The organism is Metabacillus sp. 22489 (genome assembly GCF_052044855.1).
Classification (GTDB): domain Bacteria; phylum Bacillota; class Bacilli; order Bacillales; family Bacillaceae; genus Metabacillus; species Metabacillus niabensis.
Genome location: NZ_JBQENT010000041.1, coordinates 1 through 47,606 on the forward strand (window position 1 = coordinate 1; position 47,606 = coordinate 47,606).

Annotated in this window: 64 protein-coding genes and 3 pseudogenes; 24 read left to right on the forward strand and 43 right to left on the reverse strand. The window is 33.9% G+C overall.

What is annotated here, in order from left to right; all coding sequences use genetic code 11:
* Nucleotides 1–173: 173 nt before the first annotated feature.
* A pseudogene (locus tag ACTJJ9_RS19810) lies at nt 174–374 on the reverse strand (aldo/keto reductase); the annotation flags it as partial.
* Nucleotides 375–628: 254 nt separating this feature from the next.
* Between ACTJJ9_RS19810 and ACTJJ9_RS19815 the strand changes: the two are divergent.
* Nucleotides 629–1,063: a DUF1259 domain-containing protein gene (locus tag ACTJJ9_RS19815; RefSeq protein WP_255451961.1), complete on the forward strand. Its 435-nt coding sequence runs from the start codon at nt 629–631 to the stop codon at nt 1,061–1,063.
* Between the two features lie 139 nt (nt 1,064–1,202).
* Nucleotides 1,203–1,715, forward strand: a complete 513-nt coding sequence (locus ACTJJ9_RS19820; protein ID WP_145583214.1) for a DUF3189 family protein — start codon at nt 1,203–1,205, stop codon at nt 1,713–1,715.
* Between the two features lie 68 nt (nt 1,716–1,783).
* On the opposite strand, the gene ACTJJ9_RS19825 is transcribed toward ACTJJ9_RS19820, so the two are convergent.
* Both ACTJJ9_RS19825 and ACTJJ9_RS19830 read right to left on the reverse strand, forming a co-directional pair.
* A complete protein-coding gene (locus ACTJJ9_RS19825) occupies nt 1,784–2,062 on the reverse strand; it encodes a hypothetical protein (protein ID WP_145583212.1) in 279 nt (92 codons plus the stop codon).
* Between the two features lie 515 nt (nt 2,063–2,577).
* Nucleotides 2,578–4,005: a serine hydrolase domain-containing protein gene (locus tag ACTJJ9_RS19830; RefSeq protein WP_145583210.1), complete on the reverse strand. Its 1,428-nt coding sequence runs from the start codon at nt 4,003–4,005 to the stop codon at nt 2,578–2,580.
* A gap of 872 nt (nt 4,006–4,877) precedes the next feature.
* Between ACTJJ9_RS19830 and ACTJJ9_RS19835 the strand changes: the two genes are divergently transcribed.
* Nucleotides 4,878–5,117, forward strand: a complete 240-nt coding sequence (locus ACTJJ9_RS19835; RefSeq protein WP_145583207.1) for a hypothetical protein — start codon at nt 4,878–4,880, stop codon at nt 5,115–5,117.
* A gap of 72 nt (nt 5,118–5,189) precedes the next feature.
* Nucleotides 5,190–5,411 carry a hypothetical protein gene (locus ACTJJ9_RS19840; protein ID WP_145583205.1) on the forward strand — a complete coding sequence of 74 codons (222 nt, stop codon included), beginning with the start codon at nt 5,190–5,192 and terminating at the stop codon, nt 5,409–5,411.
* 234 nt (nt 5,412–5,645) lie between these two features.
* Here ACTJJ9_RS19840 and ACTJJ9_RS19845 read toward each other — a convergent pair whose 3' ends face one another.
* Genes ACTJJ9_RS19845 through ACTJJ9_RS19855 form a run of 3 tightly spaced genes read right to left on the reverse strand, consistent with a single transcriptional unit; the run spans nt 5,646 to nt 7,223 of the window.
* Nucleotides 5,646–6,131, reverse strand: coding sequence for a small multi-drug export protein (locus ACTJJ9_RS19845; protein WP_145583203.1), 486 nt, complete (start codon nt 6,129–6,131; stop codon nt 5,646–5,648).
* Nucleotides 6,132–6,179: 48 nt separating this feature from the next.
* Nucleotides 6,180–6,905: a MerR family transcriptional regulator gene (locus ACTJJ9_RS19850; protein WP_440768837.1), complete on the reverse strand. Its 726-nt coding sequence runs from the start codon at nt 6,903–6,905 to the stop codon at nt 6,180–6,182.
* A 27-nt stretch (nt 6,906–6,932) separates the two neighbouring features.
* Nucleotides 6,933–7,223, reverse strand: a complete 291-nt coding sequence (locus ACTJJ9_RS19855; RefSeq protein ID WP_145583224.1) for a DUF4870 domain-containing protein — start codon at nt 7,221–7,223, stop codon at nt 6,933–6,935.
* A 313-nt stretch (nt 7,224–7,536) separates the two neighbouring features.
* On the opposite strand from ACTJJ9_RS19855, the gene ACTJJ9_RS19860 reads away from it, so the two are divergent.
* The 4 genes from ACTJJ9_RS19860 (at nt 7,537) to ACTJJ9_RS19875 (ending at nt 10,481) form a co-directional block, all read left to right on the forward strand.
* Nucleotides 7,537–8,580: an SDR family oxidoreductase gene (locus ACTJJ9_RS19860; RefSeq protein ID WP_145583199.1), complete on the forward strand. Its 1,044-nt coding sequence runs from the start codon at nt 7,537–7,539 to the stop codon at nt 8,578–8,580.
* Between the two features lie 208 nt (nt 8,581–8,788).
* Nucleotides 8,789–9,352: a histidine phosphatase family protein gene (locus tag ACTJJ9_RS19865; protein ID WP_440768838.1), complete on the forward strand. Its 564-nt coding sequence runs from the start codon at nt 8,789–8,791 to the stop codon at nt 9,350–9,352.
* Nucleotides 9,353–9,452: 100 nt separating this feature from the next.
* Nucleotides 9,453–9,914 (forward strand): GNAT family N-acetyltransferase, encoded by a 462-nt coding sequence (locus ACTJJ9_RS19870; RefSeq protein ID WP_145583194.1) that lies wholly within the window; start codon nt 9,453–9,455, stop codon nt 9,912–9,914.
* Nucleotides 9,915–9,944: 30 nt separating this feature from the next.
* Nucleotides 9,945–10,481: an AAA family ATPase gene (locus ACTJJ9_RS19875; RefSeq protein WP_145583192.1), complete on the forward strand. Its 537-nt coding sequence runs from the start codon at nt 9,945–9,947 to the stop codon at nt 10,479–10,481.
* Between the two features lie 365 nt (nt 10,482–10,846).
* On the opposite strand, the gene ACTJJ9_RS19880 is transcribed toward ACTJJ9_RS19875, so the two are convergent.
* Entirely contained in the window at nt 10,847–11,461 is a 615-nt protein-coding gene (locus tag ACTJJ9_RS19880) for a TetR/AcrR family transcriptional regulator (RefSeq protein WP_145583190.1), read from the reverse strand.
* A gap of 131 nt (nt 11,462–11,592) precedes the next feature.
* On the opposite strand from ACTJJ9_RS19880, the gene ACTJJ9_RS19885 reads away from it, so the two are divergent.
* The 3 genes from ACTJJ9_RS19885 to sinI all read left to right on the forward strand — a co-directional run bounded on the left by ACTJJ9_RS19885 (nt 11,593) and on the right by sinI (nt 13,745).
* On the forward strand, nt 11,593–12,510 hold the full coding sequence (locus ACTJJ9_RS19885; RefSeq protein ID WP_145583188.1) for a COX15/CtaA family protein: 918 nt from the start codon (nt 11,593–11,595) through the stop codon (nt 12,508–12,510).
* A gap of 47 nt (nt 12,511–12,557) precedes the next feature.
* Entirely contained in the window at nt 12,558–13,349 is a 792-nt protein-coding gene (locus ACTJJ9_RS19890) for an alpha/beta fold hydrolase (protein WP_145583187.1), read from the forward strand.
* 267 nt (nt 13,350–13,616) lie between these two features.
* Nucleotides 13,617–13,745 carry a DNA-binding anti-repressor SinI gene (gene sinI, locus ACTJJ9_RS19895; protein ID WP_255451959.1) on the forward strand — a complete coding sequence of 43 codons (129 nt, stop codon included), beginning with the start codon at nt 13,617–13,619 and terminating at the stop codon, nt 13,743–13,745.
* 206 nt (nt 13,746–13,951) lie between these two features.
* On the opposite strand, the gene ACTJJ9_RS19900 is transcribed toward sinI, so the two are convergent.
* Entirely contained in the window at nt 13,952–14,401 is a 450-nt protein-coding gene (locus tag ACTJJ9_RS19900; protein WP_145583185.1) for a DUF1569 domain-containing protein, read from the reverse strand.
* Nucleotides 14,402–14,726: 325 nt separating this feature from the next.
* Here ACTJJ9_RS19900 and ACTJJ9_RS19905 point away from each other — a divergent pair, with 325 nt between their 5' ends.
* The 3 genes and pseudogenes from ACTJJ9_RS19905 to ACTJJ9_RS19915 all read left to right on the forward strand — a co-directional run bounded on the left by ACTJJ9_RS19905 (nt 14,727) and on the right by ACTJJ9_RS19915 (nt 16,580).
* Nucleotides 14,727–15,287 carry a sugar O-acetyltransferase gene (locus ACTJJ9_RS19905; protein WP_145583183.1) on the forward strand — a complete coding sequence of 187 codons (561 nt, stop codon included), beginning with the start codon at nt 14,727–14,729 and terminating at the stop codon, nt 15,285–15,287.
* Nucleotides 15,288–15,452: 165 nt separating this feature from the next.
* Nucleotides 15,453–16,323: pseudogene (locus tag ACTJJ9_RS19910) on the forward strand (helix-turn-helix transcriptional regulator).
* Nucleotides 16,320–16,580, forward strand: coding sequence for a hypothetical protein (locus ACTJJ9_RS19915; protein WP_145583181.1), 261 nt, complete (start codon nt 16,320–16,322; stop codon nt 16,578–16,580). Before ACTJJ9_RS19910 ends, ACTJJ9_RS19915 begins: the two are co-directional and overlap by 4 nt.
* Nucleotides 16,581–16,688: 108 nt before the next feature.
* Here the strand turns inward: ACTJJ9_RS19915 and ACTJJ9_RS19920 are convergent, their stop codons facing one another.
* A complete protein-coding gene (locus ACTJJ9_RS19920) occupies nt 16,689–17,066 on the reverse strand; it encodes a hypothetical protein (protein ID WP_145583179.1) in 378 nt (125 codons plus the stop codon).
* A gap of 509 nt (nt 17,067–17,575) precedes the next feature.
* Here ACTJJ9_RS19920 and ACTJJ9_RS19925 point away from each other — a divergent pair.
* Nucleotides 17,576–18,586 carry a DUF3231 family protein gene (locus ACTJJ9_RS19925; RefSeq protein ID WP_145583176.1) on the forward strand — a complete coding sequence of 337 codons (1,011 nt, stop codon included), beginning with the start codon at nt 17,576–17,578 and terminating at the stop codon, nt 18,584–18,586.
* A 165-nt stretch (nt 18,587–18,751) separates the two neighbouring features.
* Nucleotides 18,752–19,366, forward strand: coding sequence for a class I SAM-dependent methyltransferase (locus ACTJJ9_RS19930; protein WP_145583174.1), 615 nt, complete (start codon nt 18,752–18,754; stop codon nt 19,364–19,366).
* A 182-nt stretch (nt 19,367–19,548) separates the two neighbouring features.
* Here the strand turns inward: ACTJJ9_RS19930 and ACTJJ9_RS19935 are convergent, their stop codons facing one another.
* The 28 genes from ACTJJ9_RS19935 to ACTJJ9_RS20070 all read right to left on the reverse strand — a co-directional run bounded on the left by ACTJJ9_RS19935 (nt 19,549) and on the right by ACTJJ9_RS20070 (nt 36,805).
* Entirely contained in the window at nt 19,549–20,058 is a 510-nt protein-coding gene (locus tag ACTJJ9_RS19935) for an ankyrin repeat domain-containing protein (protein ID WP_145583172.1), read from the reverse strand.
* Nucleotides 20,059–20,114: 56 nt separating this feature from the next.
* Complete coding sequence (locus tag ACTJJ9_RS19940; protein WP_186324252.1) at nt 20,115–20,702, reverse strand: pentapeptide repeat-containing protein; 588 nt, start codon at nt 20,700–20,702, stop codon at nt 20,115–20,117.
* 172 nt (nt 20,703–20,874) lie between these two features.
* Complete coding sequence (locus ACTJJ9_RS19945) at nt 20,875–21,198, reverse strand: DUF6572 domain-containing protein (protein ID WP_095303044.1); 324 nt, start codon at nt 21,196–21,198, stop codon at nt 20,875–20,877.
* A gap of 27 nt (nt 21,199–21,225) precedes the next feature.
* Nucleotides 21,226–21,531 carry a hypothetical protein gene (locus tag ACTJJ9_RS19950; RefSeq protein ID WP_095303045.1) on the reverse strand — a complete coding sequence of 102 codons (306 nt, stop codon included), beginning with the start codon at nt 21,529–21,531 and terminating at the stop codon, nt 21,226–21,228.
* Nucleotides 21,532–21,712: 181 nt separating this feature from the next.
* On the reverse strand, nt 21,713–21,925 hold the full coding sequence (locus ACTJJ9_RS19955; protein ID WP_145583168.1) for a hypothetical protein: 213 nt from the start codon (nt 21,923–21,925) through the stop codon (nt 21,713–21,715).
* 80 nt (nt 21,926–22,005) lie between these two features.
* The gene (locus ACTJJ9_RS19960) at nt 22,006–22,509 is read right to left on the reverse strand and encodes an ankyrin repeat domain-containing protein (protein ID WP_095303048.1); all 504 of its coding nucleotides are present in this window, start codon (nt 22,507–22,509) and stop codon (nt 22,006–22,008) included.
* 113 nt (nt 22,510–22,622) lie between these two features.
* Nucleotides 22,623–23,018: an immunity 22 family protein gene (locus ACTJJ9_RS19965; protein WP_145583166.1), complete on the reverse strand. Its 396-nt coding sequence runs from the start codon at nt 23,016–23,018 to the stop codon at nt 22,623–22,625.
* Between the two features lie 74 nt (nt 23,019–23,092).
* Complete coding sequence (locus tag ACTJJ9_RS19970) at nt 23,093–23,656, reverse strand: hypothetical protein (RefSeq protein ID WP_145583163.1); 564 nt, start codon at nt 23,654–23,656, stop codon at nt 23,093–23,095.
* A 201-nt stretch (nt 23,657–23,857) separates the two neighbouring features.
* Nucleotides 23,858–24,295, reverse strand: coding sequence for a hypothetical protein (locus ACTJJ9_RS19975; RefSeq protein WP_186324251.1), 438 nt, complete (start codon nt 24,293–24,295; stop codon nt 23,858–23,860).
* Between the two features lie 47 nt (nt 24,296–24,342).
* A complete protein-coding gene (locus ACTJJ9_RS19980; protein ID WP_440768839.1) occupies nt 24,343–24,711 on the reverse strand; it encodes a hypothetical protein in 369 nt (122 codons plus the stop codon).
* Between the two features lie 248 nt (nt 24,712–24,959).
* On the reverse strand, nt 24,960–25,154 hold the full coding sequence (locus ACTJJ9_RS19985) for a hypothetical protein (protein WP_145583159.1): 195 nt from the start codon (nt 25,152–25,154) through the stop codon (nt 24,960–24,962).
* 113 nt (nt 25,155–25,267) lie between these two features.
* Nucleotides 25,268–25,396: a hypothetical protein gene (locus ACTJJ9_RS19990; protein WP_255451958.1), complete on the reverse strand. Its 129-nt coding sequence runs from the start codon at nt 25,394–25,396 to the stop codon at nt 25,268–25,270.
* A gap of 116 nt (nt 25,397–25,512) precedes the next feature.
* Nucleotides 25,513–25,980, reverse strand: a complete 468-nt coding sequence (locus ACTJJ9_RS19995) for a pentapeptide repeat-containing protein (RefSeq protein ID WP_440768842.1) — start codon at nt 25,978–25,980, stop codon at nt 25,513–25,515.
* A 95-nt stretch (nt 25,981–26,075) separates the two neighbouring features.
* Nucleotides 26,076–26,657: a hypothetical protein gene (locus ACTJJ9_RS20000; RefSeq protein ID WP_255451957.1), complete on the reverse strand. Its 582-nt coding sequence runs from the start codon at nt 26,655–26,657 to the stop codon at nt 26,076–26,078.
* Nucleotides 26,658–26,802: 145 nt separating this feature from the next.
* Nucleotides 26,803–27,216: a hypothetical protein gene (locus tag ACTJJ9_RS20005; RefSeq protein WP_145583157.1), complete on the reverse strand. Its 414-nt coding sequence runs from the start codon at nt 27,214–27,216 to the stop codon at nt 26,803–26,805.
* A 140-nt stretch (nt 27,217–27,356) separates the two neighbouring features.
* Complete coding sequence (locus tag ACTJJ9_RS20010; RefSeq protein WP_145583155.1) at nt 27,357–27,749, reverse strand: hypothetical protein; 393 nt, start codon at nt 27,747–27,749, stop codon at nt 27,357–27,359.
* A gap of 49 nt (nt 27,750–27,798) precedes the next feature.
* Nucleotides 27,799–28,404 (reverse strand): pentapeptide repeat-containing protein, encoded by a 606-nt coding sequence (locus tag ACTJJ9_RS20015; RefSeq protein WP_145583153.1) that lies wholly within the window; start codon nt 28,402–28,404, stop codon nt 27,799–27,801.
* A 147-nt stretch (nt 28,405–28,551) separates the two neighbouring features.
* The gene (locus tag ACTJJ9_RS20020) at nt 28,552–29,007 is read right to left on the reverse strand and encodes a hypothetical protein (RefSeq protein WP_145583151.1); all 456 of its coding nucleotides are present in this window, start codon (nt 29,005–29,007) and stop codon (nt 28,552–28,554) included.
* A 16-nt stretch (nt 29,008–29,023) separates the two neighbouring features.
* On the reverse strand, nt 29,024–29,998 hold the full coding sequence (locus ACTJJ9_RS20025; protein ID WP_145583149.1) for a hypothetical protein: 975 nt from the start codon (nt 29,996–29,998) through the stop codon (nt 29,024–29,026).
* Between the two features lie 234 nt (nt 29,999–30,232).
* Nucleotides 30,233–30,592, reverse strand: coding sequence for an Imm6 family immunity protein (locus ACTJJ9_RS20030; RefSeq protein WP_145583147.1), 360 nt, complete (start codon nt 30,590–30,592; stop codon nt 30,233–30,235).
* A 351-nt stretch (nt 30,593–30,943) separates the two neighbouring features.
* On the reverse strand, nt 30,944–31,411 hold the full coding sequence (locus ACTJJ9_RS20035) for a hypothetical protein (protein ID WP_440768840.1): 468 nt from the start codon (nt 31,409–31,411) through the stop codon (nt 30,944–30,946).
* A 197-nt stretch (nt 31,412–31,608) separates the two neighbouring features.
* Nucleotides 31,609–32,082, reverse strand: coding sequence for a hypothetical protein (locus ACTJJ9_RS20040; RefSeq protein ID WP_145583142.1), 474 nt, complete (start codon nt 32,080–32,082; stop codon nt 31,609–31,611).
* Between the two features lie 349 nt (nt 32,083–32,431).
* Nucleotides 32,432–32,788: a ribonuclease toxin immunity protein CdiI gene (gene cdiI, locus ACTJJ9_RS20045; protein ID WP_145583140.1), complete on the reverse strand. Its 357-nt coding sequence runs from the start codon at nt 32,786–32,788 to the stop codon at nt 32,432–32,434.
* A 13-nt stretch (nt 32,789–32,801) separates the two neighbouring features.
* On the reverse strand, nt 32,802–33,485 hold the full coding sequence (locus ACTJJ9_RS20050; RefSeq protein ID WP_145583138.1) for an Imm3 family immunity protein: 684 nt from the start codon (nt 33,483–33,485) through the stop codon (nt 32,802–32,804).
* A gap of 20 nt (nt 33,486–33,505) precedes the next feature.
* Nucleotides 33,506–35,425, reverse strand: coding sequence for a deaminase domain-containing protein (locus tag ACTJJ9_RS20055; protein ID WP_145583135.1), 1,920 nt, complete (start codon nt 35,423–35,425; stop codon nt 33,506–33,508).
* Nucleotides 35,422–35,730 (reverse strand): hypothetical protein, encoded by a 309-nt coding sequence (locus ACTJJ9_RS20060; protein WP_145583134.1) that lies wholly within the window; start codon nt 35,728–35,730, stop codon nt 35,422–35,424. The genes ACTJJ9_RS20055 and ACTJJ9_RS20060 overlap by 4 nt, the downstream gene beginning before the upstream one ends.
* A 143-nt stretch (nt 35,731–35,873) precedes the next feature.
* Entirely contained in the window at nt 35,874–36,098 is a 225-nt protein-coding gene (locus tag ACTJJ9_RS20065) for a hypothetical protein (protein WP_095303281.1), read from the reverse strand.
* A complete protein-coding gene (locus ACTJJ9_RS20070) occupies nt 36,098–36,805 on the reverse strand; it encodes a DUF4176 domain-containing protein (protein ID WP_145583132.1) in 708 nt (235 codons plus the stop codon). The genes ACTJJ9_RS20065 and ACTJJ9_RS20070 overlap by 1 nt, the downstream gene beginning before the upstream one ends.
* A 268-nt stretch (nt 36,806–37,073) precedes the next feature.
* Here ACTJJ9_RS20070 and ACTJJ9_RS20075 point away from each other — a divergent pair, with 268 nt between their 5' ends.
* Nucleotides 37,074–37,361, forward strand: a complete 288-nt coding sequence (locus ACTJJ9_RS20075) for a hypothetical protein (RefSeq protein WP_186324250.1) — start codon at nt 37,074–37,076, stop codon at nt 37,359–37,361.
* Nucleotides 37,362–37,536: 175 nt separating this feature from the next.
* On the opposite strand, the gene ACTJJ9_RS20080 is transcribed toward ACTJJ9_RS20075, so the two are convergent.
* Together ACTJJ9_RS20080 and ACTJJ9_RS20085 are read right to left on the reverse strand one after the other, a co-directional pair.
* Nucleotides 37,537–38,343 carry a helix-turn-helix domain-containing protein gene (locus ACTJJ9_RS20080; protein WP_145583130.1) on the reverse strand — a complete coding sequence of 269 codons (807 nt, stop codon included), beginning with the start codon at nt 38,341–38,343 and terminating at the stop codon, nt 37,537–37,539.
* A 191-nt stretch (nt 38,344–38,534) separates the two neighbouring features.
* Nucleotides 38,535–38,921, reverse strand: coding sequence for a helix-turn-helix domain-containing protein (locus tag ACTJJ9_RS20085; RefSeq protein ID WP_145583128.1), 387 nt, complete (start codon nt 38,919–38,921; stop codon nt 38,535–38,537).
* Between the two features lie 165 nt (nt 38,922–39,086).
* On the opposite strand from ACTJJ9_RS20085, the gene ACTJJ9_RS20090 reads away from it, so the two are divergent.
* The 3 genes from ACTJJ9_RS20090 to ACTJJ9_RS20100 all read left to right on the forward strand — a co-directional run bounded on the left by ACTJJ9_RS20090 (nt 39,087) and on the right by ACTJJ9_RS20100 (nt 39,983).
* A complete protein-coding gene (locus tag ACTJJ9_RS20090) occupies nt 39,087–39,305 on the forward strand; it encodes a DUF1659 domain-containing protein (RefSeq protein ID WP_145583126.1) in 219 nt (72 codons plus the stop codon).
* A 41-nt stretch (nt 39,306–39,346) separates the two neighbouring features.
* Nucleotides 39,347–39,565 carry a DUF2922 domain-containing protein gene (locus ACTJJ9_RS20095; protein ID WP_095303286.1) on the forward strand — a complete coding sequence of 73 codons (219 nt, stop codon included), beginning with the start codon at nt 39,347–39,349 and terminating at the stop codon, nt 39,563–39,565.
* A 277-nt stretch (nt 39,566–39,842) separates the two neighbouring features.
* Nucleotides 39,843–39,983: a YvrJ family protein gene (locus ACTJJ9_RS20100; RefSeq protein ID WP_145583123.1), complete on the forward strand. Its 141-nt coding sequence runs from the start codon at nt 39,843–39,845 to the stop codon at nt 39,981–39,983.
* 158 nt (nt 39,984–40,141) lie between these two features.
* Here ACTJJ9_RS20100 and ACTJJ9_RS20105 read toward each other — a convergent pair.
* Nucleotides 40,142–40,738 (reverse strand): annotated as a pseudogene (locus ACTJJ9_RS20105) (recombinase family protein).
* Between the two features lie 245 nt (nt 40,739–40,983).
* On the opposite strand from ACTJJ9_RS20105, the gene ACTJJ9_RS20110 reads away from it, so the two are divergent.
* Entirely contained in the window at nt 40,984–41,439 is a 456-nt protein-coding gene (locus ACTJJ9_RS20110; protein WP_145583121.1) for a DUF3888 domain-containing protein, read from the forward strand.
* A gap of 576 nt (nt 41,440–42,015) precedes the next feature.
* Here ACTJJ9_RS20110 and ACTJJ9_RS20115 read toward each other — a convergent pair.
* From ACTJJ9_RS20115 to ACTJJ9_RS20125, 3 genes are all read right to left on the reverse strand, one after another.
* Nucleotides 42,016–43,166 (reverse strand): IS3 family transposase gene (locus ACTJJ9_RS20115; protein WP_440768841.1). Its coding sequence is split into 2 segments (ribosomal slippage): nt 42,016–42,926 and nt 42,926–43,166, totalling 1,152 coding nucleotides; the frame shifts between segments, so codons are not numbered across the junction.
* Nucleotides 43,167–43,508: 342 nt separating this feature from the next.
* Nucleotides 43,509–44,405, reverse strand: coding sequence for a hypothetical protein (locus ACTJJ9_RS20120; protein ID WP_145585357.1), 897 nt, complete (start codon nt 44,403–44,405; stop codon nt 43,509–43,511).
* 112 nt (nt 44,406–44,517) lie between these two features.
* Complete coding sequence (locus tag ACTJJ9_RS20125; RefSeq protein WP_145585358.1) at nt 44,518–44,967, reverse strand: hypothetical protein; 450 nt, start codon at nt 44,965–44,967, stop codon at nt 44,518–44,520.
* A 265-nt stretch (nt 44,968–45,232) separates the two neighbouring features.
* Here ACTJJ9_RS20125 and ACTJJ9_RS20130 point away from each other — a divergent pair, with 265 nt between their 5' ends.
* The 3 genes from ACTJJ9_RS20130 (at nt 45,233) to ACTJJ9_RS20140 (ending at nt 47,566) form a co-directional block, all read left to right on the forward strand.
* Nucleotides 45,233–45,817: a carbon monoxide dehydrogenase gene (locus ACTJJ9_RS20130; protein ID WP_145585359.1), complete on the forward strand. Its 585-nt coding sequence runs from the start codon at nt 45,233–45,235 to the stop codon at nt 45,815–45,817.
* Nucleotides 45,818–45,982: 165 nt separating this feature from the next.
* The gene (locus tag ACTJJ9_RS20135) at nt 45,983–46,276 is read left to right on the forward strand and encodes a hypothetical protein (RefSeq protein WP_145585360.1); all 294 of its coding nucleotides are present in this window, start codon (nt 45,983–45,985) and stop codon (nt 46,274–46,276) included.
* A gap of 393 nt (nt 46,277–46,669) precedes the next feature.
* Nucleotides 46,670–47,566, forward strand: a complete 897-nt coding sequence (locus tag ACTJJ9_RS20140; RefSeq protein ID WP_186324344.1) for a PIN domain-containing protein — start codon at nt 46,670–46,672, stop codon at nt 47,564–47,566.
* Nucleotides 47,567–47,606 lie beyond the last annotated feature (40 nt).

Consider the following 47,606-nt stretch of genomic DNA (forward strand, 5'->3'; position numbering starts at 1 on the left):
TTGTCACAGGGCTTCAACCTTAGGATTTCTCCACCAGTTGCCTGTCAGCTACCGAGCGTTTTGGCACTTACTCGGATTGGACTTTCACCAATTAGCAATTAACGGCTTGCTGGGCACGCCAAATTGAAAAAACCAATTTTCCTTATTGAAAATCGGTTTTTAGGGTGATAAAGAATATTAAATTTAACGTTACCGAGCCCTTTTACAAATTCGGGATCTCTATGAGAAAAGAACACACTGTTTTTTGTATCTAAAGCAGCAATCCGCTTCATATCCTCTTGTTTTCATTCAAAGTCAAAAATATTAACGTTTTCGATGATTCTTTCTTTATAAACAGATTTTGGAATGACCACGATTCCTTTTTGAGTTAACCAAACCCCGTAAGTGGAATAACAAAAAAAGCTCCACTTCATATTGAAGTAAAGCAACCTTTATCTTAGTAACTAAGTATGTTATTACAACTTTGTAAAACAGTACTAAACCTTATGCCGGATCTCTAGTAAAATGTGCTATTAAATAATCTTTAATAGTATTCTTTACTTACAAAAGGGTGATATTCCTCTATCATTCATCCACTCATCTTTCCCTTTTTGGAATAAATTATTGATAAGAATCGTTGAGGGAGATGATGATTTTAGTGTTTATGAATAAAAAAGTTTATAGTGGTCAAGGTAATAACATAGGACCTTCAAAATGTCAGCAACTTGCAAATATTATTGGTGGAGACGTTATTCAAGCGACTCCCGTTTGTGTCGTTATGCGTCTTCGAAATATTAAAGCAACGATTTTAGAGCGTCGTACTCGTTCTCCATTAGCACTTCCATTTATGTTGTCCTTTGAAGATAATGGTCTAAATCTTGGTGAATCTGTTGTACTTCAGAAGGAAATTAATCCATTAATGTCTGCATTAAGAAAAAGAGGAATTATTGTGACAGCAGTTCATAACCATTGGCTGTTTGATGAACCACGATTAATGTATATGCATTGGGAAAATGTTGGTATGGATCCGTTTGAGTTTGCTAGAGAAAGCTTTGAAGCAGCTAAGGAAGCTGGACTTTTTTAAACATTAATTCTCGCTATGTGGGTAGACAACTTTAGTGGTCTGCCTTTTTCATTAGCATAAATTCTGCTTCAGCGAATCTAAATTAGGGTAAATGTCCATAATAATACAACTAGATACAATGATGATAAGGATGATTACATTGATATATATTTATAATGATTATGGAGGGACACATACTACTTCCTTAGCTGCTGCATATCATTTAAAACAACTACCTCAATCAGAACGAAAGCTTACGACAGAAGAAATATTAAACGTAAAATATTTTAATCAAATGACTAAGGACGATTTCGGAAGGATCATCTTTCATGGAAAAGATGAAGAAGGCAACTCAGTTTATACATTAGGACGGAAAAGGAACAAGCTTGTTGTCCCAGCACTAAAAGAACTGGCTTTACTATTACAAGAACAATATCATTTTAATGATAAAATCATTTTCTCCAATACATCACCAACTGTCCCAACGGCTATGTCAATTGGCGGATTTTTCTCAAGAGGATTGAAAATTGACTTTATAGGTGTGCCGTTATTAGTATTGGGCGCTAAACAATGCTGTGATAATATTTTTCGATTAGTTGAAAATACGAAACATGTTGGTAGTAGCTCTTTTAATGAAAATGTGATTATTTTAGAAAATAAGATGTATAAATAGTGCTACAATTTTAAATGATTTGTAAACGTTCTTGAAATTGATATTAAGATAAAAAAGCTAAGTCTAATTTATTCATGCTGATTTATCTTTGTTATTTCTTTAATATAGCTATTCATATTAGTCCAATAGCCATCTATTACTTCCAATTCTTCAAATGACATTTCAAATAAATTTATATCTAGCATTTCAACAAACTGGTCTAATAAGACGTTATAAGGATTATTTTTATCCTGACGATCCATCCCATTATTCAAAACAAAGTTTAACAAACGACTATAAACACCATTAGCAAATTCATTTAATAATTCGATTTTAAAAGTTTTCTCGTAGTTTAAAGGTTTCCCCATTTTTCAACAACTCCTTATTAATTTTGGTCAATCCAATAACCAATTAACTAGCTGGCAATAAACTCATCCAATGGATATTCTACATTTTAAAACGTAAAGAGGCTTTTATATAAAAAGCAATATTATACTACAGGTCCATAACCTTCCAATGGTATTGAAAGGTTTATTTGGCATGCCAAAATTATTATAACTTGGATAATAATCAATTTTTAATTTAATTATTGACCTCCTAGTAGCTGGTATTGTTGAATAACAGTCTTTTAAGAAATGTTACCTAACGACGCTTGTGCAAAAATAATATTGTTGTTTAATTTACAATAATAATATAGTTGTTTAAAAACCCTTATTCCACGAACGGATCAGGTTAGTGGAAGCAATAGTAATTAGGTTTGACTGGGAAAATTGTCGATGATATTAAAAAAGACACCGAAGTGTCTTATATTTTTCAAATTAAGCATACCGATAAATTGAAATTTAATTACTTAACATTATGTTTATCGTGGGAGCGAGGTATTTTATCGGTGAGTGTATAAAAACCATGTAATGCTTGCTGTTAATAATGCTGACGAAATCAAAGCTGTAAGAACACTATATGTTTGCCAAATAAGTATCGTTGACCAATCGAAAGCACAGCACAGTATACCCAGGGCAATCGTAGCGATCAGGAAAATAACTGTTACGATTATTCTCTTTTTTGTCATTAGCTGCCGCTCATTCGTTTTCCTTCTGCGTAATCCTAAAAGAAATAGCAGAATGGCCAATAGGCAAAGAATAATAGTGATAGACGACAAAATGATATCCAAAAGCTGTGTGCCGCTTATTTCATATGACTGAGTTAGATTGCCGTCTAATATATCTTTAACTTTTAGTACCAGGTTTATATTGGTATTTGCGCCGTTGCTCAGCAAGCAGACGGCTGTTCGTTCATTTAGCAGTATGGCTACTTTGGTTCTGAAATTTGGATTGCCCCCAGTGTGTTCTATAATCGTTTGGTCGGCGTTTACCGACCAGCCTGCCGCATAATACATATCGTTGACAGCCGAAACAGACATATCACCCCTATGTGATTTTTCGATAACCGTGTGAAATATTTCGGGTATGTCCTGCACAATACCCATCTGTATGCCCATCCAACGCGCCATATCTTTTGTATTAGAAATGATGTAGCCTGCGGGTTTATTCCCAGCATAATCCGGAGCTTTAAATGGAGTTGTCATAAAAAAGGAAGAACGGTAGCCCTGTGCCAACTCTCCAGTGGCTTGAGCATCTTCTTTATAAACATACGTCTGGTGAAGACCTAACGGCTGAAATACCTGTTCCCTCATAAAGTCTTCATAGCTTTGTCGCGACACAATCTCAATAACCAAACCCAATACGTCATAATTAACGGTTCCATAGTTATACTGTTCACCGGGTGGGAACGCCAATTCAGCATCTACGAGCATTTCCACAGTCTTTTGCAACATATCCGGTGTATTGCCTTGTGGAATATTTTGAGTATGCCTAATATTTGTTAGACCACTGGTATGGTGAAGAAAGTTATTTAGTGTAAGGCTTTGCATATCAACAGGTTTCCCTTGATACTTTAACGTAAACCAAGGTAAATATTTTTGGACAGGGTCAGTCATTGAGAGCAGCCCTTGCTCTTCCAACAGCATAATACCCATACCGGTAAAAGCTTTACTGACTGATGCTAACTCATAGAGTGTATTTTCACTTGCAGACAACCCCTTTTCACGGTCAGCATATCCTGAAGAAAAGTAGAACACTTCATCATCAACAAGTATTGAGATTGACATTCCCGGCACACCTGATATACGAGTGGCATCATCTAGCAACGCTTGTATTGCCGCAGATTTTGAATCTGACAACGCATAACTTTGTGTTGCGAATCCTGAGAATAATATAACTATCGTTAATACAAAAACAATAATCTTTTTCATAAACTCTCCTTTTTGAAAAATTATAAGAGAATAATATAAATAACCTACTTTTACAACTACTAAAATAAATTTTAATTTATCTTTCTATTCACCTAATATCAAGTAATTGTGAAGAGTTACACTTAACGAACAGATATGTTAGTTTAATAAGAAAAACGCTCTTCAACAATTGGACGCGATTGTTGAAGAGTAACATTAGGAAATAATCAAACTTTTTTATAAAAATTGCACATTGTTTTACAAAAGATTAACCCGTTGTGAACAAACTTTTTCAAAAGGGTTCTTTTCATTTAACTTAAAATATGGGTGTGTGGGTTGTTTTTGATCAAACTTTATTCTAAAGCTACAACTAATTGATTATTTATCTTTAAGATTATAATCTCTATTAAATCTGTAAATGTACTGTATGTTTAAGATTAATAAAAATATTACGTTATAAGTTATAATAAAAAGGAATATTTTTCTGAGTATTTTCATTTTTCATCCATTTATAGAAGACATTTACATTTAATATACTAAATCTTATATATTGTTATATCAATAAGCTCTTAAATATATACAAAATTAGTTAACATAATGAAATCTTATTATTAGAAACAAAGGTTTTGTGGTTAATCTATGACTCGTACTCGAAACGTAATTAGCAGATCCTTAAGAGGCATGCCAAACCCAGTTATTCAAGAGTTAGGCGTTTGTTTGTTTTTATATAGTTTATGCATGTTTTTATCGTTAATTTATCAATGTTTAACGGTAAAAGGCAGGATTTTCCTGGCAGGTTGAAACTTTTTGACTTTCATTTCGTTAATTAAGTAGAAGCATAAACGGCAGTTATATAAGAAGGCTATCTATTAATAAAAAGCGGAGGGATCATTTTGAAAAAATATTTAGTATTCATAGGTAGTTTTGCTATATTCCTTATATTATTCGAAATTTTATCAGGATTGCTATTAACCGCATTTTATACCCCTGATTTTTCATCAATAAATAGTTATCAACAAGAAGTTGCCTTTGGAATTGATACAGGATATCCATATTTAATCATTTTGCTCACAGCATCTTTCGCCTATTATTTCTCGCAAAAATTAGGTAAAGCATTTAACAAAAAAGGTTAATTTCGTGCAGGTGGGAAATGGTGAAGTAGCAAAAGACCAATATTAGGGGTGATCTAAACGGAAAAACTTTTAGTGAAAACTGCTATTCATTCATTTTTTACTTCATATTTATTATTGCTAGCATTTATCGATAGAGTAAGGATGACAACAGATGTAGATGGAATGACTTCGGCTGAGGAAATTCCGTATCACGACTTTTTCTTTATGATTTTAAAATACTCTATTATGATTACGTTTAGCATAGTCATTATTGTATTTTTGTATAATAAATATAAAAAAATAGGCGATAAATAATGGTTCTATTAAAACATAGAATAGTTTCTGTTTTCTCTCAGAATACGGATAATATCAAAAATTAAAATTAAAATACAACTGAAAATAAGCCTTATAAGAGGGTGACTCAAACACAATATAGACAGGTTAGTTTACTAAATATCGGTGTTTGCTGAAGGGGTCAGACCCCTTTTTAAGCCACCCTCCTTTTATAAATTGTTCAATTTTCGTGGAATGAATCTAAAGAAACTATACTCACTCTTTAAGCCAATAATAAAAATCAACACCATAATGGATTAATATCCCGCTTCCAACTCCCCATAGAATAATGCTGATAATTTGCCAGATAATGACCCTCTCTTTACTTGCCCCTGCAGCGATGGACACGAATGAACTTATATGGTTAGCACCTACGATTGGTCCCATAAGAGAAAGTCCTGGAACTCCATATTTATTAAAATAATGATGAGCTTTTTGAAAACGACCACTAAAAGTTGATTTCTGATGATTTTTAGTCCATTTAGCTTTTCCAATTGTAGTTATCATAATAACCAGCATGACTGAAAGAATATTTGCTAAAATCCCTATAAAAGCTGTTAAAATAAAGGGTAATTTCAATAGTACCCCAACAGGAACAGCAACATGTGCTTCCAAAAATGGAATGAATCCAATGACAAATATCATGATGAATTGCAAAATCATGTTTGCTTCTTGTAATCTATTAACTATTTCTTCAAGCAATGCAGACCCTCCATAAAATGAACTTTCTTTTTATTACCACCCGCTACCCTATCCTTTCTTTTGTAAATAATATTGTTTTGCTTTCTTTAGGAAAGTAATTTCTTCATTAGTAAGAGGATTAAAAACATCATTATCTGATAAAGAAATTCCGCTATTTTGTTCTTGTGGAGCTACTATCTTATTTATACTTTCTATAATCAATCCAATAAGCTCCTGCGCTTCCTTAGAATCCGGACTATGTTCTGATGCTACTAGATGCTTAATTCTAGTGAAAAAATCAAAGTATGTTTTATCAAATTCTAAGCGCTCCTTATTTGTGAGATTATAGAGACTATCTTTTCTATCACTATAGGACTCTATGTTTTCCTCTTCCCAAATGATGGCATAAAGAACAAAGCAAAATAGATTTAAATCGATGTGTTGTTTGTCTACAATTATATTTTTCATATGTTTAAGCTGGTTAATTGTCCGTTGAATTTCTTGCTGTTGAGCTAAAAGTTCCCTTGTTTTGAAATCAATTGCTTTCGTGAGATCCTGCTGTTCTACAAGTGTTTCTGCTAATAATTCCTCAATATTTTTAAGGGAAAAACCTAAAAATTTTAATGATTGAATCTGTTGCAATCTTTTGTAATCTTCAATACTGTATAAGCGATGTCCGCCTTCTTTATAATCTGTAGGCTTTAATAAACCGATGTTGTCATAGTAACGTAGAGCGCGTACCGTAGTATTCGATCGTTTAGCCAACTCTCCAATGGTTAACTTTCTTTCTTCCATTTGATCACTCTTCTCTATTCAAATTTTTTAAGGCTTTATGTATGGAATTGTAAAAGGATAAGTATAAGACTTATTTAAGGCAATTCTAATCATAGCATTTAAAATAAAGAGAAGTTCTACAGCTAATACGATATAAATGAAACTCCCATACTCTGATGGCAATAAATATCTGATTAGAAAAAAAGGAAAAATCGTTAAATGAAAGTTAAGAGCCTTCCTGCTAGCTTCACGATAAAATGAACTTCTTCTTTTTTTTCTTGAAAGTAGAAACATTAATAAAGGTGGAAACATCCCTAGGACAAGAGAGCTCCCAAGCATTAGCTGAACGAAAACTTTGTGCGATATTGTCGGTTTATCCAATTAATTCACCCGCCTTCCACAACCTAAATAATTTTTATAGGTTTAAGTTTAAAATGTGACGCAAGGGAAGATTCAAGAGATATTTCTTAAAAATTTTATTAACATGGATATATGCGTTTTATTGTAATCTCCCCCCTGATTAGTCTGAGTGTTAATCGATGAAAGAAAGACTTAAAAACTTTTATCCCCCCATAACTTTTTATATAAGAATAAACGTTATATAAAACGAAAGGCATTTTTGTCGGTTAATAAAAATGAATGGAGGAAATCGATGAAAGTTCTTATAATTGGTGGCACTCGTTTTCTAGGAAAAGCATTAGTTGCGGAAGCATTGAAAAAAGGACATGAAGTCACCTTATTTAATCGGGGTACAAATAAAGAGATATTTCCTGAAGTGGAGCATTTAATCGGCGATCGAGACGGTGATTTATCACTTTTGAAAAATCGAAAATGGGATGTTGCAATAGATACTTGTGGATTCGCTCCTCATCAAATCAAAAAGGCTGCCGCTGTACTTGGGGATAATATTGAGTATTATACGTACATCTCAAGCATCTCTGTTTATAAAGATTGGATTCCATACAATATTAGTGAGGACTATCTTTTGCAATCGATGCCAAAAGATAAATTGAAAGCTGTTAAGGAAGGGTCAATTTCTCCTTACGAGTATTACGGTGCGCTGAAGGTACTATGTGAAGCTGAAGCTGAGAAGCATTGGCCAGGGCGTGTTTTGCATATTAGAGCAGGGCAGCTTGTCGGACCGTTTGACTATACAGATCGACTGCCGTACTGGGTGCAGCGGGTAGCACAAGGCGGAAAAATCATAGTACCAGGAAGTCCAAATCGTTTAGTTCAATTGATTGATATAAAAGACCTCGCAACATGGGTATTCAATATGGCAGAAACCCGAAAAGCAGGAACGTTTAATGTAACTGGGCCTGATTATGAATTGACTATGGCAGAGCTATTAAATACCTGTAAAGCTGTTACAAACAGTGATGCGGAGTTTGTATGGGCAGATGAACAATTCGTATTAGAGCATAAAATACAGCCATGGACAGAAATGCCATTATGGATTCCTGAACACTTTTCGTTAGAAGGAGAAAAAGAACCGTGGAAAGGATCGTTTCGTATCAGCATAGAAAAGGCTGTTGCAGCTGGACTTTCCTTCAGCCCTCTTGAAGATACAATACATGATGTTTATCAGTGGGAGAAGGATAGGCAGGATACAGAACGAAGAGCGGGGATTTCTCGGGATAAGGAGCAAGAGTTACTAAAAACTTGGTTCCAAAAAGAGAGTAGTGAGACGTCATGATTAGGTACATCCTTTGCCATTAAGCAAAGGATATACTTTTACTAAACTCCCAATTAATCGAAAAAGCTTGTACATTTATTCAGTAACAAGTAGCGATACTTCATAACGAAGCATCGCTTTATCTATTTTCCAATCATGCAGGATGTTTGGAAAAGAAGAAGAATACTAAAGTTAAAGCTAAAAAAAAGACATATGGGAGGGGACAATTTTGCCAACGAATATCTACCTTGTACGACACGCCAATTCTACATATACCCCTGATGAATTAGGAAGACCCCTATCCGCTAAGGGTCTCGCCGATGCTGAAAGAATTAGCAACATACTCAAAAAGGAAAAGATTGATTGGATTATTTCTAGTCCATACAAAAGAGCGATTCAAACAGTTGAGGGTATTGCAAACTTTTTAGGGAAAGAGATTATCCTTGAGGACGGCTTTAAGGAACGAACATTATCCGCAAAACCTCTCCCTGAAGACTTTCATACAGCTATTACAAAAGTTTGGGAGGATCCGACTTTTTCCTTAGAAGGCGGAGAATCTAATCAAATAGCACAAAAACGTGGGATAACAGCCATTTTAAATGTACTAGAAACGTATGAAGGAAAAAATATTGTTGTAGGAACGCACGGAAATATTATGGTACTCATGATGAATTACTTTAATGAAAAATATAATTTTAGCTTTTGGCAGGACCTTGATATGCCAGATATTTATAAATTAACGTTTGAGAATAAGAGTTTAAAAGAAGTTAAAAGAATTTGGAGTCGAGCATAAGATTCTTATTAAATGAACTTTATTAAAGAAGGAATCGAATTTGTATATAAAATCTTAGTTATATAGCTTTATATTTTTTTGTGTGGAATGGGGAATTTATATGGAAATTGTTGAATTAAAGGATAGAAATAGCCTATTTGATAAAGCAGTTCAAGTATTTTGGAAACAATGGGGAAACGAGAACAATTACAAATTTTATGAAGACGCTATCGTTCATTCTTGCACTACTTCATCAGATATCCCAAGGTTTTATGTGGCAATAGAAAATGGACAGATCATTGGAACATATGCATTATTAAGAAATGACCTGAATAGCCGCCAGGATCTATGCCCATGGCTTGCTTGCCTTTACGTTAATGAAGAGTTTAGAGGAAGAGAAATAGGCTCGAAGCTCCTTCAACATAGTTTACAAGAAGCAGCGAAAAAAGGATTCGATAAGCTTTATTTATCAACAGATCTTGAGGATTATTATGAAAAATATGGCTGGCGAAATAGTGGTCTCGTATATGGCGTAAGCGGTAATCATATCAAACTATATGAAAAAGAAACAGATTTAACCTAGTATTAAAAAGATGATAAGGGGCTATAAATGATGACTCTTGAAAAAGGAATTTATATTATAACGGGAATAATGGCAGCAGGAAAATCAACCATCGCACAAATATTAGCTGAGAAGTTTGAAAAAGGTGTTCATGTGCGAGGAGATCTTTTTCGAAAAATGATCGTAACTGGGAAGCTCGAGATGACGCCAGATTATTCTCAAAGTGCCGTTGAGCAATTGCGACTTCGTTATAAAATGGCAGCAAAAGTGACTGAAATGTATTACAATGCAGGGTTTTCAGTAGTTGTCCAAGATACTTATTTAGGAAAGGAGACCGCTTCTTTTTTAAACGAATTCGAATCTACCCCCATTTACTTTATAACACTAAATCCAAGCGTCGAAGCAGTCATTGAAAGAGAGAAAAAGCGAAATAAGTCAGGCTATACTACTTGGCACGTTGAACCTCTTTATGACGTACTTATCAACGAAAACCCAAGAATAGGACTTTGGCTAGATTCGTCGGATATGACTCCTGAAGAAACGGTATTTGAGATTGTGAAGCGGTTATCTGAGGCTCGAATTAAATAAGTGTTTCATGTTTATGATTCTCATCTCTTCTCATAACGAGTGCATATCGTTTTACTATTGGACTAACTGGCAGAATAGTTGGTAGAAAATCATGGCTACATAGTAAATGATGTGCACAAAAAAGATTGCCTATCTTTATATCGATATCTTGACAGGAAGAGCAATGTACCTACATTTGTGCAACATTCATCTTCCCGCAAATTGGTTGTGAATGAATGCTTAATTTGTTAATTCGGTAAGTTGAGCTAATAATCGAAGAAGCTTTGGCACCAGTAAAATCATGTTAGTACCAATCCGCTCTTAAAATAGTCTAATTCATTTAGAAATCGACTTTCTTGTAAGCTTTTTATTCAATACAGGTAGCTTCATCGCTCTGTTGTTCCGTGCAGAAATATATCCACTAGTTTTTTTCCCACATCATAACTTGATTCATATTGGCTCATTGTTTCTTTTCTATTTCCGATCAAGAGCATAGATGAGAAAAGCTGAGCAAGAAGCATTGGATCATTTTTTCTAAAAAACTGTTTGTCCATTGCATCCTCGAAATAATCAGCTAATAACCGATATATCTGTAGTTCCGCCTCTCTAATCTCCTGAATTTGTTCTTCGTTTAAGTTACCCTCTGCCTCATTTATAATCGTTTGCAGCTCGGCATGTGGATTCGCTAACCTTGCCTCAGCTACACGCACTAGCCCTAACTCTATACTCTCAGCTTCACGAAGTAAAAGTTTTATTTTTTCATATACATTGTTTAACATTGTCGTCACAGAAGCTTTAAATAGTTCCGGCTTACTTGTGAAATGATAATAGATGGATGGTTTTGATACATTGCAAGCGTTGGCAATTTGTTGCAAGGACACTTGTTCATACCCTTTCTCCATAAAAAGCTTGGATGCAGTTCTAATAATCAGATCATGTATGGGCTCGCATTCTTTATCGTGTTTTGGTCTACCTGGTACTCTATTCGTATGATTTTTCATAATTACCTCCATGAACATTTTATGACAAATGCTCGTATTTATCAAAATTAACTTGTAATTATACTTACCAGTAAATATAATTTAATGGACTTCAAACAAATTCCTATCATTAATCGTGAGGTATCAAACGAATGAAAAAGTTAAGTTATCTAACTACAATTTTTATGTTTTTCGCAACATTTGGAGGTGGAGTTGTAACTCGTACCGAATCAGGACTCGGCTGTGGGAACGAATGGCCTTTATGTCATGGGAAATTTGTTCCCGCCCATACACTCGCTTCCATTATTGAATATACACATCGCCTAGTTAGCTCGACAGCAGGCATTCTTTCGATCATCACACTCATTTTATTTGTGATTTACTATCGACATCGTAAAGATTTAATCTTATTTGCAGTCTTAACGGTTGTTTTCGTCAGCATTCAAGGAATAATGGGTGCTCTCGCTGTCGTGTTTACTCAGTCTCCGCCCGTTATGGCTTTGCATTTAGGCTTTGCTTTTATATCACTTGCCTGCTCTTTAATGACGAGTCTTGGAGCAAGACAGGAAGAGAAATTAGGAGGGCTAGCATTATTTAACCAAATGCCGAGAACAAGTAATCGACTTCGTAACTATGTTTGGATAACGACTGTTTATTCTTATGTAGTCGTCTATACTGGAGCATTTGTAAGTCATACAAACTCTGCAGCAGCATGCTCTGGCTTTCCACTTTGCAATGGAGTGATTTTTCCAGGTTTAACAGGCGCGGTAGGAATTGCCTTTCTCCACCGACTCGCTGGTCTCATCCTAGTCATTTTCATTCTTGTCCTTTGCTGGCTTCTATATCGTTTTTATTGGAATATTCGTGAGCTTAGAATTCTCGGATACTCATCTGTTGCGCTCATATTGTTTCAAGTTGTATCTGGCGCAAGTCTAATGTTCACAATGGACAATCCAGAGGTGTATATGTTCGTCGTGCTCGCTCATGTAACGAGCATTGCTGTACTTTTTGGTCTTCTATCCTACATGAGTTATTTAGTGTGGAGACTAAGCAAACCAGTAACGTCATAAAATAGTATTTTTATTTCACTGTAATAGAAATGGGGTTAGCTATTATCATGTTAAAAATCAGGCATAAAAGCTTAAGGTTTAAAATAATCCTTGGAGCATGTTTATTCATACTTCTCGCTCTAGCATCGTTGTTTATATACTTGAATTCTGTAACATACCAACCGTCGGAACAAGCACTTTCTGACTTTCAAAGTGATAGCAAGGTTAGGGTAACTGAAGTAAAGGATGGGTATAAATTTGAACCTACTAATGATCAACAAATAAAAGAGCCCAATATTATCTTTTATCCAGGAGGATTAGTCGAGCCAATCAGCTACTCCCCTCTAGCAAGGGAGCTAGCTAAATCTGGTCATAGAGTCTATATTGCAAATATGCCGTTAAACTTTTCATTCTTTGGACAAAATAAGGCAGACTCTTTCCTTGCCGAATACCCCGAGGAATCATTTGTCATTGGCGGACATTCGTTAGGAGGCGTTTTTGCTTCAAGGTATGCGTTGGAACATAGCGAAAAGCTTAAAGGGGTATTTTTTCTCGCTTCATATGCAGATGAAGACGGCGCTCTCAAAGATACAAATCTATCTGCACTACAGATCACAGGTACCAACGATGGAGTTCTTAACAAGAAGCAATGGGAGAAATCGAAAAAAAATCTGCCTAAAGATACAGCTTTTGTCAGTATAAATGGAGGAAACCACGGCCAGTTCGGGTCATACGGCATGCAGAAAGGAGATCATAAACCAACGATTTCAGAGAGCAAACAAATAGAAACAACTGTTATGGCAATGGAAGAATGGTTTATGCAAATGAATATTACTCCTAAGGATCAAATTCCAAAATAATGGATAAAACTAGAGTACTCTGTAGTGGATCTGGCTAATTAATTTTCTAATAACACGTAATTACGAAGGAGTACTATTCCCTCACTATGCCTATACAATTTTTTAAATAGTTCATTTCTCCGTATATATTAAATTATCAATAGTGCATAAGTCATCTTGTCGAATCAAGTAAATGTGACTAAATTAATTCCTAATGCTCTTTCTCCATTTTAGTTGATAACGCATAATTAGAACTAGAAAAAAACATTACTTTAGGAGGTATAATGAGTGATCAGTACACTCGAAAGTAAGAAACTTAACCCAGAATGGACGGAATTACTTTTAATAGCTCTTAAATTAGGACTATCTCCAAATGAGATAAGAGAATTTTTCTTGAGTAACCAAAGACCTGAATAATGTCTTTTTTGTATCTTTCTTCGCCAAGGGATATACATGTTAACCTGTGGTTCACCTTCGTCCAGTCAATACACTTATTATTCAACAGTTCCTTCCTATCACATACTATCCACCCTTATCATTACGTTATTTTTTAACGATTCACTAATAACAACAGGTTCCTCGTCAATTCCTCAACATGTAACGCGAATTAGTTTAAGTCGGTTTTAAACCCCAAATTGTTTTAAATGATGATCAAGATGCTTGTAGATTCCTTTTCCCCATTGCTCAGGAGTGAGTTTCCCGAAAAAGGGATGGGGATGACTTGTGCATTTTTCTGGGCCGTTCTTTTGGAATGTGATAATTTTTTGCTTTAATTTTTCTCTTTCGATTTCAAACTCTCTTTTATCTGCTATTAAAATGGTTGGAATTGTTGACATATTTTTTGGTACTGGCTTATCGTTATAAAAAATAGGTTTTGCGAATCCTCCTACTACTATCCCTAACAAGCCTCTCTTCGGAAACGAATATCCCATTGCGATATCTTGAAAGGATGAGCAATGGGATAGCATTTGGGCAACATCCATCTTCCCCCAAAGTGGTTGTGAATTTGCACTTAAACTATAAATCCGATTCAATATTTCATCTGTGTGCTTGGAAACAAATATAGAGTTCATATGTATAGCTCCTTTTGTTTTAAGTAGCTTCCTAATCATTTAAGATATATATTTAATGTATTATTCAACGTTTATGATATTTTTCCCTTCTTCACTGTAGGGTGCTCTCATTAAACTATATGTGATGGTATTGGAAAATTTTATATGTTATATTAATAGCATAACTTATTAAACAACTTTAATAAGTTTTTGGATACTTTTTAAAACCATTTAATAAGTCTCAATAGAAGTTAATCCTAGTAGGTACTTCTACTTTTGCTCGGAGACAATACTTCTATCAGATTAACAATCAGAAGCAAAAACTAATAAGAAGGAGAATCAATAGATGAAAACAGAAAAAGAAAAAATGCTAGCTGGTGAAATGTACAATCCAGCTGACCCCGAATTAGTAAAAGAACATCTGGAAGCAGGACGTAAGGTTAGGATCTATAATCAAACGCTAGAAACTGAAAAGGAATTACGAACGATATTATTAAAGGAATTACTCGGTTCAACTGGAGAAAATGTATATATGGAGCCAAATATACGTTTTGATTATGGCTATAACACTCATGTAGGAGATAACTTTTTTGCTAACTTCGACTGTACCATTTTAGATGTTTGTGAAGTCCGATTTGGCGATAATTGCATGCTTGGACCAGGCGTACAAATCTATACAGCAACACACCCTCTTAATCCAGCTGAACGTAATTTAGGTAAAGAATATGGAAAACCAATTACAATTGGAAACAATGTATGGATTGGAGGAAGTGCTATTATAAATCCAGGCGTAACGGTAGGAAACAATGTTGTTATCGCCTCAGGTGCAGTAGTTACGAAAGATGTACCAGACAATGTAGTAGTTGGCGGAAATCCGGCAAGAATTATTAAGGAAATTGGCTGTTAGGTAATTAGTTAGCAAGACATCTTCCTTACATACCATCTTTCCTTACTTCTTATTATAATAAAAGAAAGAATATTTCGACAATACAAAATAATAATTCATAAATAGCAATTATTATCAAAAATAAATATTCATTACCCTCTAAACTTAGTAAGTGAGGTGAGCATCATGTATAGCGAAGTAACTAGAGATGTTATTTCTTTTTTAGAAGAGCATTTATTAGAAGAATGGCAATTAGAGGATTATGCCGTTCAAATTGGTTATTCCAAGTATCATTTATCGAGAGTTTTCAAACAAGAAACAGGAATGAACATCGGAGAATATATTCGTAAACGTCGATTAGCGACAGCTGCGATGTACTTGTTATGATGAATCGATTATTCAGATAGCCTTTGAATTGCAATTTCAATCCCAAGAAGCTTTTACTCGTTCTTTTAAAGAAGTCTATCAAATGCCACCAGGAAAATATCGTAAATTGATGCGAACACTACAAAGGACGGAGGAAGAAAATATGGGTGAACAAAAATTGATTAAAGGATGGGTTTTAAGTGGCTCACACCCGAATCTTTATGAAATGAAAGCCGATAGTCAAGTATTTCATACGGGTACAAGCTCAGGCTTACTTGCGTCTGTTGGAGACGCAGGGGAAGGACAATTTGGCACTATGATGCAAAGCTTTTCAGCGGAAAAATGGAAAGGAAAACGGATTAAAGTTTCCTGTTTTTTAAAAACTGAAGAAGTTGTGAAGTGTGGGGCATGGTGTCGAATCGATAATGCTTCTAGTGATATGATCCAGTTTGATAATATGGACAATCGTTCAATCCAAGGTACAACTGATTGGAACTATTACTTTATTGTGCTAGATGTTCCTGAAGACAGTGTTTCAATACACTTTGGTGTTCTATTAATTGGAACAGGAAAGGTATGGGCTGATGGGTTTGCTTTTGAAGAGGTAGATCAAACGGTTCCTTCAACAAATATGCTAGCACAGGAGCAATTACCGTTAGATCCAATTAATTTAGGATTTGATGAAATGTGATTATTTTCGATTTAGTTTTTGATTTATTTTTTGCAATTTATACTTCACTCGGTTTCGGAACAAAGGAATATAAAATTCAAGCGAAGATGGAAAAGGTCGGTAAGCAATATCCGATTTTGTTGAATATTTATCAAACCAACCAAAAGCTTTTCGAAACAGATGATTATTTAGGAAACTTAGTTTTAAATTTAAATGTAAAAAATGAAGAAGCAACGAAAGAATTTGCCTCAATCATTCAGCAGTATTTTAACAAGTAGATTTATAAACGTACTATTCCTTTAAAACCATCTATCCTACATGCTGATAGATGGTTCATGTTATATAAGCTAAACTATTCCACAAAGCAACAAATGCCTTTCATTCATTTATTTCGAAAGATCATATTCCAAATGCTCTTCATCCCACACAAGCTCATGGTCATCTACATGTACATGCCACTTTGCCCCTGGGACAACAGAGCGAATTTGCGAAAGCAAGGCGGACCAATGCTGAACACCTTCCCACATAGCATCTTCGCTATTATTAGGTAGCTGGGTTGCACCTTCAAAAATAACATCCGCTTCTGTAGGAGCTTCATTGTCGTAGACATAAAAGCTAGTCCAATTATATCCTTCACCCGTATTGATATATTTTTCGATTTCTTCATCAACTGAATAATCGATAATGAATTGATTAATAGCTTCCTGCTCTTCCTTTGTTAGCTTTTGTTTACGTGTTGCTGTGTAATAAATTGAAACACTCATCTTAAGCCCTCTCATTCAATTGTAATAAAAAATAAAGACCGAGGTATCCGTAATCTTTTACAATGTTTTTCCATATTACCTCATACCAATTATTAACGATATTCGCTTCGCCAACAAGGGTTTACGCAGCAATTTTTTTGCCTTACAAAAAATTATATCTATGTAAACATTCCAATAAAAACAAATACACCATTACACCTAAAAGATAAAGAACCGTATAATTTCGATTCCAACGAGAAACTTTAAAGGAGTCTACCTTTATAATGCTTGATATTAAGCCAATTGTCGCATTGTACGGCCCGTTAAAAATTCAGATACTGCCCCTTCAATGGTATTTCTATATTTATATAAGTAATCACTTTATTCGCCCAATTATCTCCCCATATTATTGAAGAAGGTTTGTTCAAATTATATCTAAAAATAATCTCATTCTAAAAAAATGGAAATTAAAGATTATTAATGATTGGAGTTTGCAATACTATAACTAAAAATGATGGAGTGGATCGTTATTGGAACCACATAATAAACAACACAATATTGAATTAACGTGCACAGAAATTGGTGGGCTTTGGGGAATTTTTAATCAGGAGAGTATGAATGTTCAATTTTTAACATATTTTCTGCATCACCTTCAGGATGAGGAAATCAAGCCACTTGCCGAAGAGGCATTGCATATTTCTGAAGGGAGATTAGAAAAGGTAAAACAAATCTTTCTTGAGGAAAATTTCCCGATACCAGAAGGCTTTTCAGAAGGTGATGTAAATTTAGCTGCCCCACAGCTCTTTCACGATGTGTTTACACTAAGTTATCTTTACATGACAAATCGACTTGGGATGATAAACTTTAGTTATTTTGCCTCTAACAATGTTCGATTAGACATCCTAGACTTCTTTACTGAGTGTATACATACAACAACTGAGATGTTTGGAAAAGCCGTAAAATTAATGCTCTCAAAAGGAGTTTATGACCGCCCACCTAAAATGGAATACCCTAAGGAAATTGAGTTCGTTCAAAAGGGCTCCTTCCTTAACGGATTCGTTGGCAAAAAACGTCCACTCAATGCAATCGAATTGTCCGAGATCTTTTTTAACATAGAGAGAAATTATTTCTCTGTCATTATCATGTTAGGCTTTGCCCAAGTCATCAATGATAAGAAACTAAAAAATCACATATTAAGGGGAAAATCGATCAGTGAAAAACAAATCCAATTCTTCAACGACTTAATGATGGCGGAGGATCTTCTTGGCACAGTTACTGTTGGGATGGAAGTAACTTCGTCAACTGTCTCACCATTTTCGGATAAGCTGATTTTTGCTCTTATTAACATGCTAAATTCAGTAGACATCAGCCTCATATCACACGCCATGTCTGTAACAATGAGAACAGATTTAACAGCCCAATATAGCAAAATCATTGCAGAAGTCATGAATTACGCAAAGGACACCTTTGACATTTTAATTGAAAAAGAATGGCTCGAGCAGCCTCCTCTTGTAACGGACCGAAAGAAGTTGTTGGAATGAAAAGCAAACAGGTAACAAATAGTCAAACAAGGATGCGTTTACCTATGATGGTAAAGGCATTTTTTTGTTTATATAAATTTGCATACGATAATGAAAAAATTTTTAAAATTCGGATAACAGAACAAATTTGTTGATATAGTGATAGTAGGAGGTGAATGAAACATCGTGGAGAAAAAACAATTAATTCAAAAGTTTAACCAACAGGCTGTAAAATATTCGAAAAAGCGGAAAAACCAAGAGAATAACAAATGGAGAAGTCACATTTTCCAAGCTGTCAAAGGAGACACTCTTGAGGTAGCGGTTGGAGCTGGAATGAATTTCTCATTTTACCCAAAAGATATTGAGTATGTAGGAGTGGATTTCAGCCCTAAAATGATTGAACATGCTAAGGAATCTGCAAAAGATTATGGCTTTAGAGCAAAATTTATTGTGTCAGATGTTGAGTCCCTTGAATTTCCTGATAATTCCTTTGATACGATTGTTTCATCTGGGTCCTTTTGTAGCTATGAAAACCCAGTCCATGTATTAAATCTTTTCAATAAATGGTGTAAAGCGAATGGACAGATCTTACTTATGGAACACGGTTTATCTTCCACCCCAACACTGGCTTGGATTCAAAAGAAATTTGATAAGCTCGCAGTGAAAGCATTCGGCTGCCACCAAAACCGCGATATCCTAGCTCTAGTCAAGCAATCCAATTTGAGCATTACCAAGCAAGAACGTGCAATCTTAGGGTATCTTTATTTAATCTGGGCAAAGCCAAATAAAGAGAATCAATGAATAATTGAACGTGAATCAAAATGGAATAGATATGAGCAAGCGAGTTTCGCTTTCTGTCTAAGTACAGTTGTATGGGGTGCTGGAATATCGGCATCCTTCATTTCTTGTGGTAGGAGGTTAATTTTAAATCTAGATATAATAAAGAGCTTGAAATGTTTTGCTTGTTTATTCAAAAGTTCTTTCTATGCTTTTACATCCATCTTTCCCTTTATATATTCTGCGATTTCTATTTGTCCTCTTTCAATGGCAAATGCATACGCATCCATTTCCTTCATGTTGTCACCAGAGTATGTTATAAATACATCTATATGATTCTCTACTAACAATTTAACAATAGGAAAATGACCACCATATATCGCGGCAAACAAAGGATTTCTATCTGGTTTACTAGTATCAATCTCAATATGATGTTGAAGGAGATATTCCGCAATATCGACATGCCCTTTTGCAGCAGCTCTTTCAAGGGCATTTGTCGAAAAGGTTCCACCTTGTGCATTGATATCTATCCCAGCGTTTAGTAGATATTCAATTATCTTTAAATATCCGTGAGCCGCTGCAACATGAAGCCATGTGCCAAAGGGTGTCATCCATGTTACCATTTCGGGATGATCCTCAAGTAAATCCTTTAACAGGTTGAGTTGGCCATTCTTTATAGCGTCTCTAATGGTTTTTGCAATTTGATATTTATCCACTATTGTTTCTCCTAAAGTTATGAATTGCACTAAATGAATTATTTGTTTATTAAGAGTTATCCTTTACTATTCTGGATCAACCAACTTTTGATTTCATCGCCTTCTAACCTTATTGGCTTTTCCTCTGTTCCAACAAAAATATGATCGGCGAGCACTTCATCGATCCCTTTTACTTTTTTAAAACTCGTACCATAGAGATGTGCTCCATCAAGTAAAGTATTTGTTAAATCAACACTAGAAAATGTTGCGTTGCTTAAATTCGCACTTCGAAATGATGCCCTTCTTAAATCAGATTCAGATATGTCGGTATAGCTAAGGTCGGCATATTCAAACGATGATTTTATACACAGACAATTTTTTATTATTGCATGTTTTAAAGATGTGTAAGCAAATACTGATTTACTTAGTAAACAGTCTAAAAAGTTCGCTTCATCGAATGATGTACTTAAAAAATAGCAATCACTCATATCATTGTACGTAAAATATGAATTGTTCATATTTGAATTTACAATCTCTGAACAACTTAGATTTATCCCTGAAAGGTTGAGTTGTGTTAACTCTTCATACACACTTTCCAGCTTCTCTCCAAATTCACCAGCAGATTCTGCCCATTTATGATGCTTTAAAAACATATGATCATCCATATCATAATTCCTTTCTGCATATATGAAACGATATGTATGGTAAACCAAAGAGTATCTTTGATGTAGTAATGTAATTCTTGAATGGGAACTACGTTTTTTATTTCCAGCAATGATTATATAAAAATACATTTATCGCCGAAGTTTACATATTTCCAATTCCTAAAGAACTCTCTTATGCTTCGTACACTTTAAATTCAATTTTTAAATCTTGTGTACTCTTTCTAAAAACTTCTATTAATCTTTTGGCATTTTCAGTTAGTGGAAACTTACATCTTAAATCAAAAATAAATCCATCTACTGACTTTGCCTCTGGATAAACACTATATACTTGTCCACTTTCAATAAATGATATATAAGCATTAAGCTTATCCTGTAGCAATGTTAAATGTTCGAGTTCATTTTCCCAATCTAAATGGTCTGCAATCATAAGTGCTACTTTATTTTCGGTTTTACTTTTACCGATTCCATCTATTTTATTTTTTTCTACGATTGACAAACAGCTTCCCCCAATTCATTTCCATATTTAATTAGTTAATTTCTCTCTCATATATTTATGGTCAAGGAAACGAAGCAAATCTGAAGTTAAATATTTCTTCTGATATTCATCTAAATTCGAATTGACAATTAATGTCCCATTCTCTTTTCTAAGTATTTGCTCTGAACCGCTTTCTAAAAACAGCAGATCCCCAGGCATTCTTTTCATAAGCTTCCCGATAACCCTATATAAGTACTCTAAACCTTGAACAAACGTTTGATTAAACAGTTGAACTCTTATGCATACATTAACATTTAGCTTATAATGCTCTTTGATAAAGGCTGTTTTCTCCAACTATGTTACTTTTTTACAGTGTTGTCGTTCTGGGGTGAATTCCGCTACAGTACTCGCTTTCCGCGGGGTGGGTGGTGAGCCTCCTCAGTGTAAACACCTGCGGGGTCTCACCTCTCCCACGCATCCCGCAGGAGTCTCGCACTTCCGCTCCAATCACCCCTTATATAGTTAGCACTATAAACTACAATCTTTTAGAAAGAGCCTTAATAGTATTAATTTTTGAAATATCATCTATTTCTAGAGCTAATGAAAAAAATTCTGTTCCGATTATGATTTCTTCTTCATCGGTGCGAATGGATACATTATCATTCACAATCTTGATTAATTGTTTTCGAATCATGTCTGCTAATGATTGATAAGGTAATGGACTTTCTGCAAACAATTCATAATCCATATATTTCTTACCCCAACTACTCTAATGATTTTTTCGTTTAGATTGATTTATTCGAGATACCTATTCGTGCCTATTAGTAATTAATCCTCCATTTTTCCCCGTATATATTCAGCAATTTCTGTTCTCCCAAACTGTCTAGCATATTCATATGCATCGATATTCTTGATATTCTCTCCAGTATATCTCATCGAAACATCTATCCCTTTTTCAATTAGACATTTTACTACTTCTAGATGCCCACCATAAATCGCTCTAAATAACGGATTTCTTTTTGCTAGGCTTACATCTAATTCTGCACCAGCATTTATTAAATACTCGACGATTTCCAAATGTCCCGCTCCTGCTGCTTGATTTAATGCAGAAGCATCGAATGTACCACCTCTAGCATCAATATCTATCCCTTTTTCAATTAGAAACTTAACGATTTCTAGGTGCCCTTTCTTTGCAGCCATATGCAGCCATGTACCAAAAGGAGTCATCGTGTTCAGGATTTCATCATTCTTATCTAGTAATTGCTTTACTTGGTTAAGATCGTCCTGTTTTATTGCATTCCTTATTGATTTAATTAAGCTTTTTCGTTCCAAAGGATTCCCTCATTTCATTGCTCAGAACGTTCTAATCATTCATCTGATAGCTAACACGCTGTTTTACATTTTATATTATGAGGAGTCATTTATTCATAAATGTCGATATATAGTTACTCCTCATAAACTACCGAACCAATAAAAGTCAGTTTTTTACCATCAAGTGCTGCTTCCTCAACCGTTTCCGGGTATTCGAAGTCATATAATCGTATTGCAACATTGTATTGTTCGGATAAGTGTGGGCCATAAAAGTCTACAAGTTCATCTATTATTGTATCCGAGTATGAAGCATTCCTTAGTAACTCTGACAGTGAAGATATAGGGGGATCAATAAATGTACATTCTAATAAATCTTGGTTGTACTCTGTAAAGTCGATTTTAAAATCATTCATAAATGTCGATGGAATTCTCTCACCAGTTTCATCAAATTTTATATCAACATATTGTCTTAGAAAGTTTTCATTTTTACAATTTCCCAACCATAGAGATACTGCTCCTGGACGTTCCACAACTTATTCCCCCTTTGACAAAATGTGGACGGTTCTTTTACTTCCAAAGAAGCATGAGAACCGTCCACATATTTTCATGGATACCATGAAAGTTTGGCATCACTGTCTAATGGTTGAGTTTTAATTTCAGTACTCAAGGTATTGAACCATTGACTTAGGATTTCTTTCTTTGGTAGATTTGCATTGTCATCGTCTTCCCAAATGATATGAGAAAACCACGCTCCAGTTGCCCACTCAAATTGTAGCTCAGCGTAGGCAATCTTAACGTGTTCAGTTTCTTCAAAATTGCCATTTACGGCAGAAGCGACAGCGGGTGCTTGCGGTAATAATTCATTTTCAAGCTTTTCTTTTATACTAGTATCTTCAAGCTGATTCCACATCACTAACCTGCCATCTATTTGATAAAAAATATCAAAAGAAGGCTGTTCCCTCATGTCTACTAGGACAAAGGCACGCTCTACTGAGTTGTCAGTTGCCTTAACGACATTTACGATAATATTCTGTGCCATTTCCACCCAGTAATTCCTTGCTTCTTCCTCTGGTGACTCAATGTAAAGCTCAGATTCAAGCTCTGACAAAGCAGCTTCTCCTTTATTCACTTCTTCTACTTTCTTAAAAAAACGATTAAAAAACCCCATTAAATGTAAATCCTCCAATTCTATTAAAAAGGGAATATAATGTTATGCTTAGCAATACACCCCAATATCGATCTTATTCTACAAATTTTACCAATATATTTAGTGGGTTAAAAGGTACTATTATACTGACTCTATCAATCTACAAGAATTTCTTTGTTTCAAGAGGTTAGACCCTCCTAGCAAATAGGTTAAATTGTCGGCCTAGGATTTCGGTTCTTTTGTTAATGGTTCTATTGCTGAACCCGCAATTTCAATTACATACCAATTTACAGCAATCAAAAAATCCGTTGTTTCATTCGATACAAAATACTCCATCCCATATGAGTTTTCCATTAGCTTACCAATCATTTTCGCATCCTTCACTACAACAACTGTATTCCGATCACGTCCCTCCTGATCAAAGAAAAGATAAGCAGGTTCCCTTTTTAAGTATGTTGAATAGGAAAATTCGTTTCCCTCTAATGGAATTGTCTCAGTGTCTTCACCAATCGATAAGTGCCCGGTCATTTTAGTGGGGTTATATGTATCAATCACTCTTTTGATGAATTGTTTAGATTCGTTCTCATCTATTACATCGATGGCGATGCCTAGATCAGTACTTACTTGTATTAATTCCTGCGTATTTGGTTTGATATTCATATCTTTATCTCCTTGTGGCTGGGACAACCTCTACAATCATATGCTCTCTAGTTTTTCCACCAACTCGAAGTAATCTGGTCTACACTTAATTCAATAAATTCAATTACTTTTTTATAATCGTTTGATGTAAATTCACGTATTGGGCTTTGCCAGTCCGAATCCTTTACAATTAATACTAGGTAATGGCCCTCGGGGGAAATATCAGGGCTCCAACCTAAGTCTAATGTAATTGATGCTTTCTCATGATGTAATTGCAATAAGCTATCAGTAAACATAAACCAACGATCATCATTCGAATCTAGAGTCTTCGGGTCTATTTCCCAAAATTTGTTGTACTGAACTTTCCATCCTTCAGTTATTCTTAAAGGGTGAATATTTACTTTAGGAACATCCAATTTCACATATTTTCTCATCATTATATCCTCATGAATTATCAAATTATTTCATTCGTAATTATGACTTCTCAAACTAAGAATATATTCAATTCTAGATTTTGCACTAAAGCTTGATTTTGTCACCTTATAGTCTTGACTTTCCATTAACTGTCTACATTCATGAATATTGTGCAATACTAGATTTACCTCTTCTTTATGTTCATCACTTTTTAATTCAATACTGTTAAAATAGTAATCTAATTTTTCATATATAAAGTCTGGTATTTCTTTTAGCTTAAAACTCTCAATGGCAACACATTATAAAATGGTGTCTGTGTAAAAGAATTTTTGTTGAGCTGTCTCCAATCTTCCTCAAATATTTTTGCTGCAGACTGTGATGCTGTAAATCCATCTTCCTCTACATATTCTTCAAAGCTATAAACGACGGAATCTTTGATACTTTTATAATTTACATTAAAATTCATGGCACAGTCCTTTTCGTACGTGACTATGTTAAGGTATTCCGTAATTTCCATCCGGACAATTTACAAGCTCAGGTACCATTTTTCAGAGTAATAGCTTTTATTTAACTACGGTCTTACATTTCCGTAAGCTCGGTTCGTATACTTGAACTACTTACAACACCGATAACGAACCTGGAAACGATATCAATAATCTCCATTTTCTCCAAATAAGTAGCTAGGAATATATTCGTATACAATTCCATTATTATCCCCTAATCTGATAGCATCTAAATACCTTCCGCAGCCCCTTTAAAAAGCTTCACAGCCTCGTTTCCATTAACGATTATTGGTTGCTCAAGGGTTCCTATGTTAATCTTTTTTATACTATCATTTCAAATTCGCTGTTTAAAAATTTTAAATTGTTAATGATGCATTCCCAAAATTCCACTCCATTAATCTCACAATTTTCAAATTCCACATCATTAAGTACACTATAGGCAAATACATCATCTAATTTACAACTATTAAAATATATCTTTTCAAACTTCGTTTCATTTGAGTTTATTTTTCGAAGTGTACAATTTTCAAAAGTGGAATGTTCGATGTGACTAAAATCCAGAACAGCCTTCCCAAAGTTTACATTTCTAAAGGTAATATTACTAAATTTACAATCATATAATTTTGCTCCTCCAAAATTAATATTTTCAAATACCCTATTATGAAAGATGCATCCTGTTATATATACATTTACAAAGTTTAACCTTGATAGGTCGTTTTGTGAGAAATCTATTTCATCTAAAATTAACCTCTTACCCTCTAGCTCATTTTTTGTGCAGAATCTATATATTTATTATGATCGCTTATCAATAAATCTAGCTCTTTTTGTTCGATTTTTTTCATTATCATTATCGTTGTCCACCATAGCATTTATTTTCTGATCCTTTAATTTTCCCACTTTAAATTCTCTAATATTCTTCTATCTATATATGACTCTGTTATCACTGAAAAATCGTCCGAATTGTTGTGGAGACCATGGGACAGGATAATTTTTTCCCCATTATCCATAACGAACTCAACACCAACCTCATTAGCCAATTCAGCAAGCAATGCATTTTGCGGAATACTCTTAATAATACTAATCTCTTCAATCCTATGCCCTACGATTTGACGCCAATAAGAGCTGCTATATTGTTTATCCAAGGCATTAATCGAAAATAAATCAGTATCAGTTTCAATAGGATCATCAGATACATAGCCTGTGTCATCTCTTTCCACCCAAATAAGAACTGAATTTCGCTCTGGGTCACTTGCTGCCCCTATAACTAACCCAGAATGAAAATACATTAACACAGGTCCTGCAGTTAATGAGAATACGTCTTCTTCAACAATCCCACATTGCACCATTGCTTCATGACTCTCCCACCAGCTAAACCTTATCATTTTGTATAGCGTCTGATCTTTCACCTTTTGAAACAATTTACGATTCTCAGATGGTAAGGAACTTACTCTAATGTCAGCATCCAATTAGATTTCCTCATTTCTATCTATATTTTAAAGAAAGCATTTTAAAACAACTTCAATGTAAAACAAGTTTTCTCGCTCTTTTAATAAAGAAATCATCGGGCTACCCTTGGTTACTAAAAACTATATAGACTTAAGGTAAGTACAACTATTGTTGAAGATTCACAAGAAAATCTTCAAGAATTTTCTTAACAACTACTCCTGATTTGGGGATTAATTCATTTACTCGTTTTAGTATGATATGATTCTCTGCGATTATTTTTATACTTTCTGGTGTTGTATAGCTTCTTAGTGTATCAATACAAATTACAAATAGCTCTTCATCTTGAATATTTAGTAATGATAATAGAATCTGAAGTTCATAGTTCGTGCAATTGCTATCAAGACAGTAAGCTAGCTTCTTTTGCCATTCTAAAGGTTTCGTAAGGACCTTTCGTGCTAGCTCTTGCCAATCTTCTGTGCTAAACTCTGATAGTATTTCACTTGCAATCATACAACCATCGTCATACCAGGAATCTACTGATGTTTCGGCAGATAGTAGGTTATCTAAATCTTTATACATGTTTAGCACCCTTCACTCGTTGAAATTAAAAGCATGATGTCTAATTCAATCTCTGCATTACTTTCTACTGGTATCTTAAGGAGACTATATTAAAAAAAGACGTCTTCAAATTAGTATATCACCTACCAATTATTTCCATTTTATTTTTTCTTGAAATATTCATAAACTAGTTTCGTATGTCCATTTTCAAAAATATACTTCTTTAACGAAACTCCTGGGGTAATCACTCTCATATACAAAGGAATAGCATATGGAAGATTGTCACAAAGTAAGTCCACGATCTCTTCTGGTTGTTGCAAGTTATTTAACTCTAATATCAAGGGACAATCTTTATAATCCTCTTCTCTCCAATCATCATCTACATAATTATATCCAAGTTTTATCTCTTCTGATTCTGATAGTTGTACCAAATTATACAACCCCCAGTAACTACTCTCATGTTTTGTGAATCGAACATTTAACAATGCTTCAACATCATTCGTTACTTTGTCAATGTCATCTTGCTTTATGCCTATTTTCACATATTTCTCCATCCTTGTGTCTCCACCCTTAGGAATTGATATAAAATACTGCCAGCTGATTTTACTTAACGGCTTGTGCTTTCATCCAATTTTTAGCTTCCTCATTATTTAGAATCATCGGATTATCAATAGTGCCAATATTAATACTTGTTATCATTGCCTCCTCAATTCCCCTTACACCTGACATATTCACACCATTTAGGAGTACATTTTTGAAGGAAGCTACACTTATGTCCGCATTTTTTAAAATAGCATTTTGTAAATTTGCATCATGAAACAAGCAAGCTATCAAATTTGAATTTGATAGGTCGGTTCCTTGAAAATTAGCTTCATAGCAATCCGCCTTCGCTAACTTCGTATAACACATATTTGCTCCTGAAAAATTCGTATATGATAAGTCAGATTTATAAAAATTTGCTCCATCTAAATTGGCAGAAATAAACTTTGATGAGCATAAGACCGAATAATGAAAGTCCTTCCCTTGCAAGTCCATACTATGAAACATGCATTCTGTTATATATCCTTGATCTAAAGGATAATTTTTCAAATCAATGCTCCTCATATCTTCTTCATCAAGCATTAACTTAGACCCTTGCTTTCCAACTGTATCAATCCATAATTGATGCTGCTGTAGTAGTACGATGATGTTATTTTGACTACCATCCATGATAATTCCTCCAGTTTAGTGTGCCAAATTTAATAACTTTTCCCTTTTTGACTAAAAAGTTAATCAACAAAGTGCGTTTTAAACAAATTAATATATGCTTTCATTAGTTCCTTTTTGGAGTCAAGGTTGAAGACGTACAATCGTAGTCTATCTGTAATACTTGATACACCTTTCTTGAAAAGGGATTCTATCATCGAGAAGCACTTCTTCTTGCAGCCATTTTGTTATGTTTTCTAATTTCCCAATGAATAGTGCGAAGAAGTCGCCCGAATTCGGATATGAAAGTAGTCCATACCCCTTAGGTGACAGTATTTTGTTGGCCTCCCTGATCTTTTCGGGTAAATATTCATAATTAAATGCTTCTAATTTCTCGAGTTCTTCTTTTGTTGCTAATTCAATTTGGTGGGCAAATTCATAATCAAGAATAAAATTGACAATTTCTTGGTATTGCTCACCTTTATAGTCAACGTATAAAAACTTTTTCGTCTTCAATCCATATTTTAATAGGTTTTCGTGTAGGTCATAACTTCCTTGCTCATTCAAAAACGTTTCCAAATCCTTGCTATCAGGGAATATAACCTGTGCTATCCCTCGATCAGGCATATTAGCTTCCTCCCTTTTATTGAAACAAATCTCCATGCTTGTTAGGAATATATTCCGGGTAATTTTTACGATAAAATTGATCGACCATTTGAAGCGCGGTGTCCCATTCAGGGTATGACTCACGTTCTTCAAACACCATTTTCGCTTCTGGAGTATTCAACAGAAAATGATCAATTTCATTAGGTACTGGTAACCCTAGTTGTTTCCTTACATGGATCAAGAATAAGATTTCAAAAGGATAAAATCCGTATCTGAAATCACCAGATTCACCTAGCTCTCCGATTTCAGAAGCTAATAAGGAATGATACTCCGACATTTTCAAAATTAGTTGTTCTATTTCTTCTAAATCATTAGTCGACCAACGTTCAAGCACTTCATCATATATGTTTAGGTCATCAGGGATTGAGTCGCATCGCTGCTCAGCTTCTTTAAACTTATTTTTCACGGCTAGATGCAATTTTTTATTCGTTCCCATGATTGTTTTATTTTTATACTGCAAGTACAGCTCAAGCAGAAACCAAATATGTCTATTCTCTTCATTGGCATCTATTAAATGTTCACCGAAGTGATGAGCCATAAAATCATATAATATCTTTTCTTCTTTCTCCCATCCATACATTGCAAAATGAACTAATGTGAGAACGACCTCTCTAAAGGTATATCCCAAAATCATCTCAGGATACTTGGTTGTATAAAGATCCTGCCCCATGCACTGGTAAAATAAGACCTTCTGCATGTTCTTTAATCCCACTGCATTGTTTCCACCGCCTATTAATACATCGTTTTTCCATTGTGACAAGTGATAGGAGAAAATTTTATTTAGATTTATTAATAGTATGTGATCTTTCTCAGTATCATTTTGTTCAACAATTTTCTCAATCTTTCTTCTACTGACATTATATTTCTCTTTAACATCTTCAAATTTGATTCCATCCACAAAATTTTTGCTATATCTTTTAAAAGCCATTTCTAATTTTTTTTGGTTTATCATTGCATCCTCCTTGTGAATTTATCTATTTCCTTACTCTAGTCTTATACCTTTAACTAATCAGTGCCGAATCTAATATCTACCATTTTCATTATTTCTCCTTTTGTAATAGTGAGACTTTCCAAATCACTACCAGCAGGATACTTTTCTAGTAAGTATTTTTTCACTTTCTCTAGAATCCCAATTTTTAAGAATTCAGCCTTAACCGCACCTTCAACAAATGTTATTAATGTTTCATCATCTACACTTTCCACTATTTGTGGTGGGTAGTTGTTCCTCTTTTCTGTAGGCTTGTCTGGTTGTATATGAAACAGCATATAAAGCAGTGTACCAAGCATATATGTCTTTTGTGCTTTCCCCGCTGCTGGCAAATTCAGCTATATCCTCATAATCTTCACTATCTATGTAGTTACATAAATCATCAGCTTCTATATTTCCTCCTTCAAGCCACTTCCAACAATTATCTAATGCTTCTCTACCAATTTTGTATTCTTTATAATTATCATTTATATTAAGTAGTTCAAACATCTTTTCAGCTACTGCTAATCCTATTGCAACTTTCGCATTATTAGTCACATTTTCTACATAGTTTTTCATCAAAACTACTCCTTATTATTTTAACTATGATTTCCACTGCACCATTTTTACTTTTAAAAACAAGGTGTCTCATGTATATGCTAAGTTAGGATCTATTTCTGATGCAACCTTAATAATTAAGGACAAAATTTATGGTCTTCCTCTTGCCAATCTTCATCTAAGTAGTTATAAAAAAACAGGACAATTATGGTGATATCTGACCATAATTGTCCTGTTCCGTTAAATTTATTCTAGACATTCTATACCTACATTAAAAAATGGTGAAATATTCCTACAGATAGAACAAAGGTTATGTTGGTAATAATGAAAGGGAAAGTGGTTTATTCTGAGTAACCACCAAAAGACCTCGTTTTAGTTTGATAAGTCTTGGTAAATATATGGGAATTTTAGTAAGCTAATTATCTCATTTGATAGATATTTTTCCTGATATTGATCCAATTTTTCATTTATAATCACCGTGTCATTTTCTTTTCTAAATAATTGATCTGTACCATTTTCCACAAACACCATGTCAGGATTAAATTCCTTCAAAATATTCCCGAATATTTTAAACAACACTTCTAATCCTTCCTCAAATGATTTTCCAAATAGTTGAATTCCAACCTCTGCATTAATTTCCATTCCGTGTTCTTCCTTTAAAAAATCAAGACTAATAATATCCTCTGTTTCAATATCAAGTGTGAAGTATTTACAGCTAAGACGAGAAAAATTCTCGTAGTTAGTCACTTTATCTTCAACTGCTTCACACATTATGTTATAAATCTTTCTTTTCAGTGTTTCCTCGTCCAATTCTGTGACTAAAAATAGTGTACAGTCCATTACTACTATCCTCCAAAAACTCTTGTAATCTTCTTTATATATATCCATTCGGGGTTGCTTTTCTTAAACTTCATCTAGTGTCAATAAGATATCGTATATAACATGATAATTATATTACTTAAATTAAAAATACCTTGAGAGGTCTTATCCTATCAAGGTATTGCTTCATCTTAATTTTGTTTTTCTTTTACTGTTCTTTATAAAAAATTGATTAACTCATATTTAAAATCCTCATACATTAAAAATGCTTCTTTTAATATCTCTTCTAATTCCTTATAACTTCGATAAACTGGCTTTTTTATTCTTTCACTTGGATCAATTAATAATCTTGAGTAAACACTCCAAGGGCTTCCTAATCTTACCTCATTATTACGATAAACAACCCAAATAAATTCAGTCATTCCATATTCTAAAATTATATTAAACCATATCATATAATTCGGTGAATTATCTAAAACCCCTACTTTAAAAAATTTCTCCTTGTCATCAAAATCTGCATCATATCCCAACTTATTAAATATTTCATTAACCTTCTCTATTTCATAGTTCTCAATTCTATCATTTATATCATCGGGATTACCTTCAAATTGTTCAGATAATGCTCTATACCTATCAACAAATTCAATTTTTTCCAAAACTGTCTTGATTTCAGGTTTCATCTCAAAGCTCATTTTCTACTCCTCAAATTACATGGCTTTTCTTTAAGTCTTCCCTTTTAGCAAAGCATTCTCTTAACATACCATTAAACCTCAATAATTATATCATCAATATTTAGTTTTCCCAGCTATTTCTAATCGAATGGAAAAATATAAAAAAATAAATAAAAACAGGTAAATTATGATAATTATTCATTAGCATAATTTACCTGTTTCATTATACATTTCTAAGTTTTTAATATGACATTTAGTATGTTTATCGCTCGTTCTTGTCATTAAATTATTATAAAAATCTAGATAACAAATTTCAATTAAAGTAGTTGCAATTTTCACTTCACTTTTACAAGAGTATTATCACACCCTTTTACTCTAAAGATAGCTTATAAGCTATTTTGTTCAACAGGCGTTGAACTGTCTCTCTATCTTGTGAAAAATCCATTAAATATTCCTTGCAAGTTTCTTTTAATAAATTAAAGAATTTTTCTTCATCAAGCATGACTCCATCGTCATCCAATACTCTAAATCGCACTCCTTCAAATGGCCCTTCATCTTCTTCAATATCTCCTGGGAACTCACAATGTAAGTAATCTAAGCTAGTTCCGATACCTTTCGACATGTTTTCTAAAACTCTAAGGAATGTTGTATCAGGTATAGAGTACAGATAAAATTTTGCCGTATAATATTCATCACTTATGTCGGATGCTATACGTGACTTATCCATAGGTTTAAATCCCTTACAAAATTAATAAATTCTTGATTCTCCTCGTTAAATCTTCTTTTTCTTCTTTCGATAACTGTTGCCCGACATCTTCTATATTAAACTGTTTTAGTTCATCTAGTATGTTGTTCAGCTCTTCTTGAACATTAATCCCTTTCTTGATTAACAACTCAGCTAACGTAACTTTTATTGTAATATTCTCGCTCATTGTATTCCTACAGTCTCTTTCAAATCGTTTTAAAACATGATTAACTACTTGACCCACATTGTCACTTTCAAAACTTTCTGCTTCAAAAAATTCCTTCACATTTTCATTAATTTCTTGATAATACCATCTTGCTTCAGAACAAAAATCTAAAGGTTTTTCGTCTAATTTTAATAAAATATTATCCTTGCGACTTATTAATTCTTTTACTTCATCATCTGTTAATTCAGTTCTAAGCTTAGTAAAATCTATAGAAAGCAATTCTTCTTTTGTTTTTTCTTTTGCTGTAATTAGTACTTTGGATTGTTTTAGTAAAAATTCCCCATACAGAATCTCTATAACTGCTTTTTCCATTTCTCCTTGGTTTATAACCGTCTCATATTCATTATAAGTTCTAGCTAGAGCTTCACGGTTACTCATATTATTTTGTTTATATGAATAGTAATCTTCGATAAACGATTCAACTAATTCTTTATACTCCCATTTTAAGTCCATATTCAATACTCTCCTATGTTTCACATGTTTTTTGGTGTTATTAGTTCCCCACCATTATGAATTACTTCAATTGTTATATTTGGATATCTTTCTTTAAACTGAGAAATTATATTATTACAACTTCCACACGTATCTTTTTCTGTAAACAATTTTACATTTCCTGTAACATTATTATTTTCTCCGATTTTTTCGGCTAAATCATTTAATATTTTGTATTCTGTATCCGTTTCTCTTACAAAATTATCTCCCTTCTTATCAGGTGCCTTAGTAGCTCTAAAAGTGGGATTTTCAGGTTTTAATGAGAAACCTTCTAAATTTGGATTACCAGAGGAAATGTCAACCTGACTTGATGAATAAAATTCTTTTTGTTCTACAATAGGAATATCCACCTCAGCGTAACCAAAATTCCCACCCTTTTTTAAAACTTTTTTGGATAAACGACTTTTTATCTCACTAACTCTTTCAAGGATATGAGCATCTTTTAATGGGTCAACTCTCCTTGTTGACGTCCAATCAAAATCAATTAATTTTCCGGTTTCAGGGTCAATAGCATATCTATGTTCAATTGGTGTTGAACCAGGTTCTACTCTAGGTTCATCCTTACCCTTATTACCATCCTTATCACCTTTCCCCCCACCATTTACTCTATCAATGGCCATTTTCAATGGGGCAACTATGTCATCCTGAATAGTCTTATTATCCAAGACATTCCAAGGTACTTTCATATCAGAAGGTACACCTACAGTAGCCAGTCTATCTTCTATATTATTAGTTCTAAACACCCCATTAAAAAAGATAATTGCACCATTTCTTACACCACTTACAAATTCGATAGCACCATTCTTAATCCCTTCAAATGCCTTGTTATTATTTACAAGGTCCTTCACTTTGGCTTGAATTCCATCTGATACCGGCTTTGTCTTCGGTCCGTTCCCATTATCAACAGCCTTCAACCACTTGGCCTTCCCAAGTACACCAACATACGGAATAAACGAAGTTGACACATTACCGGCAATGTACATAATGCCTTCTTCTTCCGCTGTATCGGTAACACCTTGGCCGAGTGATTCCAATATGCTGAATGGGTCTTCAACCGCATTTACGACCATTTCGCTGTATTTATCCTTAATTTCGTTCGCTTTGTCCTTGAGAATGTCTGGCTCAACGAAGTCTGGGATTTGATTGGAGACAGCGACGATTCCTGCCTCGACAATAATTGTAACAAGTCCAACGACAATATCAATGATACCATCAACTAAGCCTTCGACGAAGCTTGATACCGCATTCCCGATTCCGCTTAGGACATCTACTACTCCTTCAAAGAAGTCTGTGTATTTGTCTTTAACATCTGCGGCTTTGTTATTGTAGGCATCATCGGTGTTTTCAAATGGGACAATTTTGTTATCATATAGATTCCATAAGGCGTCCACTTTTCCTTCTAGGATACTTTTTGATGCTTTAATCTCGCCACGAATATACTCAAGCTTTTCCTTATTTGCCCGACTTCTTTCCTTTTCTTCATCCGTTGGGTCGTCCCAAAAGGCAAAGGAAAACGGGGTATTATAGATGATATTAATCGCCTTTGGGACATTATTTGTAACCCCAGATTCTACTTGGCACAAGTTGGCCCAAATATCATTGCGATCGACTCGCATCATTGAATTTCGGGCAAGTGGTGTTATATAAGCAGTTGTGTCGTCTACATAGCCTTCAAATAACGATAGAAGGTCACCGATTTGGCCTTGATAATCCTTTATATGCTTCTTTGAATCTTTGACAACATCATCCCAAGCGTCGATGCTGTCAGCGTAGTTGTTCCGGATAAAGCTTACTAGCGTTACTAATGAAGAGTGCATCGTATCGAGGGCATTTTTATATGTGTGGAGCTGTTCAATAATCCCGTCCAATATTCCGTAATTGATTTTTAAATCACGTTTCATGATGTACCACTCTTTATCTTCTGACCTATTTGTTCATCTGCACTTTGCATTTCTTCAATTATCTTTTCTCCGACCTTTTTAATCGACTCCAAATTTTCTAAGAGACTTGTATTAATGTCATCGTTCATGTTGTCCAATACACCGTCTAGCTTATCGATGAAGTCGGAGTTAAAGCTCTTTAACTGGTCTCTTGTACTATTTCGGAAGGTTGTTGTGTAGCTTTTAAAGTCATCAATGCCGCTTTGTAGTGAGTTCAATGCAGCCTGGAGCTCGTTGATATCCAGTTTAATATCTGGTTTCGCCAAATACTTGCACGTCCTTTCCTTAATATTGGAAGGCAGTAGGCCACTCCACCTCAAACAGATGTGAACCGTAAAAAGTAAAGTAGGAGATAACTGCCTAAGGTTTTGATCTACAAATGAGATACTTATATTATGGAAGCTTCAATTTATCTAAAATTGACTGACTTAATTGTAGAAATTAACTGGTCAAGTTCCGCGATCATTTCATCAATAATTTGACGCATTTCCTCCTGAACAGAGGCGTTTTCGAGATCCATGTCCTCGAAGTTTTGTTTAATTTCTCTCTTTGCGTCCTCAAGGTTATTGATGATGCCGGAATCCCAGCCACCGTATAGAAGATCGTGACAAAAATCATAGGTATATAAAGCCATTATCGCTCACCTGCATTTTGCTTTAATTCGATTTCCTTTTGGAGCTTTCGCATATCTTGTACAGAGAATTCAATAGATTTTAAGTTTTTATCAATAATTAACTCTTTTTTCATGATGATTTCCAGTGCTTCCTCAGCCTCATCTTTATAGCCATGATGAATGACATTTTTTATGAGAGGTGTGGTGAAGTGGATTTGTGCATCCTTTCTCATTTCACCGAATGGGTAGAGGACACCACAATAAGGGAAGTAAGTCTTATAGCCCTTTGGCGCAATAAATCTACCTGTTATGACAACTTTCGCGGGAACACCATGCTCCTGACTCGGTTTAAAGTAATTCTCATCAAGCTCTACAACAGTGCCTAACGGTAAAACCTCCCGTACGATTTCAATACAGCTCGTAAGGAAGTAAACATACGTTTCGTCATTTAAGGTAAAAGATTTTTCTAAGTATGTTAACGTATGAAGGTTATGTTCACGATGATAGTAAATATCAATTTCCTGACTATATAGCTCAAGTGATGTCATCTGTTCTTTATAGGCAGCATATAAATGTTGAAAGATTGGTTCATCTAAGGCAAATCGTTCGCAAAAGTCCTTTATGACAAGGACGCATTCGATTTGTTTTTCCTTATCTAACGTCTTCATAATCTGGTTAACCTTTTCTAAGACTAAGTCTTTTAGTTGTTGCTTAAATTTATTTTGCATAAATTCACACTCTCCCTTTTCATGTCAACTGCCATGAATTTGGTATAGGTAAATGTTACTTCCATTATTATGCAAGCTCAATCACTCTATTTACCTATTTTAGGAAGGTAGGTCGTTTTCACTAGATAGAGATTTTTTGATTTTTCCAAAGTAAATATCTATTTCATAAAGGACATGCAAAAGATTTAGCCAATACTATATAAGTGAGAAAGAAAATTGTCGAAAATGAATATTTACATAATGATAGAAAGTGAAGGAGGGAAATCAAATGGAAATGCAGGATTATCTTTCAAGGGAGATTAAGCAAATTAAAAATGAGCGCGGAGATGAAATTGAGGTTGAGGTTCGAAGGTATGAAAAGCATTACCACGCGATTGCTACGATTTGTGAGGACAAGCCACCTTTTAAAGACTACTTCGCTGAAGCAACCGATAGAAAAAGGATGAATGCCCTGCGCAAAGCATTAAAGGATTTATATGAACAAGCATATAGCTATCCAACGATGCAATTTATTTTATATCCTCGAAAAAACGACGATACACAGGGAGAAGGGTAAAAAGCCTTTCTCTTTTTAACGTTTGTATGGCAAACGTATATTGCCTCAAAATCTCCGACTGCTTATCGATTGAATCCCGGTTTAATTATGTATTTTGCATTTCCGATGCTTTGACTATTCACTTTGAACACTATCTTCTTTCATTACAATTGCTAAAAATGCATGGAGACTTTTATCATTCCCCCTCATTCAAAAAGTCATAAAATAAGTGTTTTGTTTCTTTGCGCTTTTCGACAACGAGGCTTGCATAGAGAATTGTGTAAAAATACCCAGCAAATGTTGAGCGGATTTTCCCAAGCTTTTTCGCAAAAACCGTTTGTTTAAAAGCATCTATCACCTTATCAATGACGTCCTCAAGATCCTTTTGCAGCTGCATTTTGCTATAGACAATTAATACTCGTTGCCAAAGGCGATAAATTTCTATTGCAGGAAAGAACGGTTTTGCTGCTTCGACAAATTTAGGTGATACAGATTCTGGTAAGTAGCTTGAATCTAGCTGTTCTAGTGACGGCTCTACTTGCTCTATTACGTTATTAGGTTTTAGATCTTTCTCACAGGGTGAGTCTTGCTTATTCTCTGTTTTATTAGGAGTGTCAGCTGGAGTGACAGCATGCGGTGACACATCGTTTTTTAGAGAATCAATAGATGCAAAGTGCTGAATGACAAGGATATTCACACCTTGCTTGCCGTTCATTCTCGCGGTTGGAATTTTTTTCATGAGTCCTTTCTCAACAAATTTCTTCACAGCACGCATTGCTGTTCGGCGACTTACATTCGCCTGCTCAGCGATATACTCATATTTTGCAAAGGAAACACCAATCACTTTAACGGAATGTCGCCAAATTTGCTGTAGCACCTTCAGATCCCCTTCTGATAATTCCCCTTTATGCTTATATAGAAATCCACGTACAGCCATGTCCATTTCTTCAGTGCTTTCGAAAGATTGATAGTTTTGAATTGTTTCATAAGTAAGTTTTTCCATACCCTTTAGCTCCTTTTTTGAAATTGCAGTAGCTTGTCCAGCACTTGAAAAGCTCCTGTCAACCTATATATAGGGAGTTAAGGATCGGAGAGTAGCGTCATTTTTAAAATTTTTTTTTAAAAATTAAGCTGTCTCAAAGAATTCATTAGTCCCTTTTGAGACAGCTGCAAATGTTTGAATGTGTTATTTTGTTAAAAATGTTCCCAATCTTCCTCTTTATTGATCATTTCTTTTTCGGATGATTGAAAGGGTTGGATGACTAAAATATTTGTAGCTCGCTTTCCGTTTGCTCTTACTGTCGGAATCTTTTTAATGATGCCCCTTTGCTGCAGTATTTTAACCGCACGGATAACTGTTCTCACACTTACCTTTGCCTGTTCAGCAATGTAATAGTTGCTGGCAAATGAAACACCGATAACCTTTCGTGAGTGCTCCACAATGCATTGCAAAACAGCCCTTGTTCCAGAGGACAATTTTGCTTCATGTCTCGACAAAAACCTGTGAACTGTTTCATCCAACTCCTCGACTGTTTGGAAGGATTGGTACTTATTAATTGTTTTGAGATTTAGTTTTTCCATGTTTACTAGCTCCTTTTTTTAAAATAGTCTTCATTTCATAAATAGGGAGTTTCGAGGAGAGCAGTAGCGTTAAAATATAGAGAAATTTTTTTAAATCTTTTTTTATTTTCCCGCTACTCCTAGTTCACTTTCTCTATATATAGAAGGTGAAGGAGGTGAGAGAGAATGGCAGTTGAAACTTTATTAGAAACTCAGTTAAGCCTTGTCTTCGATATGGGAGTGGATGAGAACGGAAAGGCGAAAACAAAGCGCAAAAGCTACAGCAATGTGAAAACAAGTGCAACTCCAGACCAATTGCTGCAAGCTGCACAAGCGATTGCAAGCTTACAATCAACACCACTTCTATATGTGGAACGCAATGATTCAAACCAAATCAATGCGTAATGGAAATGAAGAAAGCTAAATAAGGAAAGGAGGGAACATCAATGGCAAAAACTCTTGAGCTTCAATTTTTAAACACAGCTGGAAAAACAGTCAAAATCAGCATTGACTCCCCAGCTGAACCCGTTGACCAAGCAGCCTTAAACACCGCAATGGACGAAATTCTCGCCTCAAACGTCTTCGTTTCAAAAGACGGCGACTACGTAACAAAAAAAGGCGCAAGAATTGTTGAACGCAACGTAACAGATATCGCATTAATGTAATGTGGTCAATTTACTGGGGACACAATTTAATGGGGACAGTCCCCATTTTGCGGCAATTTTCAGCTGTTGTGGGGATGGAGCCTTGGTATGAGTAGGTTTGTTTGAGGTGGGGACAGTCCCCCATGCCTTTTTGGGGACTGTCCCTATTTTCGATCATTTGTGTACTTTTAAAGCTAGATTCCTTATTTTACTTGTGTTTGCGTGGTGGTGGGGACAGTCCCCAACGGTTAACGTTGGGGGACTGTCCCCCATCAAAACAATGAAAAGAGGTGAGAACATGGAGCAGTGGTTGTCAGTGATTGGCGAGGTTGGCTTTCCAATTGTGGTGACGTTGTATTTGTTGAATCGAATTGAGAGTAAGCTTGATGCGTTGAATCATTCGATCCAGATGCTTCCTTCGCAGTTGGGTAAGTTGTAGAGAAAGTATAGGAATTGGAGTCTCTTTATGAGATAAATTAGAGAGATTGTATATAGAATTATATCCCATTTCGCATTTAGTGAAATGGGATTTTTATTGATAGTATTGTATTGCATTAGAGAACGAAAATAGGGGATCGAACAACAGTAGAGCATTTACTAATAATTATCATAATGGCTCAACAAGTATATAAATCTTAATTTTTTTCTCAGAGCTGCTTGTATTCTGTTAGCTCCAATTAAAGTACTTTTTGAAATGGCAGTAAGTTCTTCTCTTGTTTATAATAATGTGTTGCTAATAATCCTAAAGCATGATTAATCTGTTTTTTTTTGCTATATTCGTTAGGACGAGCTTCTCGAAAACTTCCACACTGCTTTGAAAGCTTTACCTCCCTCACTATGTTCAACAATCATAAACCTTTCAAATTGAGCAAAAGAACTCATAATGTTAAAAATAAGTCTTCCAGCTGGTGTTTCCTCGACAATTCCTACATCTAGAATGTGTACTTTTACTCCTTTCTCAAACAAGAACTATACTGTTTCAATTGCTCTACTGTTGAACTTGCAAAACGGTCTAACTTGGTCACAACTAAAGTATCACCATCTTTTAATAAAGACCATAACTTCTTTAAATTTTGGACGGTCTGCTTTCGTTCAAGTAAACTTCTAAGAGATTATTTTATCGCACCCTTGTATTTCATTATGTAAAAAAATTCTTAAAATAGTTTTATTTACGACACTTAGATATGACACCATTCAATATCTTAATATTACTGATCAACAAAAACAGTATCAAAACTTTTAAGTTATGACACTTTTAATTTTATACAATTATATTTGAACTGTCACTTTTGGAGTTTCTTTGATTCGAAACTTTGCGCTATAGGTTAATTCGATTGTGAAGTAATACACTTAAACTAAAGGGGCAGGTTAGTTCAACAAGATTTAATGAGAATAATTTTTTAGTAATTGACAAACGTTAATGAAAAAGAGGTGAACATATGAAGAAATTTATTATTATGTTATTTTCGTTAGCGTTAATTTTGGGTTCAGGTAATTTAGTTAGTGCAAAGGTATCCGAAGAAGGTAAGATTAAAAAAAACGTCTATGCTACGACAGAGGATATTTTGTTAATGATTATTTCACCAAAAGTTGAAAATATCATACAGGAGAAATATGGTCAAAAAATGACTTGGAATGTCCAAAAAGTAGCAAGAGTAGATTTAATAATTGATCATACACAAAAAGAGTCTGACGCTTGGTATGAAATGAAATTAGCAGTTATTGTTGCTGATCCTCAAAATGAAAAGCCAGAATGGAAATCAGACTTTATTAAATTAAAAATAGATATGCCTAACTTATTGCCAGATAGAGAAGCTAAAGGTAGCGATGAAATTAAAGACATAAAAATTGATTTAATTAATTATGAACAAATAAGAGACGGGAAGCCACAATAACTTAATTTATTTAAGTAAAACTTGAAATACGTAAAAGATGCCTTACTTAGTTGAGTAAGGCAATTTTGATGCATAAATGAAGATTGTGAAGAAATGTACTTAAAGTAAAGGGTAGCTTTAGTTAAAGAAGAGTTATTTTTTAGAGCAGCATGTTTTGATTTAATTTTTCAAAACATGCTTTTATATTGGAATTAGCTATGAATTTAGTTGTAAGTGAAAAATATCACCTAAAAGTATGAAAAATAACTCCTAAATTGACAAAAAAGGCGACTTATAATGTGCGACTTTTGATTTTTTTCTTATTGAATCAAAGATCCCTTTAGTTTAATTGGAATATCCCACAAATTTCCATTTCTATTTTCACCCTATTTTCACAAAGCCAAATTAACATAGCTTTGTTAATATAAAATATAGCTGGCGAATTAGAGAAGTATGGATTTGAGTCAATATTTTGGACACAAAAAAGTTAAGTTCTAGTGTTATTAAAATTATATTGATGAAAGAAGTTTGTTTTATGCCAGTGTTTGACACGGTGCCTCTGTGGGAATCACTTCCAAGCCATGTAAGTGCACAAGCTTATGCTATCTTCACTTGATCTTCAATATCTTGTGGAGTGTTATAACCTAAACTACTGTGAATTCTTTTTCGGTTATACCAGCCTTCAATAAACTGAAACATTGCTAGACTCGCAGTTTTATAGTCTAAATATGTAACATGATGAACTTCTTCCTTCTTTAAAATGGCATGAAATGATTCAATACAGGCATTATCATATGGGCAGCCTTTTTTACTGAAGGATTGTTTAATCTTTTTTGTTTCACAAAGCTTTTGAAAGTCTTCACTGGTATACTGGGAACCTAAATCTGAATGAAGGATTAATCCTTCACTTGGATGTTGAGTATCGAGAGCGTTATTTAAAGCGTTGATTACCAAATCTGTCACCATTGTTCGTCCAAACGAATAACCAACGATTTTTTTAGAATGCAAGTCCATAACGGAAGCTAGATAACACCAACCGTCTCTTAACGTATTGATATAAGTAATGTCAGCGACCCATTTCTCATTAATTGTAGTAGTAGTAAAGTCTTGATTTAATAGGTTATCACGATCAATTACTTTCACTTTACTTGACTGAGGACGAAACTTCTTCCTCACAATGGAAAAGAGACCAGCAGCCTTCATCAGTCGTTGAACACGTTTTAAACTCACTTTAAATCCACCTTTTTGCAGGATCTTGTGAATTTTTGGGGCACCATAACGCATTTTGCTTTCTTCATGGATCTCTTTGATTCTTTTTGTTAGTTGCTTGTTTTCAGATTCACGATTAGATTCCGTTTTTTTAAACGATTGATAAAAAGTGCTTTTAGGTATACCAAGTACACTACACAGAGTTTGTGTGGCATGTTGGTCTTGAAGATCTACAATTACATCGATGAGCTCGTCTGTTTCTATTTTTTCGCAAATATGGCCATAGCCTTTTTTAAGATTTCATTTTCCTCCTGAAGATGGAGCATTTGCTTTTTCATATTGGCGATTTCATCAGCTGTCACAGTTGAGCCATCCTCCGTTTGTATTGGAGAAAACTTCTTTACCCATGCATAAATAGTTACTTCAGAAACGCCATATTCACTGCTTAAATCTTTAGCTGAGCTACCAGAGTTATAAAGATCAACGATCATCTTTTTAAAATCTTCGTTATATTTTTTGCCTGTATTTTTGTTTCCCATATGGACACAACCTTTCTTAGTAACATTTTAACACTTAACTAAGTTGTGTCCATGGAACTATACTAGCATCAGTACGCCATAAAATAGTCTGGATAGAGACTCTTATATGCCATATTGAATTAATCTCAATTTCAGTTAAATCGTTTGTTTTGTTATATGTAGCAAAGAGTTGTGCTACAAAATTAAACCGAATTTCTCTTAAAGCTTCGTCGGAAAATACGCCACTAATGACTACCTCTATTGCTTTATAAAGTTCGATTAAATACGATTGTAAATTTTGTTTTATCAAACATTTCTTATTAATTTAAAAAAAACATATAAACAGTAAGTTATGTTTGTTAATTATTTTACACTTACTCTATTTAATGTTTGAACAAACCATGGAATTCTTGTTTCGTCGGTCTGTTTTTCAAACGGATTCTCAACCACTCCAATAACTAAATTTTTATTTTTGACTAATTTGATGTCTAGAGGAATATTAATAATACCTTTATTGTCAACCTCAACAAATCTGTTTTTTATAGGAAGATATTCATCCCCTAAATATGCAAATATTGCATATTTTTTAACGTTAGTAGAATTGAAATTTAACCAAAGTTCAGAGTTGCTATTATATGGTAATATTGTTATCCCCTCATTCTCGAGACTTTTAGAAGGTTTAGTGGTTAATATCGCTGGCATTTCTTCACTAGAATCGAATGCTTTATAATTTATATAGTCTACCTTAGGTGGACTATCCGAACCTCCAACGATTAATGTTGTTCGTTTCGCTAAATTAAAATGCCCAGGTGGAAAAAACTTTTTTTCTAATAAGAGTTTATCTGGATTTCTTACTGATAAAACAATAAAATCATGCAAACCATTACTTAAGTCTTCTAACTCAATATCTATAGTTTTTTCTTCAAAGGGATCCAATTTTATATCTATAAAGGTTAATTCCTTATTGTTATATATTATTGTTGATTCATTGTAATCTAACATAAAATATAATCTAAATGAATTAGATTTAGTATCACGATTATGTAAATTTATACTTGGATTAAATTCATTACCTTTTTTAATGTGAAATGTTTCGTTTAATTGTGAAACTGCTGTTTCATCATTTAATCCTAAAGTAGTACCAATAGAAACATCCTTTTTAACTTTACTACTGACTTCTTTAACAGTAGCATCCTTGTTGCAACCAACCATTATAATGGTGAAAAAGAGTATTAATAGTATATATAACCTTTTTTTCATTACAGAATTTTCCCCTTTACCAATAGTTATTTATCAACAGTTTTGAAAAATAAATAGAAAAAGATTAGTGGCTATATATACTCTCCACTAATCTTTATAATTAGTATAAAATTTACAAATCACTATCTATAGTTCTATCGGCAACTGATTGACCATAATTATCCAATGCATAGTGATCTGATGCGCCATAGTAAGAAGATCCAGTATAGTATTTTACATAATCAGGTATTGCATATGCATGATAAGCATTACTTCTTCTATCTAATTTGTATGAAACACTTTTATTATTTTTATAAATATAAGAAGCAACTCTTATCTCTTTACACATTTTACTACAATAGGTACCACCATCTGAATGGACATTTCCATTAATTAAATTTGTATCAGTTCCCATTGACACAAGTGTTCCGATACCTCTAGCACTAATTCCATTACTTGGTTCAGAAAGCATATATTCCTTAAATGAATCATCAGAAGATGCTTCTGCTACATTCCCCCCAAATACCAGGGTACCCATAACAAAACCTAACAAGGTAGTTTTCAAACCTAGTTTTCTTAACATATAATCCCTCCTAGTAATTTTATTACATATATATAATTCCACAAATTTACAACTTTTCCTTTATTTTTTAAAAAAAGACCCTTTAATCCAAGAAGGTGTCACTTTTGGAGTTATTTTGCATCTTTTATTAGTCGATACATTGCACTAGATATATATAAGGTTTATTCGATTGTGAAGTAATATACTTAAACTAAAGGAGCAGTTTAGTTGAAGAAGTATAGTCTCAAATTGATTGGGGAAAATATCACTAAAAATACTTAGGGTGATGAAATTGGATAAAAGAGTTAATCTATTATTGATTTTATTAAGTTTTTTAATCTGTGGAACAAGTAATGGAACAGTGTATGCTAAACCGAATAATACACTTCCACCATTAGAGGAAATGTATATTAAACATGGTTATAAAACAGTTGAAGAAGCAGTTAATGAATTTGAGAAACACTTTAAGAAGGATGTGAAATTGCCATTTATAGTTCCTTCTATCCCTTTTACCCATCAGTTTGGAAGATTTACTGAAGATAAGGAATATGGAGTAAATGACTCTCTGAATATAGAGTTTATAAATGAAAATTCTCCAGAAAATCACTATAAAATTGATATAAGACCCTTAAAAAATAAAATAACAATAAATGATAAAGCTAATCAGAAATCTTATACACTTAAAAATGGACATGAAGCCATTTTTTTTGCCGAACAGAATGTTTATTTCTTTGTTTTTGAAAAAGATAAATGGCAATATATTCTCGGAATTGATAAAAGACTAACTAAGAAGGTGTCAGCAGAAATGTTGGTTGCAATTGCTAATTCAATTGATTATGTACCTAAAAAGAGTAGTTCGTTATTGAATTAATAGTTAGCAATACTTCAATAAAGAACCATCGCTTTTTCTTGTTCAACTATAGATGCAGGTCAATGCAGTAAGGATAGATTATATTTATGGTAAAGTGAATTAAAGATTGTAAAGGTTGGGGCTTTTAGTTGATATTAAATTTTTTTAGTGAACGGAGATTAAACATTGAACCGATTATACTTCTCATTGAAAAAGGCAGGTTTAATTTTCACAAGAGATATAGACCAAAAAGAAGAAGATTTCATTCTTCTTGAAACAAGGAGAAATGGCTCTTCTGAGGTTGATATTGCTACATTTGAAGCTCTTTTCGAAGATGTGAAAGAGAATCCAACATATGAAGCCTTGTCTGGTTCTCATACTTTTAAATTAGATGGGGTGCAATATACTATGACTGCTGAGGAAATGGGATATCAAAAGTATTTTGACCAATGGAAAGAGCAAGGTTTGTTTAATTTCTAATCCGTATTCGGTGCTTTTATGAAGAAGTCGTTATTATTCTTCAACTAACGAGTGCTTTAGTTGAAGAAGTCTATATTTTTTTAGCATGTTTTTGTTTAATTTCAAACCATGCTTTTATATTGGAACTAGCCAAGAATTTAATGTTGTAAGTGAAAAATATCACCTAAATGTATGAAAAATAACTCCTAAATTGACACCATCTACTTCTTTATGAATTTCCATCACGCATTTTCCTGGTTTTGATAGTTCAAACAATAAGATTATAAACTTATTGTCACTTTACACCTATTTTAAAAAAGGTTTGAATTAATGTGATAATATACCATTTATAGTTGTGTAATATGTTAAAATATAAATAATATATTACATATAGAAGATTGGTGAAAACTAATTATGGATACTAATACAGCTCTCTGTTTAGATACAAATATTTTACTTAATTTATTTGAACCTGGTACACACGACACCACGACTTTTAATAAATTTCTTACTGCAGTAATAACATATGAATGTCATTTAATAATTACCGATCAAGTACTACTCGAATGGAAAAGACATGTCAATAAAACTCAGAATGATTTTATTGACAATAGTCAAAAGACTATTGAGGAATATAAAAGTTTAATAAGATTTCTTGATACAGAAGAAGAAAAGATGGAAATGGAAAAAACACTTGAAAAAATTAAAAGAATGGAAATTAGAAAATATAAATACAACTATGGTAAAAGAGCAGAAAAGATAAACAACCTTTTGGATGATCCTAATTACACTAAAATAGTAAAAAGATCTCAAAAAGCTGAACAATTAATCGTTGAAAAATCAATAAAAAAAGAAGCACCCTTCTTTTATAATGAATTTTCGCAAAATAAGAATCATCTAAAGAATGAATCAGCAGATGCATCTATCTTTTTTACTTTATATGACCATATTAAAAACGGTACTATTAATTATGAAAAGATATATTTTATCACAGATAATAAAAAGGATTTTAGTGATCCATCAAACCCTGCTAAAATCCATGAAAATTTAAAGCCCTTTTCAGATGAAGTAAGTTTGATTTTTTCTAACAACTTAAAAGAAATTCTAAACTCTCTTATAACTAGAGACGAAGGCATATTAAATCTTTTTGGCTCGGAAGAATCAATGAATCAATTTTTAATTGATAAATATTTTACAAAATGCCCTAAATGTTTTGAAGAAGTTCATATTAATGGGGAGTGTAATATTAACTGTGTAAGTAAGGAATGCGTACGGTTCCTTACTCACACAGTTTTTTATTTGATAGAATAATAAGTATAAAGCTAAAGGAGTGGTTTCAGTGGGGAAATTG

What these genes read in the sequence shown, in the direction of transcription:
- ACTJJ9_RS19850 (WP_440768837.1), bottom strand. Translation starts at nt 6,905, where the DNA reads ATGGAAGAAAGAAAGTTAACCATTGGAGAGTTGGCTAAACGATCGAAT.
- ACTJJ9_RS20100 (WP_145583123.1), top strand. Translation starts at nt 39,843, where the DNA reads ATGGAGCAGTGGTTGTCAGTGATTGGCGAGGTTGGCTTTCCAATTGTG.
- ACTJJ9_RS20010 (WP_145583155.1), bottom strand. Translation starts at nt 27,749, where the DNA reads ATGGAGAAATATGTGAAAATAGGCATAAAGCAAGATGACATTGACAAA.
- ACTJJ9_RS19825 (WP_145583212.1), bottom strand. Translation starts at nt 2,062, where the DNA reads ATGGGGAAACCTTTAAACTACGAGAAAACTTTTAAAATCGAATTATTA.
- ACTJJ9_RS19815 (WP_255451961.1), top strand. Translation starts at nt 629, where the DNA reads ATGATTTTAGTGTTTATGAATAAAAAAGTTTATAGTGGTCAAGGTAAT.
- ACTJJ9_RS20005 (WP_145583157.1), bottom strand. Translation starts at nt 27,216, where the DNA reads ATGTATAAAGATTTAGATAACCTACTATCTGCCGAAACATCAGTAGAT.
- ACTJJ9_RS20120 (WP_145585357.1), bottom strand. Translation starts at nt 44,405, where the DNA reads ATGAAAAAAAGGTTATATATACTATTAATACTCTTTTTCACCATTATA.
- ACTJJ9_RS19860 (WP_145583199.1), top strand. Translation starts at nt 7,537, where the DNA reads ATGAAAGTTCTTATAATTGGTGGCACTCGTTTTCTAGGAAAAGCATTA.
- ACTJJ9_RS20040 (WP_145583142.1), bottom strand. Translation starts at nt 32,082, where the DNA reads ATGAGCTTTGAGATGAAACCTGAAATCAAGACAGTTTTGGAAAAAATT.
- ACTJJ9_RS20080 (WP_145583130.1), bottom strand. Translation starts at nt 38,343, where the DNA reads ATGGAAAAACTTACTTATGAAACAATTCAAAACTATCAATCTTTCGAA.
- ACTJJ9_RS19870 (WP_145583194.1), top strand. Translation starts at nt 9,453, where the DNA reads ATGGAAATTGTTGAATTAAAGGATAGAAATAGCCTATTTGATAAAGCA.
- ACTJJ9_RS20095 (WP_095303286.1), top strand. Translation starts at nt 39,347, where the DNA reads ATGGCAAAAACTCTTGAGCTTCAATTTTTAAACACAGCTGGAAAAACA.
- ACTJJ9_RS19830 (WP_145583210.1), bottom strand. Translation starts at nt 4,005, where the DNA reads ATGAAAAAGATTATTGTTTTTGTATTAACGATAGTTATATTATTCTCA.
- ACTJJ9_RS20130 (WP_145585359.1), top strand. Translation starts at nt 45,233, where the DNA reads ATGAAATTGGATAAAAGAGTTAATCTATTATTGATTTTATTAAGTTTT.
- ACTJJ9_RS19955 (WP_145583168.1), bottom strand. Translation starts at nt 21,925, where the DNA reads ATGGATTATGAATTGTTTGCAGAAAGTCCATTACCTTATCAATCATTA.
- ACTJJ9_RS19980 (WP_440768839.1), bottom strand. Translation starts at nt 24,711, where the DNA reads ATGATGAGAAAATATGTGAAATTGGATGTTCCTAAAGTAAATATTCAC.
- ACTJJ9_RS20050 (WP_145583138.1), bottom strand. Translation starts at nt 33,485, where the DNA reads ATGGACTTAAAATGGGAGTATAAAGAATTAGTTGAATCGTTTATCGAA.
- ACTJJ9_RS20020 (WP_145583151.1), bottom strand. Translation starts at nt 29,007, where the DNA reads ATGCCTGATCGAGGGATAGCACAGGTTATATTCCCTGATAGCAAGGAT.
- ACTJJ9_RS20110 (WP_145583121.1), top strand. Translation starts at nt 40,984, where the DNA reads ATGAAGAAATTTATTATTATGTTATTTTCGTTAGCGTTAATTTTGGGT.
- ACTJJ9_RS20025 (WP_145583149.1), bottom strand. Translation starts at nt 29,998, where the DNA reads ATGATAAACCAAAAAAAATTAGAAATGGCTTTTAAAAGATATAGCAAA.
- ACTJJ9_RS20075 (WP_186324250.1), top strand. Translation starts at nt 37,074, where the DNA reads ATGGAAATGCAGGATTATCTTTCAAGGGAGATTAAGCAAATTAAAAAT.
- ACTJJ9_RS20125 (WP_145585358.1), bottom strand. Translation starts at nt 44,967, where the DNA reads ATGTTAAGAAAACTAGGTTTGAAAACTACCTTGTTAGGTTTTGTTATG.
- ACTJJ9_RS19970 (WP_145583163.1), bottom strand. Translation starts at nt 23,656, where the DNA reads ATGGGGTTTTTTAATCGTTTTTTTAAGAAAGTAGAAGAAGTGAATAAA.
- ACTJJ9_RS19975 (WP_186324251.1), bottom strand. Translation starts at nt 24,295, where the DNA reads ATGAATATCAAACCAAATACGCAGGAATTAATACAAGTAAGTACTGAT.
- ACTJJ9_RS20065 (WP_095303281.1), bottom strand. Translation starts at nt 36,098, where the DNA reads ATGGCTTTATATACCTATGATTTTTGTCACGATCTTCTATACGGTGGC.
- ACTJJ9_RS20140 (WP_186324344.1), top strand. Translation starts at nt 46,670, where the DNA reads ATGGATACTAATACAGCTCTCTGTTTAGATACAAATATTTTACTTAAT.
- ACTJJ9_RS19875 (WP_145583192.1), top strand. Translation starts at nt 9,945, where the DNA reads ATGACTCTTGAAAAAGGAATTTATATTATAACGGGAATAATGGCAGCA.
- ACTJJ9_RS19990 (WP_255451958.1), bottom strand. Translation starts at nt 25,396, where the DNA reads ATGGAATTGTATACGAATATATTCCTAGCTACTTATTTGGAGAAAATG.
- ACTJJ9_RS20015 (WP_145583153.1), bottom strand. Translation starts at nt 28,404, where the DNA reads ATGGATGGTAGTCAAAATAACATCATCGTACTACTACAGCAGCATCAA.
- ACTJJ9_RS19940 (WP_186324252.1), bottom strand. Translation starts at nt 20,702, where the DNA reads ATGGATGATCATATGTTTTTAAAGCATCATAAATGGGCAGAATCTGCT.
- ACTJJ9_RS19890 (WP_145583187.1), top strand. Translation starts at nt 12,558, where the DNA reads ATGTTAAAAATCAGGCATAAAAGCTTAAGGTTTAAAATAATCCTTGGA.
- cdiI (WP_145583140.1), bottom strand. Translation starts at nt 32,788, where the DNA reads ATGGATAAGTCACGTATAGCATCCGACATAAGTGATGAATATTATACG.
- ACTJJ9_RS20085 (WP_145583128.1), bottom strand. Translation starts at nt 38,921, where the DNA reads ATGGAAAAACTAAATCTCAAAACAATTAATAAGTACCAATCCTTCCAA.
- ACTJJ9_RS20035 (WP_440768840.1), bottom strand. Translation starts at nt 31,411, where the DNA reads ATGGACTGTACACTATTTTTAGTCACAGAATTGGACGAGGAAACACTG.
- ACTJJ9_RS19905 (WP_145583183.1), top strand. Translation starts at nt 14,727, where the DNA reads ATGAAAACAGAAAAAGAAAAAATGCTAGCTGGTGAAATGTACAATCCA.
- ACTJJ9_RS20070 (WP_145583132.1), bottom strand. Translation starts at nt 36,805, where the DNA reads ATGCAAAATAAATTTAAGCAACAACTAAAAGACTTAGTCTTAGAAAAG.
- ACTJJ9_RS19900 (WP_145583185.1), bottom strand. Translation starts at nt 14,401, where the DNA reads ATGAACTCTATATTTGTTTCCAAGCACACAGATGAAATATTGAATCGG.
- ACTJJ9_RS19880 (WP_145583190.1), bottom strand. Translation starts at nt 11,461, where the DNA reads ATGAAAAATCATACGAATAGAGTACCAGGTAGACCAAAACACGATAAA.
- ACTJJ9_RS20030 (WP_145583147.1), bottom strand. Translation starts at nt 30,592, where the DNA reads ATGAAAAACTATGTAGAAAATGTGACTAATAATGCGAAAGTTGCAATA.
- ACTJJ9_RS20090 (WP_145583126.1), top strand. Translation starts at nt 39,087, where the DNA reads ATGGCAGTTGAAACTTTATTAGAAACTCAGTTAAGCCTTGTCTTCGAT.
- ACTJJ9_RS19920 (WP_145583179.1), bottom strand. Translation starts at nt 17,066, where the DNA reads ATGAGTGTTTCAATTTATTACACAGCAACACGTAAACAAAAGCTAACA.
- ACTJJ9_RS19985 (WP_145583159.1), bottom strand. Translation starts at nt 25,154, where the DNA reads ATGAATTTTAATGTAAATTATAAAAGTATCAAAGATTCCGTCGTTTAT.
- ACTJJ9_RS20055 (WP_145583135.1), bottom strand. Translation starts at nt 35,425, where the DNA reads ATGAAACGTGATTTAAAAATCAATTACGGAATATTGGACGGGATTATT.
- ACTJJ9_RS19885 (WP_145583188.1), top strand. Translation starts at nt 11,593, where the DNA reads ATGAAAAAGTTAAGTTATCTAACTACAATTTTTATGTTTTTCGCAACA.
- ACTJJ9_RS19855 (WP_145583224.1), bottom strand. Translation starts at nt 7,223, where the DNA reads ATGCTTGGGAGCTCTCTTGTCCTAGGGATGTTTCCACCTTTATTAATG.